The organism is Streptomyces sp. NPDC029041, from assembly GCF_040637515.1.
Classification (GTDB): Bacteria; Actinomycetota; Actinomycetes; order Streptomycetales; family Streptomycetaceae; genus Streptomyces.
In genome coordinates, this window is record NZ_JBEZWO010000021.1 from 57,672 (window position 1) to 112,475 (window position 54,804).

A 54,804-nucleotide genomic window follows, 5' to 3' on the forward strand; every position below is an offset into this window, starting at 1 on the left:
CCAGGGTGGCGCTGATGACGGTCAGGTGGTCTAGATAGGCGACGGTGTAGCCGCGCAGCGCGGGCCGGTGGGCGGCGTTGCCGCGGGCCAGTTCGTGCCGCCGCTTGCCGAACACCATGAGCAGGCAGACCGCGAGTACGCTCAACAGCAGCCAGCCGGACGCCGGTTGGCCGGTCGCCGTGTAGCCCTGGAGCGTGCGCAGGACGAACCCGAGGGCCACGCAGAAGGCGTCGACGAGCGGGATGTGCTTGAGCCGGAGGCTGTAGGCGAGGTTCAGTCCCAGGTAGACGAGCACGGGCCAGCAGCGGGCCGGGGAGGCGAGCACGACGCCGGCGCCGAAGAGCGCGCACACCGTCGCCAGGAAGACAAGGGCCGTTCCGACCCGCAGCCGGCCGGAGGCCAGCGGGCGGTGGCGCTTGACGGGGTGCAGGCCGTCGCGGTGCCGGTCGAGGACGTCGTTGAGGACGTAGACGGCCACCGAGGCCAGGACGAACAGCCCGGTCGACCAGGCGATGGCGGCCAGTGTGCCGCCGTCCCAGACGGGGATGGTGAGCAGCGCGAGCCCTACGGCCAGGGGGTTCTTGGGCCACTGGTAAGGGCGGGAGAGGGCCAGCAGATGTGGGAGGGGGTTGCGGCGGGGGGCCGGGAGCGGGGCGGTGGGGAGTGAGGGTGCGCTGTGGGGTACGCGCACGGGCGTGGTTTCGACGGCGGACATGGTGGTCTCCTCGGACGAAGGCGAGGGAGAGCGGGGAGGAAAGAAGAGAGAGGAGGGGGGGAAGGCAGGGGGGTGAGCGGTACGGCTCAGAAGAGGACTTTGGCAAGGCCGAGCGCGCCCTGGCGCCACGGGTCCCGGCTCGTCCGGCCGGACTTGGCGGCCCGCGTTGCGCGGGGCTGTTCGCGCCACCAGCGGTAGGTGGCGAGGATGGCGTCCCGGTTGGAATGGCGGGGCACGAAGCCCAGTACGTCGCGGATGTGGTCGGTGCTGACGTAGGAGTCCGCGCGCAGTTTGTGCAGCAGCCGGTCGTATACCGGGGACAGCTTGGCCTTCTCCAGGAGCTTCAGCGCGGCGAGAGCGGGGCCGGCCGGGACGGAGACGATGCGTTTGCCGTGTCCGGCTTCGTCGAGGACGGCTTGGAAGTCCTCGCGCAGGGTGCCGAATTCGGCGGCGGCGACGTTGAAGGTGTCGTTCGCCGCTGCGGCGGGAGCGGTGGCGGCCAGCACGACGGCGTCGACCAGGTCGTCGATGGCGAGCATCTGGATGCGTACGTCGCCGCGGCCGAGCACGGGGAAGTTGCGCCCTTCCTCGGCCCATTCGAAGAGCATCGAGAACAGTCCCATGCGACCAGGCCCCACGAAGGTCTTGGGCCGCAGTACCGGGAGCAGCATGCCCCGTTCACGGAAGCTCAGTGCCAGGGCCTCGGCCTCGGCCTTGGCGCGGCTGTAGGGGTCGACGGGGGCGTAGGGGTACGTCTCGGGGGTGGGGACGACGCCCGGGAGGCCGTAGACGGCTGTGGAGGAGATGTAGACGGTGCGGGGGACCTCCAGGCGGCGGGCCGCGCTCAGGAGGGTGCGGGTGCCGCCCACGACGATGGAGCGGATCTCCTCGGCCGGATAGCTCGGCAGAGCCGCCGCGCAGTGCACGATCAGGTCGGCGCCCCGCGTGGCACGCTCCACCGCCTCGGCGTCGCGGATGTCGGCGGTGATCTCCCGTACTCCCGAGGGCGGTTGGCCGGGGGTGATGTCCAGACCGGTCACGGACCAGCCGTCGGCGGCGAAGCGCGCGACGAGGTTGCGGCCCAGCATGCCGCTGCTGCCCGTGATCAGGACGCTGCGGCTCACCATCGGGCCAGCACCCGGTCGCGGACGAACTTGGTGAGCAGGCCCGGCAGTCCCTTGGCGAGGGTCGCGTCCAGGCTCTGCAGGAAGTAGTCCACCTCGGCCGGTTCCATGACCAGGGACGGGGCCACCACCAGCGGGTTGTCGCCGTTGGGGCTGAGGTAGGTGAGGATGTTGTGCTCGCGGTAGAGCTCGGCGATCACCGCGCTGGTGATCAGCTTGGTGCGGAACTTCGGGTCGGACGACAGTCCGGAGGGGGCCAGCTTGCCCGCGAGGTCGAGCAGTTTGGCCCCGCCGTCGAGGAAGACGCCGTGGATGGCGCCGACGCCGGCGGTGTGCCGCACAGTGCCGGGATGCTTGCGCTGGATCTCCTGGAGTCCGTGCGTGAGCATCTCCTCGATCTTGCGGGCCCGGCCGGGGAGGTCCTCCTCCACGATGATGTTGACGGCCTCGATCGCGGTGGCGGTCTCCTCGCCGAAGCCGTAGTACGTCGTGGAGTGCAGGATCACCTCACTGAGCCGGTCGTACGCCTTGCGGAAGACCGGTTCGCGGGTGGTGTAGCCAGAGATGGACGCCTTGCCGCCGCCGAACGACTTGGAGTAGGTGAGGATGTCCGGTATGAGGCCGTCGTAGCGCATGAAGTAGAACAGGCTGCCCGACTTCCCCCACCCGGTGTAGATCTCGTCGAAGACGAGGATGATGTCCTCCCGGGTGCACAGTTCCCGCAGTTCCCGCAGAGCGCTCTCGGTCCAGCTGTTCATGGTGGAGGCGCTGAACGGCTCCACCATGATCGCGTAGACGTCGCAGTCCCCGTCGGCGGTGCGATGCTGCGCGACCAGGTCGCGAATGGCGTCGATGTCACCGTACGGATACGTGACGTTGGGGATGCCGGGGAAGCGGAAGCTGTTCTCAAGGGAGCCGGTGAGGCTGCCCGTGGCGAGGAGCTTTCCGTGGAAGCTCATGTCCGAGCGCAGGATCGTCTGCCGTCTGCCCTCGTGGTACTTGTACGCCAGCTTGATGGCGCCCTCGTTCGCCTCCGCGCCGGAGTTGGGGAAGTACGAGATGTCGAGGTCACCGGGCAGGAGACGGCCGACGTTGTGGCTGAGCGCGGCGACGTAGGGCGACAGGAACGCCTTGTGGACCTCCATCCGGTGGCGTTCGGCGAAGCGCCTGCGCGCCTCGAGGATGCGCGGGTGGTTGTGCCCGTGGTTCAGCACCCCGACGGCTCCGGTGAAGTCGAGGATCTTCCCGCCGTCCCGGGTGTACAGCCAGACCCCCTCGGCCTTCTCGATCATCTGCTTGCCGAAGCCGAACGTGGTGGTGAGGGAGACGTGGCTGCGGCTCACGTACTCCCGGTACAGGGCCTGCACCTGCTTGGCGCTGAGCTGTTCGCACTGCTCGATTCCGATGAGCTCGGGCATGGATCGATTCCCTTCATGCTGCTGATTCACGCTGTGGGGTGACGTGGGGTCAGGAGGCGTCCTGGCGGGGCCAGTCGATCTGCGCGGTGGTGGCGAGGTGCTGGACGCTGTGGAGCTCTTCCATGGCTGAGGACCGCCTGAAGGTGCGCTGGGATGTGGGGGAATGCGCTTTCTGCGTCGTGTTGCCAGAGGAACGTAACAGCGATTGCCACCGTTTGGCAATAGATTGCCAAACGGTGGCAACGTGCTCGTACTGGTGTGTTGGCAGGAAGTGCAGGGTCCATCACGGATGCGCCACTCCGTTTTTGCCATCCGTTTTCCCTGTCATGAGGCAGTACCTGCTTACGCGCGCGTGGCAAGCATTTGCCAAGCTTTACTCAACGAGCTAGCGTGGGGGTCCGATCCCTCGAACGGCTGGTGGAATGACATGGTGGAGCAGCCTGCCTTCGGGCGCCGCCTCAAAGAACTGCGCACGGAGCGGGGGCTGTCACAGGCCGCCCTCGCCGGCGACGACATGTCGACCGGATATCTCTCCAGGCTGGAGTCAGGAGCGCGGCAGCCGACGGCACGCGTGATCGCCTACCTCGCCGAGCGGCTCCAAGTCGACCCGTGCGAGTTCGACGTACCGAGCGTCGGCTCGGTCGCCGAGGCACTCGCCCTGGCCACGTCGGCCGACGGCGACGAGGCGCTGCAGAAGCTGGCCGCCGCTCTCGAACTGTCGCCCGCGGTCGATCCGACGCTCCGCTGGCAGGCCCTCTGGCTGCTCGCCGATGCCCACGCCCGACGCGGCGCGCGCCAGGAGGAGTCCGTTCTCCTGGAGGAACTGGTGCGCACCTCGGAGGAGTTGATGCTCCCCGAGCTGCAGTGCCGGGCCCGCACCCAGCTCGCTCGATGTCTGCGCACGCTCGGTGACATCCCCAGGGCCCTCAAGGCCGGGCAGGAGGCATGCCGTCTGGCCTACGACCACAAACTGCCGGTCCAGGACACGGGCGCGGCCCTGCTGACGCTGGTGTCGGTGGAGGCGGAAGCCGGTCGGCTCTCCGACGCGCGGGCCCACGCGGACGACCTGGTGGAGCTGGTGGCGGAGCGCAACGGCACGCTGCGCGCCGAAGCGCTGTGGGCCGCCGCCACCGTAACCTTCCGGCAGGGTGACTCGGCCACCGCGCGCGAACGGCTGGAACAGGCCCTGGCGGAGCTCGACAGCCGTCTCGACCTGGTGCTGTGGATGCGGCTGCGCCTCGCCGCGGCCTCCTTGTACTTGCAGGCCTCGCCCCGGCAGCTCGACGAGTGCCGCCGGCGCCTGGACGAGGCCGAGCCCGCCCTCTCCCTCGTCGGCACCCCGGTGCACCAGCAGGAGATGCTGACACTGCGGGTACATCTCGCCTTCGAGGAGGGCAGGTACGCCGACGCACGGGCGGCGCACGACGAACTCGTCCTCGACGAGCTGCGGCTCACCTACCGGGACCGGATCAGACTCGACGTGCTGCACAACCGGCTACTGATCCTGGAGGGCCAGGCGCAACAGGGCGCCCAGCAACTGCGCGAGCTCGCCGAGCGGGCCCAGCAGACGTCGAACATCGACCTGGCCGCCGAGATCTGGCGCACCCTGGCGGAGACGCCCAAGGACTGATGCCGCTGATGCCCTGAGCGGCTCAGGCAGTACACCCAGCAGGGCAACGGCTTCCCCGCCGACGTCTTCGCCGGTGCCGCTGAGGCGGGGTTCTGTCAAACGAGCGGTTCAATTAGGTGGTTGGTTTACAGGCGGGCTGCGGAGAATCGGCCGTCGAAGGTGATGTCGAAGGCGTTCAGAGCGGTCTTCCAGCGCATGGTCCAGTCGGGCTCGAGGCCTATGGCTCAGGCCGCTGCGGGTCGGCCGGTCACCTGGTCCCGATCGCGAAGCGGATGGTCATCTCGGTCGGTAGCCGGGAGCGGTGTCATCCGGTGACACCGGGGTCGGAAGAAATGGGGTGAGATGCCTCTGAACGCGGACAGGAACCGCTGGGCCGCGCCGGTACCGCGGAAGCCTTTCATCGCGCGTTCGCGCTGCCGCGTTGGCTGGTGGCTGTTCGTGGGAGCGGTGCTCCACCGAGGGCACGACCTCGCGGTGGGCCGCTCCGTAGCAGGCCCTGCTCGTCCTGGCTCCCCTGCGATGCGGACACACCGACGCCCAGCCGGCCACCGGGTTCGGCATCAGCCTCAGCACCGTCTACCGGTACGTGAGCGAGGCCGTCGAACTGCTGGCCGCCCTCGCTCCTGACCTCGCCGCAGCGGTACGCGCCGCTTCCCGCAAAGCCTTCGTGATCCTGGACGGAACCCTTCTGCCCATCGACCGTATCGCTGCTGACCAGCCCTTCTATCCCGGCTATTCCGGCAAACACAAGAAACACGGCATGAACGTCCAAGTCCTGGCCGACCCGGCAGGCAGACTGCTGTGGGCCTCACATGCGCTGCCCCGAAGCCCTTCACCACCCTTCGTGCGGCCCGAGAACACGGCATCGTCGACTCCCTGGCTGGGGCCGGCATCCGCTGCTGGGCCGACAGGGGATACCAAGGAGCCGGCAGAACCGTCCGCGTGCCGTACCGCGGTCGCTGGGAGAAGCTCTCTGCAGGTCAGCAGGCGGTCGACCCGCCCATGCAGAAATTTGGGCGCTGGGTGAGCAGGCCATGGCCACGCTCAAGACCTGGCGCCTGCTGCGCGAGTTGCGGTGCAGCACCACCCGCACCACCAGCCTTGTTCAGGCCGTCCTCACCCTTCACCTGACCTGCTCGAGCCAAGGTTGAGAACGGCTCAGTGTGAACTGAAATAGGGTAGACACTGTCTATGTCTACTTCCGTTCAGGAGCACGAACACGGTGACGGCTCCGGACTGCGGTCCCGTTTGGTGCAAGTCGGGGTCGACCTCGCGAACAGCGAAGGGGCGCAGGCGCTTTCGCTTCGGGAGCTCGCACGCCGGGCCGGAGTCTCGCACGGCGCTCCGCGCCGCTACTTCGCCACCCATCGGGAGCTGCTGTCCGCCATCGCGCGGCAGGGCTTCGAGCAGCTGGGCCGCAGAGCGGTCGAGGTGGTCGGCGACGGCCGGGCGGGCGCCCGCGACCAGCTGCTGGCGCTGGCGCGCGGCTATCTCGACTTCGCGCTGTCCAACCGCGGCATGTTCGAGCTGATGGTCCGCCACGACCTGCTGGAAAGTAACCACCTCGGCCTACGGGAGGCGAGCCTGCCGCTTTTCGGCGTGCTCGTGGAGCTCGTAAGCCGGGTGGAGCGGCCCACCGATGCGCCGCCGGAGGTCGTCGCGGGCACGCTGTGGGCAAACCTGCACGGCATAGCCCAGTTGTGGATCTGGGGCAGCCTCCCGCTCGTGACGGGCGCCGAAGACATCGAACCGCTGCTGCAGGCCGTGCTGGACGCGCACCTCGGACCGGCCGCCGAGTGAGCCGGGCGAGACTGACGGAGAAGGGGACGTCCCGGAGCCATCGGCGGCTGGTACTCCTCAGCAGCATCACCGGCGCCGTGGTCGTCGCTGTCGACGGTACCGCGCTGACCATCGTGCAGCCCGTGATGCAGCGGGACCTCCACGCCTCGCTCGTCGAGGTCCAGTGGACCAGTACCGGCTATCTCATCGCCGTGGCGAGCCTTCTCGTCTTCGCCGGACGCCTCGGCGACCGCTACGGCCACCAGCGACTCTTCGCGACGGGGATCCTCGGCTTCGCGGCGGCGTCCTTGGCCATCGGCCTCGCGAGCGGGATCGGCTGTGTCATCGCCCTGCGCATCGCCCAGGGCGTCTTCGGAGCACTGCTGCAACCGGCCACCCTCGGCATGCTGCGCGCAGCGTACGCGCCCGACCGGCTCGGCACGCCCATTGCGGTGCGCACAGCAGCCATCGGTGTGGCGGCCGCGGCCGGGCCGCTCGTCGGCGGGGCGCTCGCCGCGCAGCTGGGCTGGCGGGCGGTGTTCTTCCTGAGCGCCGTGCCCGCTCTCGCGGTGGGCGTGACGGCTCTTGCCGTACGTGTACCTGCGTCGGCACCGGATCCCGTTGACTCTCCGGAAGCGCCCGCGAGGCTCGACCTGCCCGGCGCCGTCCTCCTCGCGACGGCTCTGGCGTGTCTGGTGCACACGCTCGTCGGCCTGCCGGAGAACGGCTGGAGGGCTGCCACCCTGCCGTGCCTCGCCGCGGCGGTCGTCGCGACCGGCGCCTTCGTACGGCACGAACGCCGCGTCGCCGGCCCGCTGGTGCCCGCCAGCGTGGCCGGGTCGAAGCCCATCACATCAGGACTCGGCGTCCTGACGGCGGCCTCGGCGTCCATGTTCGGCGCGCTGTTCGTCGGAACGTACTTCCTTCAGGATGTCCTGGCGCTGGATCCGCTCCAAAGCAGCCTCCGGGCACTGCCCGGCCCCGTGGCGATGGTGCTCGGCGCCCCGGCCGCCGCGGCAATGGCCCGCCTCCAAGGCCCTCGCCGTACGGCGGTCGCGGCGATGGTGCTCGTCACCGTCGGCATCCTCTTGATGTCCGGGCTCGACGAGGCATCGTCCGCCCTGGCGATCGGCTGCTGCTTCCTCGTACTCGGCGCGGGTTTCGGCATGGTGATGGCCACGGCGACGGCCGTCATTGTGCGCGAGTCCTCGGCCACGACCGCCGGCGTGACTGGCGGCCTCCAGCAGACTGCGATGAACGTCGGCCCGGCACTCGGCGTCGCCGGGGCCACGACGCTGCTGCGGCCCAGCGCCGCTGCCTTCACCTCCACCATGGGCCCGGCGCTGCTGGCGCTCGCCGGGGTGGCTGCGGTGGGGGCGCTGTTGGCGACGCAGCTTCCGACACGTGGCGGGCGGAGGGCGGCCCCGCATTGAACCTCTCCAGGAATCGATGCGCGTCATCATCGCTCTGTCCTCCAGGGTGGGTGTGCGCATGCCTTCGGGAGGCGAGTCGGCGGCGAGGATGCGGTGACTGAGCGCCGCCTGGTGGGCGCGTGCCAGTGCCCGGGCCGCGTGCTCCGGGGGGCGGCTCAGAGCAGCGGAGGACGCCAGGACCTGTTCCAGATGCGAAAGCGCCCGCCGCAGCTCGGCCCTCGTCGCTTGGTGCTCCAGCTGACCGGTCCAGTAGAGGAACTCCGGGGCCTCCTGGACGAGTCGGCGGTACAGCTCCTCGTACCGTTCCACCGCACGGCCCGACGGGTCGGGCTGGTTGAACCGCCCCGACTCGGGGTCGTAGAAGGCCTGGCGGCAGGTGCAGCCTGATACGGAGATGGCCGCTGGGCTGTTCTTGTCCTCCGTGACGCACGGGTGGAACAGGGACGGGATCTTCGTCGGCTGCACGAGGGCGACTTCCTGCTCATCGCCCGGGCGGGCGTCGAACCGGCAATACATCCGATGTATAGGGGGCGAGAGAGAGGTTTTGACGTGGCAGGTTCACGTCGATCTTACTGTAACCGCAGGTAATCCCCGCTTGTGATCGGCTTTTCTGTGTGAAGTATGGACAACGCTTCTGATGCACCCTATACATACATCCCATGTTCTGGTTGTTGTCGATGGGACCGGGACGCCTCCTTGACGCATCAAGACAGGGGCCCGCATGTCCTTGGGTGTTCAACACGGCTTGACCAGCCCAAAGCGCCGGGCGCGATGACCGAGTTGATGACTGGAGGGCGCGCCCGTGCGGGTGGCAGTCGTGTCCAGGACCAAGCGGCCGCCCCGGCTCGCTCGGAGGAGCGGGTGTCGCCGCAGTGGCAGCCTCTCAGCCGGCTGTCGGGTGGAGCGGGTCTCGCGGCGGGGAAAGGTGCGGGCCGCGGCAGCCATCAGGTCCTCGAGGAGCGCGCGGTGCCGGTCATGCGATGTTGTCTGCGCGGCAGCCGTCCGCGTTCTGATGGCGCGTCATGTGTCGACATGGCGGCGGCTGTCCTGGTATCCGCGCCCGGCACGGGCCTCCCGCCCGGATCGCGCACTACGAGCGCCGGGTCCTCAGCGACCGCCCACCGCAAGTCGAGCCCCGAACCCCTGGTGTCCCGACGGACCCACCGTGGCCCAGAAGGGGGCCGACGTACCGGGAGCCGCTGCCACCAGTCGTCAAGCACGAACGCTGCTTGACGGCATACGAGACGGGCTTGAGCGAGAGCCAGTCGTCGATCGCGTTCGCCACGCCCGCGGTGACAACCACCAGCTCATCGCGGGGGTGGCGATGTGAGCGTTCACATCGTTACGGACCCCCACACCGAGGAGTAGTCGTGCATCAGCACAGTCCACCGCTACACCGGAGACGTTTCGGACGGTTGTTCATGGTCGTCGCGGCGCTGTTCGCCGGAGCCCTGGCGGCGCCGCCGTCGGCCTCCGCCACGCCGCCGGAGACGACCACCACGTCGGTGACGGACATCGACGGATTCACCGCGGGCAACGCCGCGATCAGGTCGGTCGACCTGGCCGGAACGTGGGGCTTCACGCCGAAGGGCCGCTCGGCGACGTCGATCACCGTGCCCGGCGGCGGCTGGTACAAGCAGGGCTTCACGGACGTCAACGAGGCGACGTACACGCGCACCGTGACCGTGCCGGACACGGGTCAGCCGCAGTCGGTGCGGATCGAGTTCGGCGCGGTGAACCACCAGGCGACGCTGTCGGTGGACGGGCAGGTGGTCGGCACCCAGACCACCTCCTTCACGCCGTCGAACTTCGACATATCCGCCTTCGCCGCCCCCGGCACCACCCACACGATCAGTGTGAACGTCAAGGGCCGCTACGCCCTGATGAATGCCAGTGGAGGGCAGACCCTGGTTCCCGACGCCGCCAACTGGTCCGAGGCGATTCCCCAGGGCATCTACCGCTCGGCATTCATGCGCGTGTACCCGGCGGTGCACGTCAGTGACGCGTTCGTCCGCACCTCCGTGGCCGACAAGACCCTCACCTACGACGTGTCCGTGACGAACACCTCCAGCAGTTCGCGCTCGGTGACGCTGACCGGCTCGCTCGCCTCCGACAGCGGTGGGTCGTTCGACTACCCGTCGCTGCCCAGCCGCACGGTCACCGTGGCCGCCCACTCGACCGCCAAGGTGACGATCGGCCCGGTGGCGTGGAACCTCGGCTCCGCCTCGTACTGGTGGCCGAACGTGCCCTACCGTTCCGGGTACCGCGCCCAGCTGCACAAGCTGTCGGTGCACGCGTCCACCGACAACGGCCGCACCAGCGACGCCTCCTACCGGTTCGGCTTCCGGGACACCACCCAGAACGGCGAGTACTACTACGTCAACGGCGTCCGCATGAACTTCCGCGGTGGCAGCCTGCAGGGCGCGGACTACGACCGGATCGACAACGGCGGCAAGGGCGACGCGTATGACACGCTCCCCGGCTTCCTCCCGCCGTCCGCGGGCAACGGCGGCTGGCCGAAGGCGGTCGACAACTATCAGAGGCTCAACTACAACGTGGTCCGCATCCATCAGGAGCCGGGCAGCCCGTACATGCTCGATGTGGCCGACGAGATGGGCCTGATGATCATCGACGAGACGGCCATCCGCGGCACCTGCAGCTGCCAGGACTTCGTCGCCGGGCACGACAACATGGTCAGCCATGCCAAGGCGCTGACGCTGCGTGACCGCAACCACCCCTCGATCATCCGCTGGAGCCAGAGCAACGAACCGGACCTCAGCCGCTACGACTCCGAGTCCTTCGAGAAGGACTTGTACAACGCGATGAACGGCAACGACGGCACCCGGCCGGTCAGCGTCGACACCGGCTGGAACACCAACCCGTACTCCAACCTGCTGAACGGCAACTTCGCCGTCTTCTCCCACTACATCGACGGCATCGGCAAGTACGGCGAAAGGCGCGTCGACCTGGCCGGCCGGCCCGACGGTGAGGGCGAGTACGTCTGGGACAAGTCCAACACCAAGCAGGGCTTCGAGTGGTTCGCCACCACGACGATCGCCAAGCGCGCCAAGGACGCCAGCGACCTGCGCCCCTACACCCTGCTGTCCGGCTGGGCCGGCTTCGTACCCGGAGTGAAGAGCACCGACTTCGTCCCCGAAGAGGGCGGTCACCCCGTCTACGGCGAGGACAACCTGCCCAACCCGTGGAGCAACCCGCAGATCCAGCGAATCCAGGCCGCGTTCAACCCGATCGCCGCTGTCGACCTGCCCTACTGGTCGGCCTCCGGCGAGTCGGACGCGAACGGCGCCTTCCCGCTCCCGGACAAGGTCGACACCTATTCCCACAACAGCACCGTCACCCGGAACATCACCGTCTTCAACGACGACTTGAGCGGTACGTCCGTCGGCTTCAACTGGACGGCGCGGCTCGACCGGCCCGACGGCACGGTCATCGCGTCCGGAACCGAGTCCCTCACCATCCCGCTCGGCTCCCGGGTCACCCGGCCGGTCTCGTTCAAGGCGCCGTCCAGCGGCTCCCGCGTGTACCTGGTGCTGTCGACCACGAAGTCGGGCAGCACCACGTTCACCGACTCGGTCGAGTACCTCAACCTGGGCAACTCCTCGAGCAACGTGGACGACGCCGCCACCGCGGTCTCCTACAGCGGCAGTTGGGGTCACGCGAGCGACGAGAACGGCCCGTACGCCGGCACGAACTCCTACAGTGACGCCACGGGCGACACGGCGACGCTGAACTTCGTCGGTACCGGTGTCACGCTGCACTCCGTGACCGCGCCGAGCCACGGCATGGTGAGCGTCTCCATCGACGGCGGGGCCGAGGCACTGGTCGACCTGTACTCGGCGCAGCGCACCGGCGACGTCTCGGTGTGGACCAGCCCCCGGCTGGCCTCCGGCAAGCACACGATCCGGGTGCGCGTCACCGGCACCAAGCGGGACGCCGCGACGCACGACTGGGCCAGCATCGACCGCTTCGAGATCGTCAACAAGCCGGTGACAGGTACGAACTACCGTGTCGTCAACCGACACAGCGGCAAGTCGCTCGCCGTGGCCGACGGGTCGACCGGGGACGGCGCGTTGGTCGTCCAGAAGACGGACGGCGGTGCCTGGACCATCAACTCCGCCCCCGGCGGCGCGTACACACTGAGCTACGTCAGCACCGGCAAGGTGCTCGATGTCGACGGCTTCAAGTCGACCGTCGGTCTCCAGCTTCAGCAGTGGAGTGCCACCGGCGGCACCAACCAGCGATGGTTCCTGCGCCCCAACTCCGACGGGTACTTCACCATCGTCAGCCACGACAGCGGGCTGGCGGCGGATGTGTACGGCTGGAACTCCAGCGACGGCGCCAAGGTCGTGCAGTACACCGCCGGCGACGGCGCCAACCAGCAATGGCAGCTGGTACCGGCGTGATCTGTTCCCAACCCTCATCCGCATCCTGACGGCTGAGGACCTCCGAGGCCGCTGACGACCGGTCAGTGGCCCCGGGCGGGTGCGGCCGTGAGTCGCGCGATCAGGACGGTCCTCTGTACGCGGATGTCCGACCTGCCTTCACCCGGCCACAGAGGCTCTGACCCGAGATCGGGGCAGAGCCTCTGGGCGTGGGAGGAGCGATCCGCTGTGCGGCCGGCCGAGTACCGGGTCTGAAACGGCCCGTACGGAAGACGGCATCGACGACGCTGAGGGGCGGGAGCGTGAGCGACCGCTGTCGGATCCCGGCTTGGACGAAGCGGTTCAGAAGGTCTGGGCTGTCGCGTCGCCATGCAGGACAGGCAGCGGGAGATCACCGCACACGCCGACCTCGTCCGAATCGGCCACCTGAGCGGCCACGCATCCCTTCGCAGCAGGGGCGCTAGCCTGCCCTTCGCGTCGGGGAAAGGAATGACATGGCAGAGAAGCGCTGGCAGCTCAGGCAGGAAGATCGCCTCGTTGGGACCTTGACCCTCGCGGGGATCGACATGTTCTGGTCGGACTGCCACTTCGAGCCTGCTGCCGCTTGGGACGACCTCCGCCCTCTCTTCGCCGCTTCGCGGGGTGCCTGGGTTTGCGGTGACGAAGAGGCTGCCCTGGCAGCCGATGAGGCGATCCATGCTGAGGCACTCATCCTCGTCCCCGACGGAGGTGGCGACCCCATCACCGACTTTCTGATCCGGATCGACGGACAGACGGCCCGCTTCCGGCACTGACCGCTCCTTGCTGGCACAACCCAGTCGGACGAGTCAGAGTGCAGAGGATGTCGAGGTGGAACGCGCCGTTCATTTCGTGCGAGGCGCTCTTGCAGAAGTTGGTGATGCCTGTCCTGCCGGCGAGCTTCTCCAGGACTATCGGCAGGTTCGGATATTCGACTGAGCGGGACAGCGTTCGTGAGCCCACCGCGGGGGCGGGCCGGCTCTTCAAACGGATCACGGAACCATCCTGATCCCATCCCGGCAGGGGCGGACCGGAGCGGGATGGCCTGGCTGGAGATGCGCCGCAGCCAGCCGGGCAACGCCTCGCAGTTGCTGCGTCGGCTCGGCCTCGGCGAGATCCCGCTGACGACGCCTTCCACGAACCTCAGCCCTGGCGGGCCGCCGCTCACCTGGAAGAACTCCTGATGACCTGAGGAGTCCTGCCCCATGTCGACAAGTACCTGTGTCCCTTGCAACGCTGGCTTCCCGGGCACTGTCCCGCTTTGCCGACCCCGAGCACGTCAAGATGATCAAGCTCTTCGAGACCTGGCGTGTCCTTCCCCGGCTGCGGGCCCGCGCCGAGCGAAGCCACATCACACCCAGCGTCCGACGGTTCGCCGCCGGGCAGATCATGCACGCGACCGCATTCCCTCGCCCAAGCCGTCCTCGAATGACCATGACCGGTCCGACCTTCACCTCGCAGGCACCGGCCCAGGCCATCAAGCTGTTGATCACCAGGCCGCAACCCCATCGACAACGGCCGCAGACCAAGGAGAACGTCAGTGAATGCTGGTCACTTGAGCAGGCGTCGGATGAACACGCTGCTGGCCGGGCTGGCCGTGCCGCTCGCAGTGGGCGGACCCGCCCAGGCGGCCACGCCATCCTCCGCACCGGGCGAGCGGTCCGAGAGTGACCAGTTGGAGGCCCTGTACCGCAAGGCCCGGCATGAACCGGGCACTCTCACCGTCTACGCGGGCGGAGACGCCTACCGTGGCCAGGACCGGATCGCCCAGGCATTCGAGCAGCGCTTCCCAGGTCTCGACATCGACATCAAGGTCGACCTGAGCAAGGACCTGGTCCCGCGCATCGACCTCGAACTGACCCGCGGCGGCCTCATGGCCGATATAGCCCACCTCCAGCTCTCCAACGACCTGGAACGCTGGAGGCGCGAAGGTCACCTGATGAAGTACCGCCCGCTCGGCTGGCACGCGATCCACCCGCGGTTCAAGGACGACGGCCACATCACGGGCATGAGCGTCATCGCCTTCGCCAACGTCGTCCGCAAAGACCTCCACGATCAGGGGAAGGCTCCGGTCGAGGCGCACGACTATCTCCGCCCGGAGTTCAAGGACAAGCTTGTCCTCACGTACCCCAACGATGACGACGCCGTGCTGTGGCAATTCCAGCAGCTGATCGAGAAGTACGGCTGGGAGTACCTCGACAGGCTGCGTGCCCAGAACCCTCAGTGGATCCGCGGCACGCGGCCCGCCGCCAACACGGTGGTCTCCGGCGCCAGGCAGGCCACCTTCACCGCTTCCAGTGCCCTGGCGCAGCCCGCCGACTCCACGGTGGTCTTCACCCTGCCCAGGAAGGACACCTTCCTCAGCTGGGCGCAGTCCGCCGCCATCCTCAAGGGCGCCCGGCGTCCGGCGGCGGCGAAGCTGTACCTGAGCTGGCTGACTTCAAAGGAGTACCAGGAGACCATGGTGTCCCAGTTCTCCGTCCGCACCGATGTGGCGCCCAAGGAGGGCTGGGGCACCGTCTTCGACTACCCGAACACCGACCCGACGGCCTTCCCGACGTGGCTGCGTGACCGCGCCGCCGTCGAGAAGTTCCGCAACGAGATCACCTTTTACCTGGGTCTGCCGAAGGGCGATTCCCCAACCAAGGAGACCTTCCCCGACCGTCCTTGAGCCGGCATCCCGTTGCGTCCGGGTTCGTCCCTGGGTTGGGGTCGGGACCGTCATTGGGATCGAAACGCCGTGATCACACCAGCCACACCAAGATCGTCCCACTCGGCCAGCGATCACGGGACAGGCTTCAACATTGCCGTAAAGCGCGACGCGGAGCTCTTAACCCGCAGACGCAGATGGACTCTGGACCAAACCCCACCCCCACACCTGAGAGAGGTCGACGCCTGCACCGCCGCTACGAACGGAAGCCGCAACACTTCCTCGTCTTCGCCGGCTTGGCGGCGCTTCCGATCGGATACCGCCGTCTGACCAAGACGGTCAGGGCCTGAGCTGATTCTGCTGAGGATCGAAGCACACCAGCCCCATCGACTCCGCCAGGTCCGCTGCCCAGGCAGAGACTTCCTCAGCCCTGCTCCAACTCATCGCGCAGTAGACGAGAGGGCCACCGGCCCCGCCGATCAACGGCCCAGCCGCCCACGGCGAAGCGTCCTCCACGTCCTCAGTCACGTCACCCCACCGCTCCACAAGCGCGGCAACGTACGCCGTGATGCGCTCGGTCGGGGGATCGCACACCTCTGTCTCCAGGTAGCGGTCGAAGAGGTCCGTGAAGACTCGACCGGCGGTCCTGTCATTCGCCGGCCGCTCTCCGTCCCACACGGCCAAGTCGTAACTCATGCCCGGACACTCTCACACCGCAACACAGCACAGACGGCCGCCAGGCATCAAAGGAAAGGAACCTGCGGGCAAGAGTTCACGTTCGGGAACCGGGTGCCGGTGATCGCCCAACCAGTGCCAGAAGGAACGCGCCCGGATCCGAAGTGAAAAGGGCATCCGCTGGGGCGGGCGCCCCCCTCAAAACCGCAGCCTGAAGATCCCGTCAAACCTACGCGGTCCCAGCACGAGTTGGACGGCCGACTATGCCGGTACTCGCGTCAAGTGTCCGAGCAGGTTGTGGGTCAGGTGATGGGACGAGCGCCCCGCGCGTTCTGGAGAGCTGATGGTACGTCTTCCCCAAGCACGACGTGCGTCATCCCGCCTGGCAGGGTGGGCAGCTCAGCCCAGTGGGTCACCGTTTCAGCACTGGTGAGGCCGTAGGGCAAACGGACAACCCCGTCGGAGTCGACGAAGCAGTCTCTGTGCTCTGCCCCGTCCTCACTCCAGTGCAGACTCGTGAAGTACATAGGCCTCACCAGCCAAAATTCCTCACCCAACGCCGTATCGGACTCAGTGGCGCTGCCGGCTGGATACCGGCCCGTGATCGCTGCTGCCACCGGAGTACCGCTCCGCGGCAGTCTCTCGCGTACGTTCGGCAACTGGTAGGACTGCCCGCCGCCCGCGAAGGTTGCCCGAACCGGAACGAGCATGGCACCAACCGCCACAACCATCGACCCGGCGAACCTATGTGGTCACGGCACCTAGGTCTGCCTGCGCGGCGAGGAAGAAGCAAGAAGGCGAAGAATCTCCCGACGACGGCGGGGCGCCACCTGTCGGCCCCACTCCGCCGCTGCCGGCGCGCCCCCGCGTCCACGCCGCCGTTCGGGCCGATGGCGATCCTGGAAGTTCCGGGTGTCGGCCCTTCAGGCCAGCGCTCGAGCGCTCCGCAACCAGCCTTCTGTTACGCACTTTCGGGTGACGGCCCTGCCCCATGTGGGGGTGGCGAACCCTGGCGGACAGATACCGAAGACCGGGAGCCGGTGAGGACCGCCGTCTGACCGCCCCCCGGCGGCCCGGCTCCGGTACGGGCCCGTACGCCTGCCCCCTACGAACGGCCGCCGAGATCCGCACCCTCGCGCCGCCGCTCCAGGTAGCCGATAGCCGGGGACGCCATGATCCCGTGCAGCACCACCGAGATCACCACCGTGAGGGCCACAATCGCCCACAATTCCCGTTCCAGCCCGCCGAAGGAGTCCTGCCCCAAGGCGTAAGCGAGGTAGAAAAGCGAACCGATGCCCCGGATCCCGAACAAGGCGACCACAGCACGCTCCTTCTTCCCCATGACGGTGCGGACCTGAGCTAGCCACCCGGTCAGCGGCCGTACGACGAGCAGCACCAGCACCCCCAGCACCGCGCCCATGAACGTCAGAGCGGACAAAGCACCGGCCACCAGGTATCCACCGAGCAGGAACAGCAGCACGGCCGTGAGCAACCGCTCGATCTGCTCGGTGAACTCGTGCAGCACCTTGTGATAGCCGTGACTGCGCTCGGCGGCCCTGATGACACAGGCGGTCACGAACACGGACAGGAAGCCATAACCGTGGAGCACCTCGGCGATGCCGTACGACACGAAGGTGGCTCCCAGCGCCACGAAGCCCTCCATGTGTTCGGACAGCCGCAGCTCCGGGGCACGCGCTCGGAAGAACATCCACCCGAGCAGCCAGCCGATACCGCCCCCGACGGTCAGCCCGACAGCGCACTTGCCCAGGAGGTCGGTCAGCGCCCACGATCCGATCCAGTCCGCCGACCACCCTGTCCCGGCCGCCGCGGCGAGGGCGATCGCCGCGTAGACGAACGGGAAGGCGAGTCCGTCGTTGAGCCCGGCCTCACTGGTCAGGGAGAACCGCACCTCGTCCTCGTCGCGCTCGGTACCCAGCGGCTCCCCCACGCGCACCTCGCCGGCCAGCACAGGGTCTGTGGGAGCGAGCACGGCCCCCAGCAGCAGAGCGGCGGCGGGTGGCCAGTCGAGCAGCCCCCAGGCCAGCAGGGCGATGGCCGCCACGGTCAGCGGCATCGTGATGCCCAGCAGCCGCCACGCACTGGACCACCGGCGCCAGCCGAAGGGCCGGTCGATGGCGAGCCCCGCGCCCATCAGCGACACGATCACACACACCTCAGTGGTGTGCTCGACCCAAAGCCGGTCACGAACGGGATCCACAGCCGGCACGCCCATCGGCAGCAACTCGATGAGAACACCCGCGGCGAGGAAGACCATGGGCAACGACAACGGCCGTCTGGACACCACGCGGGGCAGCACAGCCGCCGCCAGTGCTCCCAGGCCCAGACAGACGTAGACCACGTCCGAAAGCGTCACTGCGATCCTCCTGCCCGACGTGATCAGTCCAGGCCAGGTGTGTACCCCATCCGCCCGGCGCCTCGCCCGGGTACGACACAGAGCCTGCTGCCTGCCCGTTTGCGGCGGACAAGGTGGGGGTGGGCCGCCGAGCCCGCTGAGGTCAGGGTGTGAAGAACGCGCCAGAAACGGCGCGGGGTGTGCCGGGAGGTCTGGTCGGCGTCCGTAGGGCCGTGTGCCCGTTTCGCCGACCTGGAGGTTTGCCGCCTTGGCCAGGCCACCGGCAGGTGGTCAGCACCCTACCCGGACGAGGCCCCTGCGGACACAGCGACGCCCCGGCGTAGCGTTACGTAACGGTAGCCACGATGGGCCACTCGCAGAAATGAGCAGTTCTGAGAGACCGCGGGCCCCCGCCGGACTGTGTACGGTGTGCCCCTGATCTTCGTTCTCACGATCTCTCGCAAAACAGCTTTCGCAGAATGCCCCTGCGGGGTAGCCGACTTGCCCGCGCAGCAGCCCGGTACCAGTCTTCTTCTCCCGCGTTCAGGTGCAGACTTGCCCGTGGCTGCCAGCGCTCGCGCACTGCGCCGGCCAGGCGCTGGGCGAGGTCCGGCCGCGGCCGGCGGATCTGGTCACTGACGCACCGCTTCACGGTGGGGGTTCTTCAGTTCGCGGCTGACCAGGTGACGGCATGAAGCCCGCAGGCGGCGGGCACCAAGCTGGGTTACGTATGGACCTGCCACCACCGGTCTGCCTCAACCCGCGCCACCTCGGCTTCGTACTGGCTGGCGTCGAAGTGGAACTCCGGCGGCGAGGGCGCAGGGGCGTACGGAACCTCCCAGTCCGACCACTGGACGATCTCCCCGAAGCGCTGCACGACCACGGACAGGAAACCGCAGCAACCGCCGGTGCACTCAGGTTCCCCCAGTTCCAGTCGACGCGCTTCGTTGGTCGCCCGCAGGAGGCTGGGCTGGCCGGCACGCAGCACATCAGCTGCGAACGGCCCACGGCCCCCCTCGTCGACCGCCCCTTCGACCACGTCTTCGCCGTTGACCCAGAACCGCAACTGAGCAGCCCACCTGCGCCCCGGCGGCAGCACCCTGATCTCCAGATGATCGAACACCAGGTCACCCTACGGGGCGTCCGGAAGTCGGCCGGGAGGTGTCGGGCAGCAGGCGGCACAGGTCGAAGACTCCCGGGTTCACATCAGCCGCCGTGAGCAGCAGCCACAGTGGTTGACGGCCCAGTCCCGTCACGGTGGTGCGGCAGTCCGCGGTGTTCGCCGTGGGGTGGAACAGCAGGTGCAGGCCGGCGATGTCCATGAAAGGCGCACCGGTCAGGTCCCACTGCAGCTCGCGCACCTGGAACGGCAGCGAGGTGGCTGCGGTGCGCAGCAGGGGCAGGGTGTCGAAGTCGATTTCCCCCTGGACTTCGATGCGTGCGGTGGTGCCGTCGAGGACGGTGGTGATGTTCATGCGGGCGCGGCCCCCTTTCCGGGGGTTGATGAGCCCAAAGGCGACCCACTGGGGGCGTCGACGATGGCGGGAGCCGGGTGCCCGTGATGGGGGCAACGCCCGGCATTTCCCCGAAGGACCGGCATTCAGGGGTGCCGGTCAGTCTCGCTGTCTGTCCACCGTCGCACAGTGGCGCCGGGCACCACGACTGTCCCCGAGGAGGAGATGCTGTGAAGCCCCTTAGTACCTGTTTTCGAAGTCCCCCGATGGAGTTCGCGCGGCTCAGATTCGAACGGACACCCATCGAGTTGGGTGCTTGATGGCTTCTGTAGCCTGCTGCCAGCTGTGTGTCGGGGGGAGCTGGCGTGGTGAACATCCTGTCCGTGGCCATCGGGGCTGGTTTCGGCCTCATAGGGGCTGTGTTCGGGTCTTGGTTCACTGCGCGCCGGCAGGACCGCATGTGGCTGCGCGAACAGAAGCTGAAAGCCGGGGTCGGCTTCAACACCGCCGTGGTCCAGCTCATCGACTACCTTCGGGAAACACGGCTGAGCGACGACGGCGCTGGGGCCAATGAACTGGCGGGCCGGATGCAGGAAGCTCGGTCAGCCCTCTATCTACTGTGTGCCGACGACACCGTCGATCTTGCCGATGCTCTCGCGGGTCGGGTCTGGAGCTCCCGGCCCAGCGAGGGCAGGGACGAACGCAGGGCCGAGCACAGGGAGACGGAGGATCTCCTGCGCCGCTTCACCCATCAGCTCCGGCAGGAGATCGCCAGGACGTAGTCTCGGTTGGTTCTTCGGCGGGAGGATCGGTGCTGAAGTGGACATGATTGCCTCATGAATCAACGCTCGGTGACCCTGGACAAGATCACTTTGGAGGATTGGCCGGCCATTCACTCGTGGGCGTGCCTGGCGGAGGCTTGTCGCTATCAGACGTGGGGCCGAACACAGAGGACGAGACACGGGACTTCGTGGAAGGCGCGGTCAAAGCCTGGTCGGACAGCCCCCAGCGCCGGTTTTCCTATGTGGCCCGCCTCGGGCGAGATGTGGTGGGCATGGGGGAACTACGTGTTCGTAGTGACATCCAGCGTCAGGCCGAGGTCTCCTATGTGGTGCATCCGCGAGTCTGGGGCCAGGGCATCGGGATGGAGATCGGGCGGCGGCTTCTTGACTGTGGCTTCGGCGAGCTGGGGCTCCATCGGATCTATGGAACCTGTGACCCGCGGAATCTCGGCTCTGCCCGGGTGCTGGCCAAGCTCGGCATGACGCATGAGGGACATCTGCGTCACACGCAGCTGATTCGCGACGGCTGGCGAGACTCTTTGAACGACCGTAATTGCCCAGGCTCTGACCGGAATTGGGATCCGGATGCGTTCTCGATGCGGTCACTGTGACCGTTCGCCGAACGTTTCCTTCCGGGCCCTCCAGGCCCTCGTGACGCACCGCCGCGAGCAGTAGACCGCGTTCGAACGGCGGTCCACCCCGGCCACCCACGTCGCCCCGCACTCGGGACACTCGGCCCGGTCGGCACCGCTCAACTCCGCGGCCACCCGCTTGCGCAACCGGCGGTCCCGACGCCACTGCCTGGCACGACACGCAGTCGAGCAGTACACGGCAGCAGGCCGTGCGTCCGGCCGCAACCGCTCACCGCAGCCCCCGCGCACCAGCTTCCCGGCCTCCCCGGCATCCTCGGACACTCAGCCAGCCTAGGACCCAGAGCTACTCAAAACCGGGGATCGAAAACAGGCACTTACGTCCCCGGGGCGCCGCCGCGGCGCACGGGGGTTCGCGGTAGAGGTGCGCGGGGCTGCTCAGAGGTGCGGTTGGCCCGCCTGCCGGGGAGAGGTGAGCGCCTGCCGCTGTGTCGGGTCCTGAGCGCGTTGTGCAGTCGCGTCCAGCTCCCGGCCCACCACGTACGGCAGAGGCCGGCCCAGCGCCCAGTCCAGCAGGGCCTGAGCAACCGCGCGCGGCTTGCGGTTCGTGCGCTGCGACACCTCGCACAACACCGGGAAGAGCACATGCAGAGTCAGTCGACCCAGGGCTGGTCGTTGGAAGTAGGACGGCATCCGGTGGAAGGCATCCGGTGTGACGTGGACGCTGCCGGAGCCGATGCTGAGCCCTCCCGACGTTGTCAGTGGCGGCCGGTACGTTGCGATCATGGGTGTCTATCTGGTGAGTGTCGCAGCGCAGGACTGGTCGCAGCCTGGGGAAGACGGGTACGGGGACGTCGCCGCCGCGCTGAACACCGAGCTGGAGCGGCGCGGGTTGCCCCCTTACGAGCTGCGGCAGGCCGCACGGGAGGCGCCGGGCTGGTTCGAGGAGAAGGTCAGCCCGTCCATGGACGGCTTCGTGGCACTGTGCAGGACGCTGCTGACCGATGCGGAACTGTCGACCCTCCTCGACTGGAGCGTGCTGGTGCCCCTCCCGCTGGAGGAGGAGATCGTGCTCCCCGTCGGCACCGCGTACTCCGGCGAGGAGACAGCGGTCGCCGGGGCTCCGCAGGTGCTCGCCCTGGCCGAACGGCTGGCCGGCGCCGTCGGACTGCCCGTGGACGCGATACCGGCGGGCGAGAACCTCGCACTGAGCCTGTGGTTCCTCGAGGGCGGGGCGGAGCGGACCGCCCGAGTGCGGCCGGGACCGTGGGCCGAGGACCGGGACGCGGCCTTCTATGTGGCTCTCTACCTGCGCGCCGCGCAGTACTCCCTGCGGAACGGCTGCCCGATGACCTACTCCTGAGTCACGGCGACGGCACGGTCGGAGAGGCCGTATACGGGTCCGGGCCGGGGCCGGGGCCGCCTTGCCCGGGCCCGCGTCCTACTCGCTCACTGCGTGACGCTCCCCGGCTCCACGCCGAGGGCCGGGGAACTGCGGAAGGGCGCCAGCAACGAGTCGTGACGCCGCGCCGGGCTTCCAGACCAACCGATGGCCCGCTCACGGGTCGCGGCATCGCCACCGCGGCCCGCGAGCGGGATGCCCGTCACCGATACCCGGTCGGGTCCGCCGGTTTTCCGGCGTCGTCCACCTCAACGAGGTAGCGCCAGCAGTCCGGACGTGACCCGTCGAGGTCGCTGAAGCCGTACTCCTGTGCCAGTTGCCCGCTGGACAGCGACTGGCCGTTCCAGCGGGCGACGTCTGCGTCACCGGCCAGTGCCGCGACGGCGCGTCCGACATACGCCGGGCTCTCCGAGATGCAGAAGTGCGGCACCGTGGTCAACGCGTCACGCCAGTTGTCCTCCGTGACGCCGAACGTGTCGAGCATCATCTCCGAACGCATCCAGCCCGGACTGACCGCTACCGCCGTCCCACCATGCGGCTTCACCTCGTGTGCGAGCACGAACGCCATGCGCAGCACACTGTTCTTGACCAGATCGTAGAAGTACGAGTTCCGGTAGTTCGCTCCGTTGTAGGCGGACGTGCCGTCGGTCATCTCGACCACAAGGCCGCCCGGTCGCCGCACCAGCAGGGGAAGCAGGAAGTGACTGGTGATCGCGTGGGTCTCCACGCCCAGCCGGAGCAGCCGCAGCCCGTTGTCGAGGTCGTGTTCCCACACCGGCTTTTCGAACTCGAACAGCCGCTCGCCGCCCCAGACATTGTTGACCAGCACGTCGAGCCGCCCTTGGTCGGTGTCGATGCGCTCGGCCAGGGCACGTACCTGCTCGGGCACCAGGTGGTCGGTCGGCACCGCGATGCCGGTTCCGCCCGCAGCGGTGACGAGTTCTGCGGTCTCCTCGAACGTCTCGGGCCTGTCGTATTCCGAGCGTCGTGCCGCAGTCGTGCGGCCCGTGACGTAGACCGTCGCACCCGCCGCGCCGAGCTGGACGGCGATGCCGCGCCCTGCGCCCCGCGTGGCCCCCGCAACCAGCGCAATCTTTCCGCGGAGATCCGGTGTTGATGTGGTGGGCATTGATGCCATGCAATTCCCTGTCTGTCGGTACGGCACGGTCCGCGTCCTCCACTGAGGCAGACCGGTGAGATCATGCTCCACCTAAAACCCGACATCTTGTGTCGCATTTTCTCACCCGCAGTCAGACGACGTCTGACCGGAAGAAGACGATCGCGGCCCAGCGGCTTCGACGACCAGGTAGGCGAGGTCGTCGCCCGGACCGTCGCATGGCTGTAGCTGGTAGCCAGTGCTGTGACCGCACAGGTTCGCCGGGTTGCCCGAGCCTCGGCCGCTGGCCGCCATGCACTGGAGTGGATGGACGGTCCGGCTGTCAGTCGGCGAGCGCGGCGTTGACGAGCGCCTTGATGTAGGGAAGGTCATTGCCGGTCCCCGTCGGGTTCAGGGAGTACACCACGCGGTGTCGGAGGTCGCGGGTGGCGAAGATCCCGTTGTCCCAGCCGGGGCGGGAACCGGTCTTGCCCCAGACGTACTCACCGTCCGGGAGCTGGTGGCGCAGGAGCCCGCCGACGCTGTAACAGGCCCTCTGGCCGCCGCAGTTCGTGTTGCCCGCGGCGCTCTGCACCTTCGGCACCTCGAACACCAGCTTCTGCTGGGCGGGCGGAAGCAGGCGGCCCCGGAACAGCGCGGTGAGGAAGCGGTCCAGATCGGCGGCGGTGGAGATCATGCCTCCCTCGGCCCACGGGTACGGGCTCTGCTCGGTCACGTCCTGCCCGTCGACGTACACCTCCGCGTGGGGCGAGGGGATTGTCGGGTCGTCGGCGGCGGGCAGGCTGGAGTGGCGCAGGCGCAGCGGCTGGATGATCCGGTGTTCCAGTTCGCTGGTGAAGGTCCACGCGCGATACGAGGCTCTGGGCGACCTCGTACAGCACACGCCGTCTGATCCGCTGGACCTCCCTTCGCTCGCAGCCCGCGCCGCAGCTCTTCCCGGCCGTGTGGCAGCGGTGGAGGCGCTCTGGGACGGCGATACAGTCCACGACTGGTTCGTGCTCTTGGTCGCGGTCCTGAACGCCCCGGAAGGGGAAGGCCACCTGGCGACCGTCTATCACCGATCGGACAGCCCTCCTCCTGGCGTTGCTGCTGCCGAGGCGGGCCGGGCGCTGGCCGGCCACCTTCAGGTGCCCTTCCACTTCGCGTCTCCGGACGTCCCGGATGACGACGCTCCGCGCTGGAGGACGATCCAACGGTCCGCGGAAGGGCCGTAACCGGAGGAATGGGCGGAGCGCGGCGGCCCCGAAGAGGCCGGGCGACAGGGTGCCTCCCGTTCTCATGAACATGGCCTCAGGTCCGATCCGCCTGCCTCCCGAGATGGTGAACAACTACTGTCGAAACTCGTGAACAAAGCCAGCCGCGGCGGCGAGGGCGGCCGGCCCCCCGGCTTCGACACCGAAATCCACAAACGCCGCAACGAGGTCGAGCGCACGGTCAACAGGCTCAAGAACTTCCGAGCCGTCGCCACCCGCTGCGGCAAGAGGGCTTACCTCTTCCACGGCACCGTGCCCCTCGCCGTGATCCGCTTTGGGCTCCGGCCGTGATCACTCGATGGCTACTCGCCCATATCAGGGGTGAGCATGATGAGGGCGGACCATCAGCCCGCGACGTACTTCGGTTCACCTCGGCGGGTCCTCGCCCGTGAGCCCGTCGACGGATTCACGGATGAGGTCGGCGTGACCGGCGTGGCGGGCGTACTCCTCGATGAGGTCAAGGAGAATGCGGCGGAGGTTGGGGCGTTCGCCGCTACGGGTGGTGTAGGCGCCGAGTTGGTCCAGCCCGCCTTTGCTGAGCGCCTCGTCGACGATGGCACGGGAGCGGGCGACTGATTCCTGCCAGAGAGCGCGCAGTTGCTCGGGGGTGTCCTCCGCAGCGGAGCGGTAGTCCCAGTCGGGAGTGCTGTCCCAGTCGACGGTGTCCCAGGGAGCACCGACGGGGGAGCCGAGCCACAGCCGGGTGAAGTGGCTGTCTTCTATGTGCGCCAGGTGCTTGAGGAGGCCGCCCAAGGTGAGGGTGGATGTGCCGAGTGTGGCGCGAAGGCCGGCGGCGTCCAGGCCGGAGCACTTCCAGGCCAGGGTCGCCCGCTGCCGTTCGAGGGCGCCGAGGATGGCTGCTGCCTCGGTGCCGGCGAGTGGAGGTTCCGGCCAGACTTCGGTTTCGCTCTCCGTCATGGCCGCAGACCTTAGCGAACAGGACTGACATCGCAGCCGACGGGCGAACCGCAACGAATCGATCACTGAAAACCACAAGATCCGCCGGGCAGGCGGTAGTCCTGCGGACTTGGCGGTGTCCGGGAGTGCCGGCAGGGCATCGTTTGGCTGAGCGAGAGCTCCGGTGTTGTGCCTCCTCCGCGGCCCCTGCCGAGATCGACGGCGCCCCGGCCTCGTGGGCGCTGCGTCTGCGCAACGACGACGATGGCCAAGGGCTGGACGAGCTCGGCGCGGCCTTGCTGCCGGGCGAGGCCACGTCCAGGTCGTGTCCGAGGGGCCTGGACACAGGACGGTCCTGGCGTTCCTCCCCGGCCACACCCCGAGGACGGCGTCGGCACTCTGGCCCGGTCCGCACCGGCGAAGGCCCGGACGGGCGATGTCGTCTTCGAGCGGTCAGCGGAACGCCCGACGGACTGTGCGCCGAGGCCAGGAGGGCCTCCTGCGGATCGTGCCGCTGCTCGGTCCGGACGCGCCGCCGGCGGATGAGCCCGAGGACTGCCAGCTGTGCCCGGCTGCTACCGCCCCGTCCACGAGCGCTCCACCTCACACACCATCATCGGTGCCGGTCCCATGCCGGTGATGGGACCGTGCAGGCTGTGCGCCGAAGGCACCCTGCTCGTGGTCGGCCGGGGCGACACCGACGCCGCCGGGCAACTGCGCGCCACTCCGACCGGCACCGAGGGCATCGCCGCCGCCACGCCGCCCCTGCCTTCGACGGACGGCACCGTGTTCACCGTCATCGCCTTCCCCACCACCTCGCCCCAGGATGCGAGCACCGCCGGTCTCGTTCACACCCTGCGCGACGAAGTCCTGCCCCGGCTCGGCCAACGTACGGGTCATGATCGTGGTCACCGACGTCCGTCCGGTGTGCCGACTGGTCTTCGCCGCCTTTGTACTCAGCCCTCACCGCATGCTGCAGCGGTTCGGGCTCGGCCTCGCGGTCGCTGGCCCGACACCTGCCGAAGGTGGCACTCGCACGGCCGATCGACGGCTGACGGTGTGAGGGAGCCGTCGCCCCCCGTCCGTGTTTCTTCGGGTTGTGCCACCCTCACAGGTGCTCGTGCACTCGGTAGCCGGCATGGTGATCTCCGGGATTGGCGTGCGGCCGCGACTGTCCGCCGCGGGCCCGGATCGTGAGGCCCTGCGTCAGCCCGTTGAGCTCCATGTACTCTCCGTCAGCCCAACCGGGTTACCGGTCGGCACGATTCCGGAGTCCAGGACGCGTCGCGCGAGCGGTTCGAGAAGGTGGGCAAGGCGGGTGGTGTCCTCGGCGCCGAGCGTCTGCCACGGTGTGACCGCCGCCGCGTCCGTGTCCGCCTCAATCTGCTCGTGAGCGGCCGCTCCGGCTTTGGTGAGGCGTCCCTCCTCGCTGATCCAGCCTCGCTCGCGCAGGTTCGCCTGCGCCGAACGCCATTCCTCGATGCTCCATCGACGGATGCGTCGCTGGAACTCGGCGTCGGTTTCGCCGGTCGCACTCTTGAGTACCAGCGCTTCGACCGGCCCCAGACGGCGGCCCACCAGCACGGCCACGTGTCCGTCGCCACGGTGTTCCCGCAAGGTGGTCACCGCCTGCCAGAGCCTGACATGGGGTTGGGCAGGCCGGGGCAGCTCCTGGTTGGCCACGCCGAGCACCCGTCCGGCGGTGTCCGCAGCGCGGGCTGCCTCCCAGGCGAGGTCGGCGGCCTCGGCCAGCTCTGCGGAGGCAACCACGTCCGGGCTGTAGAAGGTGGTCATCGCGGCCCCCACGGCACGCTCGCGCACCTCGATCAGCTGTTGGGGAGAGGCGAGAGCCCAGGCGTCCGGCAGCACGCTCGCCGCCCGGTCGGGATGGAAGACGTAGAAGCAGCTGGTGACGACGGAGGCAGGAACGGGGCCGAGCGGCGCCGCGCGCAAGGCGAAGTAGCCCATCCAGTAGCCCCGCAGTCCGAGACCCTCCACGGCCTCGCGCACCTCGGGGGTGAAGTAGACCAGTTGGTGGACCGGTTCGAACCTCTCCCACATCGCCCGTGCGACGCTGCCGTTCATTTTCAGGCCCTCCCGGTTCGTCCTGCTCGGCTGAGGCGACACCGAGAGGCAGCATCCATCATGACAGCGGTCATAACAACCCCTCGGCTCAAGCCCCCTCGGTCCGTGGACACCGCCCTCGGCCGCGGCGACGGGCTGCGGGTGCGGGGCCCCGCAGGGTCGCGAAGGGGAGCTTCGTCGACAACCGTCATCGGGACATGCAGTTGATGCCGCATTCCCGACTGGGTGCTGGCCCTCGCCCGGTGACAGTCGGACTTCACGTGCGATCAAACCGACGCATCTTCGCTCAGCGAAGGCACGGCGCACGGACGGAGGACCATCAGCGAGCCTTCCAGGGTCGCCGCCATCGCAAAGGGGAACCGGTCGAGCTCAAGGCAGAGTGCAACGTCATCAGGATGTACTCCTTGACGAACCCCCTCCGCCAGCTCGGCGGCGGCGCGGGACTCGGCAGCGCGACGGAGGAACTCAGCAGCATCCGTCCCGGCTTCGGTGGCCCTCCGAGCGATGTACTGAGCACACGCCAGATCCTCATCGGCCTGTCCGTCTTCGCCAGTGACCACGAACGTGACACCGTCACTCCTGCGTGTCCGCAAGAGCCGAGCCGTTGCCTCCGCCACCACGAAGCCGGCGCACAGCACCAGCGAGGACTCCTTGACCGCAAGGGCGCCGACCGTCCCTGCCGTCGTCTTCTGCACAACGGTCCGTCCGCCAAGGTCAACGGACCGCAGCAGACCCGGCGAGTTGACCATCTCGAACCCGGGCGCGGGCGGACCGTCCTTGAGCGCCGCCCAATCCGGGTGGCGAGCCTTGAGCGCCAGGGCCTCGTCCAGCGACTCAGCAAGAACGATCTTCTCCGCCCCCTGGGCAAAGGCCCAGGCAGCCACTGTGAATGCACGCATGACGTCGACCACGACCGCCACGCGCGGGGCTTCGGCCAGATCAGCGATGCCAAGGAAACGAGTGTCCATTCCGGTCATGATCGCGCATGCCCGACCCGAGGCACTCAGGGCAGTGATACGGCATCACATCGACGGTCTCGGAATGCAACACCTCCGGCTGTCTACGTCGCGAAAGTGGTCCGCAACCATACGGCTGACCCGTGGCGGATCCCGCGCCGCGGCTGCCCGTTACCTCGGCATCACTCCCGGCGCCCGCCATTCCGCGACGGTCACCATCCGCACCTGGCACGAAGATGCCGGGCAACGCGGACGCCTACCAGGACGCACTTCACCGCATCGCCGAAATCGCCGCCATCACCGAGGTGCCCTCCTCGACGGGGCTCGCCGCTCCTGAGCAGATGACCGTCGGACCTCGCACCCGTCGACGCTGGAGCCGCCGCCCCCCGGCCGCGGAATCGGGACCGAGACCTACGCTGGGCACTTCTTCCGCCCCGTACGAGGAGTAGCGTGCCACCGTCCTTCGTTCACCGGATCACCAAGTACGACCCCGCTGACCGCGACGAGCATGGCCACTACACCGGCGCCGAGGACACAGTCAGCGACCACGGACCTGTCGAAGCGGCGTACCTGGCGGCGATCGCCGCCTTCGCGGAGGCATCGGGCATCGACCGGCTGGAGATCCGCGAACCTGCGGTCACCGGCTTCTTCCACTTCGGTGTGGAGCCGCCGGTTGAGGGGCACGGCCTCGGCGGGCTCTTCCCGCCCGACCTCACCGGCTACCACGACGGGGCCGAGGTCTCCCTTCCGGTCGCCCTGGAACTGGTCCGGGCCATGCTCCGCGACCAAGGCGCCTGGTGCCGACTGGAGGTGGGGGATGTGTTCACCGTGCATGTCGGGTGGGACCAGTACGTGTACGTGGGCAGCGACCGGCCCTGCGCGGACGCAGTGGCCCGTACACGGGAACTCGGCCTCTTCCCGGAACCGCTGACGGCCTCGCCCTACGCGGCCGAGTTCGACGAAGCGGAAGTGACGGAGCCGGCCGACGAGCACTTCTGGATACGGGTGCACACCGCTCTGGGCTCACGGCATGCGCTGCTCCTCGAGGAAAGCCACGTCCGCGGCGCCGTACGCTGGCACCGAATTACGCTGAAGAACCTCAACACAGTGCGCGCCGGTCTCGGCCCGCGCGCCTTGCTGACCGTCTGGCCCGACCTGACCTCGAACGTCGGCGCCGTCCTCGCCGCATTGCCCCAGGAGGAGGCCACCCAGTTCGTCTGGGAAGCGCAGGACGGGGCGATCAGCCACGCGATCGTCGACGACACCGACTACCGAGAACTCACCGTCCACGTCGCCGATGCCCGAGCCGCCTGCGCCCTGCCTTTGTCCCTCGCCGAACGCCGCCCACTGCTCTGTGCTGCCCTCCCAGACAGCGACGGTGTACTGCGCGCCCGGTGGTAACCCGGTTCGCGCGCCACGGGCGAGCCAGCAGGTCTATGCATCGACGTTGTCCTGCCAGACCAGATGTCGCGCTCAGTCACACCAGCTGTGACTGAGCACTCCGGTTGGCAGGTGCGCCGAACAGGTTTGTCACGAGGTCGGGTGTTCGACCTCCTCCTCAACCGCGCTTTGTGCGGCGCCTTTGTCAGGACTTCTCACGAGGTCAGTGGCTGGCGCTTCAGTGCTCGAAGACCGTCGTCGCCACCGGCACTGACAGCAGGAGGCTGAGTCCGACCAAGGGGAGGCGGTCCAGCCACAGGATGGCGGCGAATTCGCGCAGGGTCGCTGCCAGCCAGTAGGCGGGGGAGGTCGGCGCGCCCACGACGTGCGCGGACACGCCGACGCGGCGGGCCAGCAGGGTCGTGCGGTAGACGTGGAAGCAGCTGGTCACCACCGTGGCACGGTGGCCGGGAATGGTGTCATCCACGAGGGCCGCGCTGAAGCGGAGGTTCTGCCCGGTGTTGACGGAGCGGTCTTCCCGGACGATCCGGTCGGCGGGCACTCCGTGTCCACGCAGATAGTCGGCCATCGCGTCCGCCTCGGAGCGAACCTCGTCGTCGCCCTGGCCGCCCGAGACGACGAACACCACACCAGGCGTATCCGGTGAGCGGGCGGCGTCGATCGCCAGGGCGCGCTCCAGTCTGCGTGTCAGCAGCGGGCCGGGCCGGTCGCCGTTGAGCCCGGCGCCCAAGACGACGACATGGGTGGTTCCGGGCAGAGGGGTTGTACGGCCCTGCACGAACACGTAGCCGGCGAAGACCAGGAAGAGCAGAGTGAGGTATCCCGCGGTCGCATTCACCGCCACCACGAGGGCACCGAACGACTCGCCGCCGACCGCGTGGAAGACCGCATCGAGGCCGAGCACCGCCAGCACCGCGCAGCCGGCGGCCCCGGTCGCCAGCAGGGCTGCCTGCGGTCCGTAGCGCCGGACCATGAGGACGCCGTCGGCCAGCAGCAGCAGGCCCAGCGCGAGCGCCAGGAGCAGGGCAGCGACGGCGAGGACAGTGACGGTCGTCGGGTGGGCTGCCGCGCTGCGACCGGCCACGCCGAGTCCGGCAGAGGTCACGGCGAGGCAGAACAGGACGGCGGTGGAGAACCGGTGGGGTGCCAGCAGGGCGTTGACGACGCCGCCCACGGCGAACACGACCGCGGTGAGGTACTCCGGGTACTCCTGCATGTGCCGCACCGCTCTCCCGTCCGCCGGGCCGCTGCCCGACCCTCCCGCCTCGCCGCCTGCAGGTTCCCGGGTCCGGCACGGAAAGGCTGCCGGCCATCCTTCCAGACCTGCTGTGGTGCGCCGAACGCGGGCGGGCGGCGCTGCGTTCGGCGGTGCCGGAGGCGCCGACCCGTCCGCAAGGCGGAGGCCAGAGCCGGCATGGTGGCCGGAAGGTGCTGGCTGCGATCGTGTTCGTGGGTACCCAGGGCTGCACCTGGCAGCAGTTTGCCGTCCGCTTCGTTCGGGCCATCGGGCGCCGCCCAGCCTGCCAGGTGGGTGTATCAGCGACCGGCGCGGCAGTCGTAGACCGTAGGGTGCGTCAACCTGAGCCAGGGTCTGCGCCAGCCCCTCCGGTGCGGGCGACTGGCCAGCCACGAGCCGCACCTGTTCCCGGCGAGTGAGGCGCACGTCCTCCCACGAAAAGGGGAGTTCGGTCTCCTGGGAGCACTTCGAAGAACGCCAACACGACGATGACCGTGTGGGCCGCCTCCAGCAGTCGGGTGCGCGCCGCGCGCCCGTCGGCGCCGCGCAGGGCGGTCCCCCAGGCTCCGGGCCGCCGCACGACCCAGCCCCAGGATGCGTCCGCGTTCGCCCAGCATGCCGAGCACCTCGCCGCTTCCCCTGGTCCACGGTGGCCGTCGCGGGGGGATCCTGACCGAGGAGCACCAGCGCGTCCCCGACCGAACGAAAGCAACCTGCGTGACACCGCCACACCCCTGTGATCGCCCGCGCACCCAAGGTCAGCATCGTGTCACGGCGGCCAGGGCGGGGTCAGCGGATCACCAACTTCCGTGCCCGGGCGCAGGATTCGGTGAAGGTGGCTCCGGGTGGGTTGAGCGCCCGGTTTTGCTCTCAGCCCTCTTGCGCGCCGACCCGCTCGGCATGGGCACCGACGGCCCGGCCGTCGACATCGACGCCGCGTCGCACATCCTGGTCTGCAGCGGTGCCGACGGGGACGCCTTGACGACGCCATCGCCTGATATCAACGCGCCAACGAGGCCGGCGACAGCGCCTGTCTGGGGCTCGCCGTCAATGAAGCCGAATTGGTGGGGGTCAAAGGGATCACAGCGAGCTGTTCCCGGGAACGAGAATCGCTCCGTCTGTCGCCCCAGTACTGTGACATCGTATGACCGACACCGAGATCGAGATCACCGCAGGCCTGGTCCGCGACCTGCTGGTGGAGCAGCATCCTGACCTTGCGGTGCTGGCCATCCGTGAGGTGGCGGGCGGCTGGGGCAACCAGATGTGGCGCCTCGGTGACGCGTTGGCTGTGCGCATGCAGCGTATGGACCCGACCCCGGAGCTCCAGCTCAAGGAGCGGCGGTGGCTCCCCGTGCTGGCCCCGCGCCTTCCGCTCCCGGTGCCGACCCCGGTCCGGTTCGGTGAACCGTCCGAGCGTTTCCCCAAGCACTGGACCGTCATGACGTGGGTTCCCGGCGAGCCACTGGACTACGGCTCGATCAGCCGCGGCGCCCATGCAGCCGACACGCTGGCGGGCTTCCTCCGGGCGCTGCACGCGGAAGCGCCCGCCGAGGCACCGATCAGTTCGGACTTTGGCGCGCACCCCAAGAAGTGCACCGACGGCTTCGAGCACTTCTTCCAGGCCGTTGCCCTCGACGACATGGCTGCCGATACCCGGGCCCTCTGGGACGATGCCGTCGCGGCCCCCGCGTGGGATGGCCCGCCGGTGTGGGTGCACGGCGACCTGCATCCCGCGAACGTCGTCGTCGCGGACGGAACCCTCTCGGGCATCGTCGACTTCGGTGCCCTGTCCGCCGGTGATCCGGCCTGGGACCTGGCCGCCGCATGGCTGCTGCTACCAGCCGGCACGGCCTCACGATTCTTCGACACGTACGCGCAGGCAGACGAGGCAACCATCCGGCGCGCCCGCGGGCTGGCTGCGATGAAGAGCCTCTTCCTGATGCTCATGGGGCAGAACGGAGATCAAGGACTTCCCGGCGGCAAGCCGCATTGGGGCCCTGTAGGTCGGGCGGCACTCGATCGTGTTCTGCAGGGCGTTTGAACGAGGCATAGCCACGTTGCGAAGCGCCCACGTCGGGCGCGCGTGGCTCAACTGCCGTACAGCCAGCTGCCGTACTCGGCGCCGTCCACGAGGAAGTGCAGACCGAAGGCGCCGGGGAGCAGCACGAGTGCCGATACGCCGACCCGTAGCAGGACCGGGGCCGCGACCGTGATGGGCCCGGCCTGGCCGGTCACGGTGTGCCAGTCGCGGCAGCGGCGAATGTCCGGCCCGCACGTCCGCCAGTTTTGGTGCGCTTGTCGTGTGCTCTGGCCCGCCCCCTGGTACCTCACAGGCCTGTCCATGCCACTGTGGGCGGTCCTGCGCGCCCGCGAGGAAGCCACCCACCAACCCGACGAGGACGACGACTCCCCCAGCCGGTGGGAAGAAGCCGCCTGACGGCGAGACCTCCGTGCGGTGTAGTCCGAGACAGCTCTCTTCCAGAGGATGAGGCTGGTCGCACGGCTTACGTGCCTCTCCTGGAGGTCGCTCAGCGACAGCTCGTTCGTGCCGCGGTCCGCCGCACTGCTCTGCGTCCAGGCGACGATCGCCGGGTGCGCATCCTCGTAGGGGGTGCCGGCAGGCGTGGTCCCGCCATCGTTGCGGGCACAATCGACGGTTCGGCGAGCACCTCGAGGACGTCCGGCATGCCTGGTCGATCGCCGCTGTGGCGGCCTGCTCGGTTGAGTTCGCTGAGGCCGCCCACCATCAGGTCCCAGTTCCCGAGCTGGCCTGTCAGGCCACTGATCACCGCAGCGTCGCAATACGGACCTCCGTGTCTGCGCGCCGCGCTTTCAGGTGAAGCCGGGCGCCGGCCGTGAATGATCTCGGGGAGTCGGTGACGCCGGCACCTTCGAGAAATGTGACCAGGTTGTGGTCGCTGTAGGCGGTGTGGGGGATCTCGTCCCGGCCGATGCTGTGCACGGTGACTTTCGGGCCACCCGAGAGCAAGGGCCGCACACAACGGCCCCGGCTGACCTGGGCACGGCACGGGAGGCGATGCCGGCCTCCCGCTATTGCGGTGCGATGGCTTTGATCCAGTCTTCGACGGCGACCACATCTGCCCACTGCGGGAACAGTTTTTCGGTGAGCATCCGGTGCACCTCGGGGTCGGTGTCGAGGCAGGCATCGGCCAGGACGGTGAGGCCGAAGTCCAGGTCGATGGCGTGCCACAGGGTGGACAGCACTACAGCGCTGGTGGCGATGCCGGTGAGAACAAGGCTGTCTATACCGCGAGTCCTGAGCACCAGGTCGAGGTCGCTGCCCGAGAACGCGCTCCCCCGCCTCTTGGTGACCACGACGTCGCCCTGCTGGGGCGCGACGTCGTCGTGGATCTCGGTGCCAGGGGCCCCCTCGGTGAACAGGCCGGACCGCACGGCGTTTGTCATCACCTTGTTGCGGGGGCTGACTTCAGGATCGCCCGGCCGTAACCCGAGCACCACGTAGATCACGGTGATACCTGCAGCCCGGGCACCGTCGATCGCCCTGCGCAAGCGCGGCAGATATCCGGAACCGTCATCGGCGATGGCCACGACGTCCCGTTGGACGTCCATCACCAGAAGTGCGCTGTTCGCCATGCTTGCCGTCCCTTCTCCGTGGGGAAACAGGAGCAAGTCTGGTCAATCAACCGAGTTGCGGTGGAGGTTTTGGAGATCCTCGCCCCGTCGCGCCGCAGTGCGCCTACGACAGGTGTCGGTTCACGTCGACATTTTCTCGTCCTGTGATCACCAAGTGCTGTCCAACCTCGGTGAACTCAAGGACCGGTGCAACGGTGGCCGACAGATGCCGTGCATGGCATACGAGATCATGGGCGCGGACTGCTCGGGGAAGACGCAGGGGGTAGGGGAATCATGGTGGCGTTCCACGCATCCGCGCTGGACGGAGTGGCCCGAAATTTGGCGCTGCCGACGCCGCTGCTGCTGCGCCTGCTCTCCTTCGGGGCAGACGGTGACCGGCCGCCCCGTGACGTTCTTCAGCGGGCCGAACTCCCTGAGTCGGCCGTCGCGCTGATCCTGGCCCACCCGAACCCGGGGGTCCGGATCGATTTCGCCATGAGTGCCAGGGCGGAGCCCGCACAACGGGCCCGGCTCGTGGGCGATCCTTCTCCCAAGGTGCGGGCAGCTCTCGCACATGGACCGGAGGTGTACGGTTCGCGCGCAAGGGTCGCGCCGCTCCCGGATGCCGTGTGCGCCCGCCTGCTCGACGACCCGGATCCTTCCGTATGCGCGGCCCTGCTGGGGTCGCCCCATCTGCCGTCGTCGTTCGTGGCATCGATGGCCACTCATGACCGTGGGGCAGCGCGCCGGGAAGCGGTGCGTGCATGGGAGGCCCTGTCGGCGGGCGAGCGGTCGGCACTGCTGGCCGACCCCGACCCCGAGGTGCGGCGGGCCGCCGAGCTGCAGGAGTGCCGGCGGGACGCCCGCGTCACCGCCGAACTCCTCCGCGACCCCAACTCCGCCGCCGAGGCGCTGCGCCGCGGGCTCCTCGACCATGCCGAGGCCGAGCGGTGCGTCGCCGAGCGGAGGCACCTGACCTCCCTCGCCGAGAACCCGTCGCTGCCCGCCGACCTCGTAGAGCGGCTCGCCGTGGACCCCGACGAGGCCGTACGGCTCGCCGTCTCCCTGCGGCCCGAGCTGGACGAGACGCGGCGCATGGCCATCGACTTCACGGCCGGGCACCTCGACAGGGGCGACGGCGTGTGGTGGGTACGGGACGGGCTCGCCGACCCCGAGGTACTGCGCAGGGCCGCGACCTCCGCTCACCCGCTGCTCCAGCGCGCCGCTGCCCGGAGCCCTCACCTGCCGCCCGACCTGCTGCGCTTGCTCGCCCGCGTCGAGGACCCGGTGGTGGAGAACCTCCTGGGCATTCACCACCCCGACGCTCCGGAGGAGGTCCTGATGCGGGTGTTCGCGCGGCTGGGTGGGACGTTCTCCGCCTGGATGGCGGAGACGCACCCTCGTTTTCCCCGCGAGGGCCTCGCCGCCCGCTACGCGAACCATCCCGACGGGAACTACCGGCGGCTTGCCGTACGGGACCCGGCCGCCACACCGAAGCTGATCGAACGGCTCAGCCACGACCCCGTCGTCTGGACGCGTCAGGCGGCAGCCCGCGACCCGCGCCTCCCGCTCCGCCGGCTCCGCGAGGCTCTCCACGCCCCCGAACTAGCCTCCAGCGCGGGTGCCAACCCGGAGCTGCCCGAGGACGAGATGGCCGCCGTCCTGGACCGGGCCGGCGTTCCCACCTGACTGCCCAGCAGAACCGACTTGCTCGCACCCCAAAGCGAAGCCCGCGGTACACCGACCACCGGTTGGTAGCTGGGTTCGCAGGTCAGCGGGGGCGGTGAGGGGTGCTGTCGAGTTGTGTCATCAACTCGCGGTCAGTAGCTCTGGTCAGTAGCTCCGGTCTGACGCTTCGGCCGCTGAACCTGGTGCGCCTGAGCCCGCCCGGTGCAGAGCGACGACATCGGTCAGTACGGACGCCACCACCGCCTCGGGGACCGTCCGGCTGGTGCCCGACGGGTCGATGTTCGTGCGGTGGGTGCCCGCGAAGTGTGGGAGCGGATCGTTCGGAGGCCTAATGTCTGCTGTCTTGGGCCTGGCGGTCCAGGAACTCAATCAGCCGTGTTTCCGAACGTGCAAGCCTCTCCCGTTGTTCGAGGGGAAGCGAAGCGAGGGCGTCGAGTAGAACCCGCTTTCGCGGGACGTGCACCATGTTGCCGGAGTAGATCCGGCAACTGGAACACCAGGCGAGTCCGATGCACCGCTCGAACATGGAGGAGTCGGGCGGGTGGAAGCGGTACTGGTACGAGCGGACGGGCGTTCCGCAGGCGGCACAGATCCGACGGACTCCGTTGGAGATCGTGTCCCAGACCCCGACCTTGCGCCAGTGCTGCGGCCCGGCCGGTGCTCTTCAAGTCGTCATGCCCAGCATTCTCTCCCTGATGACCTCTCGGCGTCTCCGAGGGCACCGCGGGACCGATGGTGACCGTGCCCGGCCCGAGAGCACCTCACTTCTGCCGTTTCCGGTAGAACAGCAGCAGCCGCTGCTCCGGTACCTCCCGTAAGGGGACCCGGCGACACCGGTGCAGGTTCCCTCGACCGCTTCACCGAATCCCAGACAGAAGGTGATACCGGCGGCCCTGCCGTAGTCACCGTGAAATAGGGCCGCGCGACCGTCGGCGCGGCACAGATAGCCTGCGCGAATGAAGCGGATCAAGCGGGCAGCGGGCGCGGTCGTCGGCTCAGCCGTGGGTGACGCCCTGGGCGGCCCCTTCGAGTTCGGTCCCCAGGGAGCGTTCTCCGCGCGGTTTCCCGTGCCTGGTGCCGGTGACGAGATGTGCGGAGGCGGCGGCTGGGACCCCGGCGAGGCCACTGACGACACGCAGATGGCCGTCCTGGTCGCGGAGTCACTGCTGGAGCGGGGACGACTGGATCTGCCGGACATCTTCGCCCGCTTCCAGCAGTGGGCAGCATCAGCCCCCAAGGACATCGGCCTGCAGACCGAAGACGTCCTGACCAACGGCATGCCCTGGGACCTCGCCGCCGCGATCCATTTCCAGGTCAACCAACGAGCAGCCGGAAACGGCTCCTTGATGCGGGCCTCGACCTCCGCGGTCCACTTCGCACCCGCCGGCCAAGAAGCCACCATGGACGCGGCCCGCCGCATTGCCGCCCTCACCCACGGCGACCGCGCAGCCTGGGAAGGCACCGCGATCTTCCATGAACTCATCCGGGTCACGTTCGAGGACACCGATCCTCTCACCGCGCTCCCGGAGATCCTGGGTCTTGTCCACCCCGACCACCGGGACCGTTACGCCACTGTCCTCGCACCCGATTGGCACCCCGATCAGGCGACCGAGTTCAACGGTGCCGTCTGGCCCTGCCTGGGCTCCGCCGTCTGGGCCCTGCGCACCACCACCAGCTTCGAAGACGCGATACGCGCGGCGATCGACCTCGGCGGCGACACGGACACCGTCGCCGCGGTGACCGGGGGCATCGCGGGTGCGTACTACGGGCTGGATGCGATCCCCGCCCGCTGGATTCAGCCGCTCCATGTCCCGCTCCCGGGCTTCGACGGACGAGTGCTGCACCTGGCAGATCTCCTCCACCTTGCACACCGCCTCGGAGCGTGAATGCCCACGACAACCCGCGGTCCTTCCTGATGTGCGTCTGCAACCGGGATCGGCCTTGTGTCACCGCCTGGACGCCGATGACGCGCCGCGGCTGGGCCGCTGCCGGCCGTCGTGCGCGAAACGCCGCGCGCACCGACCACCGTGCCGCAGAACCCCCAGGCCCTGGAGAAGCAGGCCGCATCGGAGGCGGTTCCTGTGCCCCCTCGCCGACCGCTTCGCTCGCCGCGGCCGCACCTCTGCGAGCGCTGGCCGACCGCCACGAGCACGACCGGATCCACGCGCAGAATCCGGCCTCACCATGAATCCCGCGTGGTGTGACCCGGCAGCGTCGCGAACCGGTCCGGTGGCTGTCACCTCTTGGCCGCGCCGGGTTCCCCGCCAAGGGACTCCTGGTAGGCATCCGCGTAGGTGGGAGAGTCTTTGATCAGGTCGTCGCAGAACGCGGCGACATCGGTGCCGATGAGTTCCAGCACTCCCTTGCGCCCGGCGACGCCCTCCTCGAAGAAGTCGACGATTCCGGGGAGGAGAGATCCGTCGGACAGGCTGACCGGTCCGACCTTGAACAGGTACTTCTGCATCTCCTTGTAGACGATCCGGTAGTCCGGCGGGAGTGCCTTGACCCGGGCCACGTGCGCCCGCCACTGTTTCTTGCCTTCGATGATGTCTTGGATGCTCACGTCAGCCTCCCAGCCGGCTCAGTTTCCGTGCGACGTTCCTGTTCAACTGCTCGCGCCACCGGTCGCGATGAGTCCGGGCCCCAGCTCCGCCGGCCAGCGCCGTGCAGAAGCCCTGGATGTCGTCGCCGAGCACCTCGTGGACGCTCTGCCCGTCCGCTGCCGACACTTCAAGCAGCCCAAGGGCGGAGTCGAGGATCGGTGTCAGGTTGCGGCCGGCGAAGTCCCCGTAGGGGAAGAGGTGGGCGACGATCTGGTCCCACGCCTCCCGGTAATCGTCCGGCAGGGCCTCGACCCGGGCTCCGAACGCCTTCCAATCCCTGGTGAGATCGCTGCCTGTGACCTTCTCCCAGAAGTTCATCTCCCGCCTTCCTTGAGCCTGTTGACGCGTGATGAGAGGTATTGCCACTTCGCCCAGAACTGTGCGAGTTCCTCGCGCCCGGCGTCGTTGAGCGCGTAGAACTTGCGCGGCGGACCGACCCCGGATGGTCGTTTCGTCACGTGGACGAGCCTGTTCCTCTCCAGCCGCAGCAAGATCGTGTACACCGTCCCCTCGATGACGTCGGCGAAGCCGAGCTCATTCAGCCGGCGAGTGATGGCGTACCCGTAGGTTTCCTCGCTGCCGATGATCTCGAGCACGCACCCTTCGAGCGTGCCCTTCAACATCTCCGTCAGGTCATCCATCGCGGGTACTCCTCAACCCTGCCGGTACTACGTGATACCGAGTACGGCTATACGGTATCACCGAGTAGTGGAACGGCGACGTCTCCGGTGGACACGACCTCGGGCCGACTCGTTCGGCAGGGGAACCGGGTTCCGTCGAAGGCTGCAGCCGGGAGACGCTGGACGTCACGCCGGTGGACCTGAGCTGGTGGTGGAAGCTGGGCGCCATTGAGCGGCGCGGGCGTTGTCAGTGGGTGAGGGCACACTGACGGCATGAGCCCCTCTTCGTCCACCGCAGCCGACGCGTCCCACACCTGTCCTGTCTGGGTGGAGTCGATGGGCGGACCTTTGATCGTCGTTCCCTCCTCCGCTCTGGCTGCGTGGCGCGGATGCACGGAGAGCGGGGTCATGGCGGGAGACGCCACCGCTGCGGACGACTACGACCGGGCCTGTGCGGTGGACGATCTGGCCGGTGTGATCACCGTTGGCGAGAACGGTGCGCAGGCACTGGTGCTGGCGGACGAGCCGGCCACCAGTTGCTACCTGCCCGAGCGTCGCGCCTTCCTGCGGTGGCTTGCAGCCGACTCCGAGGCAGGGCTGAAGGCCGCAGCAGAGGCTGTCCTCGGGGACCCGGCCACCGAGTGGGAGGAGTGCGGCACATGGGTGTCGGATGGTCCGGCCGTGCTCATGGACTCCGCCGAAGCAGGCGCCGACCTGGGCATCGAGTACCCCGGCGGCGGGATGCCCGCCCAGGCACCGGTCCCGCTGCCCGCCGGCCGCTGGAGGGTTCGAGCCACCCACACCAAGGCCGACGAGGGAAACCGGGTCGGCCTGGTCCAGCTCCTGCCCACCGAATCGTGAACGAGCAGTTGCTTCGGTGAGTGCGGTCATGCGCGGCGCGCGAGGTTGTGCAGATGGGCGATGCCGAGCATCGCGTGGTGGACGCCCGCGCCTTTCAGTCGGCACTTGCGGAGGATCTTCCAGGTCCGGCGACGACCAAGCTGCTGTCCGCGTCGAGCACGATCTGGTGGTGGGCGTGATCTTCTCCTGGAGGGTCGCCGAGCTGATCTCGCGAGAGTTGCGCATCGGGCATGCGGCGCGGCGGGGCCGCGGGCGGTTGTGCTACCACCCTGCTACCATTCCAGTGTGACTTCCATGAAGAAGCAGACGCAGGTCCGGCTGGAAGAGGACGTGCTCGCGGCCGGCAAGGCCGCCGCGGCCGCCCGTCGATTGGACTTCAACAAGTACGTGGAGCGGCTCATCATCGAAGACACCACCGGTGCCCGGGCAGCCGGCATGACGGCTGCCCAGCGGCTCATCGAGGAGCACGGCGCCTTCCTCGATGACCTGGAGCAGCAGCTCGACGCTCCCTACGCCGATCCGCACCCCGGTGCCGCCGCGTGATCCTGCACGTCGACGAATCCTGGATCCTCGAGGTAGCAGAGCGAGCCGGACACCGTGACCCGGCCGCCGACGACTACGGCGTACCCGTCGCCGCCGTCGCCCGCCACCGCGGCGAACTCCTCGACACACCCCTCTACGACGGCCCCTTCGCCCGCGCGGCCGCCCTGGTGCACACTCTCGGCCGCTGCCGCTGGCTGGAGCGCTCGAACCTCACCGTCGCCTGCGCCGTCGCCGTCATGTACCTCGAGGCCAGCAACATCCCCGTCAACCCGACCCGCGAACAGCTCACCGCGCTCGCCCATGAGCTGAACAACCCCCGCTGCACAACCGCCCGGATCGCCTCCTTTCTGCGCACCTGGAAACCCTGATCTCGCACTGGGCGGCCTCGGCCAGGTCCGTCAGCGGCGAGCCAGGTCCTACAGAGCCTCGTACAGAGCTGCCGACGGCATCACCGCTCGGTCGTACCAAGGACCTGGTCGGCCGTCGCGAAGCAGTGCTCCCTCGGCCTCAGCACTTCGTGGAGGTGGCCGAAGTACTCCGTCTCCGCGGTGCCGGTGAGCACCGAGAGGAGAAACGCTAGACACCCCACGTTGTGCTGCTCCCACAGGGGGCCGCGCCCTTCGTTGTACAGCACCGTCCAGTCGTCGGGGGACTGCCCGGGCCGCGCCAGCCAGTACAGGAACGCTCCCGTGCCCTCCTCAAAGGCCCACGGCAGAACCCTTGCCCCCGCCTCCTGCAGGCCGGCCGGCTTGTCCTCGAACTCCCACAGGTCGGCCAGGATCTCCTCCCGTTCCCTCATCTGCCCATGCAGGTCGCAGTCGTCATGGGCGGAGTCGGGGGCGAGCAGCCAGATCGTCTCGTCGAAGATGCCGTCGCCGTAGGTCTCGACGAGCTGCTTGTAATCGGCGGGCAGAGCCGTACCGAGGTCGCTCTCGGCTTGCGCCCAATCCACCGGAGGTGGTGACTGAGCGGGCGGTGGGCAGAGGCGAACAAGCGTGTCGAAGGCGATCATGAAACGGACGCTACCGGCACACCGGCCCACCACCATGGGCGGGAGATCAGGCGGATGGTTCCGTGAGCGCGGCATCGGTCTGTGTCGTCGCGGATCGCCGGCGCGACTGAGAGCGAAGCCGGAGATTCCCTGCCGGCTCCCGGTCGGCGAACCGCCGGGTGGTGTCACCGCTGGGTGTCGGGGCCGGTGGCTGGCTGTACTGGCCTTGGTGGGGCGGGTGGCAGTGCGGTGCTGACCGGCTGGGAGGCGGGCGGTTCCGTGATTCTCCGTACGTCTGCGCGTTGTCGGCGCCCTGGGCGCTTCCGGGGTCAGCGGGGGCGGGTCACCAGAGGGGGTGGGTGGGGGGTGGGGTGGCGCCGCAGGTGGTGGCCAGGTGGTAGGTGCGGCGGAGCAGTGCCTGGGCCGCCGAGGTGTCGCCGAGGGTGTGCAGGGTGTTGCCGAGGTCGGCCAGGGCGCGGGCCAGTTCGGGGCGGTCGCCGGCGGTGCGCAGGTCGTTGGCCGCGCGGGCCAGGGTGGCGGGGCGGCGCGCGGGCTCCTCGGTGGCGGCGCGCAGGCGCAGTGCGGTGCCGCGGTGGCGGGGGCTCAGGCCGGTGGGGGTGGTGAGTTGCTCGGTGAGCAGGCGGGCGGCGTCGTCCGGACGTCCGAGGTGCAGCAGGGCCTCGGCGGCGTCGATGCGCCAGGGCAGCCGGGCGAAGAGGCCTGCGGGGGCCAGTTCGCCCGCGCGCAGGAAGTCGGCGAGCGCGGCTCGGGGGTGGTTGACGGCCAGGTGGTGGCGGCCGCGGGCCCTGAGGTAGCGGGGGATGTCGGCGCCGCGGGTGGAGGGTTCCGGGGCGGCCCGGTGCAGGTGGCGGTCGGCCTCGTCGTGGCGGCCCATCTCGGTGAGGACTTCCGCGAGGACCGCCGTGGGCCAGCGGCCCGGGAAGGTGCCGGGGGCTGCGGCGCGTGCGGCGGCCTCGGCCTCCTGTTCGGCCTCGTCGAGTTCGCCGAGGCAGAGCAGTGCCTCCGCACGCAGTGCGCCGTACGCGGCCTGTCTGCCGCGGGCTCCGGCGCGGGCGGCACGGGTGCGTGACCGTGCGCAGCGGTCGGCCGCCCCGCGCGGGTCGCCGTCAAGGAGGAGTGCGTGGGCGTCCCGCAGTCCGGGCGCCGACGCGACCGGCCGCGGTGGAGTGCGCGTGTGTCGGTCCATCTCTTCAGTGAATCGGGTCGTCCTCGTGCTCGGCCACGCCTCTCCAGGGGAGTTCGACCGGCACTGTGGCGCGGCCGAACGGCGTCCCCGGCGGCGGGCGGGGGGGGCGGGGGGCGTCGTCCGCTGGTGGCGGCGGTGGGGGCGCGGTCGTACGGGGCTGAGGGGGGCGGTTGTTCCGGCCTGCGGTTCGAGTGAGGCTCCAGCGTTCCGAGACGGCGCCTCATGACGGGGTTGTCAGGCTCCCGGAGAGGTTTCGCGTGCCGGAAGGCCCCTGTCGAAGGGGCCGGTCCTGATGTCCGTCTCCGGCCACATCGAGCAGCGTGGTGGTGGCGGCGGGCGGGAACGGTGAGTCCGGGTACCGTGCTGCCGCTGTACCTGGACGCGCGGGTCGGCCCCGTGCTGCGCCGCGTCGAGGCCTCGCGTCCCGGCGAGCGGGTGCACGCGGAGTTCACCGTCGTCATCGGCCTCGGGGCGACCCCACAGGCGTACTGCTTCAGCCCGTACGCCGTTCAGGACCTGGGCATCCCGGTGTCCCGGGTGCACTTCACCCTGCGGCCCCCGGGCCCGGACGAGAGAAGGCGGCCGGCACCATGACGGACACCGACGCGCGCGGCACGGCCGGCGCACAGACGTGGGCGCCGCTGCGCCACCGCTCCTTCCGGCAGCTGGCGGGAGGGCGCCTGCTGGTGTACTTCGCCAACGCCATGGCGCCGGTCGCGCTGGCCTTCGCGGTGCTCGACGCGACGGGTTCGCTGACCGATCTGGGGCTCGTCGTCGGGGCGCGTTCGCTGGCCAACGTGGCGCTGCTGCTGGTGGGCGGGGTGGTCGCGGACCGGGTGCGGCGCACGGTGGTGCTGCAGGGTTCGGCGCTCGCGGCGGCGGGTGTGCAGGGCGCGATCGCGGTGAGCGTGCTGCTGGAGGCGGTGTCGATCCCGCTGCTGGTGCTGCTCAGTGTCCTCAACGGGGCGCTGGCCGCGCTGTCGTTGCCGGCGTCGGCGGCGCTCACTCCGCAGACCGTGCCCGCGTCGCTGATCCGGCCGGCCAACGCGCTGATGCGCATGGGCACCAACCTCGGCGCGATCGCGGGGTCTTCCCTCGCCGGGATCGTCGCCGCCGTGTTCGGGCCCGGCTGGGGGCTCGCCGGGAACGCGGTGGCTTTCTGCGGGGCGGCGGTGTGCTTCCGCGGGGTGACGGCGGCGCCGGTGGCCGCGACCGGGGAGCGGGCCCGGCCGCTGCGGGAACTGCGGGAGGGCTGGCGGGAGTTCACCGCCCGCAGCTGGGTGTGGATCGTGGTGCTGCAGTTCGCGGTGGTCAACGCCGTGGTGGCGGGTGGCGTCCATGTGCTGGGGCCGGTCGTCGCCGACGACACGTTCGGGCGTGGGGCGTGGGGCGTGGTGCTGGCGGCGCAGATGGCGGGGGCGGTGGCCGGCGGTGTCCTCGCCGCGCGGTCGCGGGCCCGGCGTGCGTTGCTGTTCGGGGTGGCGATGGTGGCGGTGGAGTCGCTGCCGCTGGTGGTCCTCGCCCAGGCGCCGGGGGTGCTGCTGCTGACGGTGGCGATGTTCCTGAACGGGGTCGCCCTGGAGCAGTTCGGGGTGGCGTGGGACGTGTCGCTGCAGCAGAACATCCCGCCGGACAAGCTGGCCCGCGTGTACTCGTACGACGCGCTGGGGTCGTTCGCCGCGCTGCCGCTGGGCGAGATGGCCGCCGGTCCGCTCGCCGGGCACTTCGGGGTGCGGGGCACCCTGCTGGGGGGCGCGGCGCTGGTGGTGTGCGCGACGGCGGCGGCGCTGTGCAGCGGTCGGGTGCGTGCGCTGACGACCGTGGCGCCGGAGCCGAAGCCGGTGCCGGCGGCGGGGTGAGGCACAGGACCAGCCTCAGCGGGCTTCCGGGCTGCCCGCCGCGGTGAACCGCGCGTCGGTCTGTTTCCAGCGTGGTCGAGGGGTCCGCGACGGGGGTCGCCGGCACGCGAGGACGGTGATCCGGACGACGGAAGTGGGCGCGAGGGGCTCGGTGCTGCTCTCGCGTTCCCGGGCGAGGGCGGCGCAACCGCTCTGCGTCGGCTCCTGCTCCGTCGTGATGCGCTGTGCTGTTTCCTGCGAGCCGGCGGCAGCCGTGGAGGCGCCGCCGGGGAGGAGGCAGGGGCGGTCGTGCGGGACTGGTCCCGGGTGGGGTCCGGTGGGGCCGGTCGCGGCGGTGGTCAGGGCTGGGCGGCGGTGTCGTCCGGGGCCGCTTCGGGGTTGGTGTGCAGGACGGCGCGGGCCTGTTCCGCGGCACGAATGGTGCTCTCCTGGACGAAGTCGAGGAAGCGGGCGGCGTTCTCCAGCCGGGTGGCGGCCGGGGTTCCGGGGCCGAGGACGCCGACGCCCTGCCGTGAGACCTCGACGACCTGGGTGAGGGACCGGGCGCTGGCGATCATCGCCTGGTACCAGACGTCCTCGCCGACGACGTAGCGCTCGCGGCGGCGTTCGTCGCGCTCCCGGCGGACCAGGCCCTGGCTCTCCAGGTACGTGATGGCCTTGGAGACGGACGCCGGGCTGACCATGAGGCGCCGGACGAGTTCCGCGGCGGTGAGGCTGCCCTCGTCGGTGGTGTAGAGGCCGACCAGCACCCTGGACATCATCTTGGGCATGCCCGAGGCCATGAAGACGGTGGTGAGGGTCTCCTCGTACTCGCGCACGGCTTCGGCGTCGCGTCCGTGGGGCTGCTCGGGCGTCTGCTGTCCGTCCCGGGGTGTGGCCTGCCGACGGCGGTGGGCGCGGCGTTCGGTGGCGCGGTGGGCCAGGTCGGCACGGTAGGCGGTGGGGCCGCCGTTGCGCATCACCTCGCGTGTGATGGTGGAGGTCGGGCGGTCGAGGCGCCTGGCGATCTCCGCGTAGGGGAGGCCGTCGGCCAGCCCCAGCGCGATCTGCTGGCGTTCCTGCTGGGTGAGTCGGCCTCCCGGCATCGCGGTCTCCTTCGTGGTCCGTGGTGAAGGCCAGTATAGCGTTCATCTCCATCCCATTGCAACGCGCCCGGAGGTGGGATGTTGCGTTGATTTTGGTCCCAGTGCAACGATTTCAATGCTCCGAGCTGCGGTTATCGTCGTATATCGCAACGACCTTGTTGCTGGATCCGTGAATGCACCGTAGCGTTTCTGTCATCGGAAACGAACAGGCCGAGGAGCCCGCGATGCAGAAGACCCAGAGCACGACGCGCACGTTCGACGCCCACGCCCCCATCGCGGCCGTGGTGGACGTGGCGGCGGGGCACATCCGGTTCATCGCCGCCGACCGGGCCGACACCACCGTCGAGGTGCTGCCCGCCGACCCGGCCAAGAGCCGGGACGTGAAGGCGGCCGAGCAGGCCACGGTCGAGTGTCACGAGGGTGTCCTGCGGATCGGGACCCCGGTGAAGAACCAGTACTTCGGTGCCTCCGGCGCCGTCGAGGTCACCGTCCAACTCCCCGCCGGCTCCCGCGTCGAGGTGAAGGCCGCCAGTGCCGAAGTCCGCGGTGTGGGGCGGCTCGGCGACGTGACCTTCGAGGGCGCGCACGGCACGGTCAAGCTCGACGAGACCGCGAGCGCCCGCCTGACCCTCCAGGCCGGCGACATCACCGTCGGCCGCCTCAACGGCTCCGCCGAGATCAGCACCCGCAAAGGCGACCTGAACGTCACCGAGGCCGTCCACGGCACGCTCACCCTGCGCACCGAGCACGGCCACATCACCGTCGGCGCCGCCCGCGGCACCTCCGCCACCCTCGACGCCGGCACCTCCTCCGGCCGGATCCGCAACTCCCTCACCAACGCCGACGGTTCCGAGACCGGCCTGACCATCCACGCGACCACCTCCTACGGCGACATCACCGCCCGCAGCCTGTGACGAAGGAGCCCTCACTCTCATGACGAACCCGGCCATCGCGGCGCACGGGCTGCGCAAGTCCTACGGCGACAAGACCGTCCTCGACGGCATCGACCTGACCGTCCCCGAAGGAACGGTCTTCTCCCTGCTCGGCCCGAACGGCGCCGGCAAGACCACCGCCGTGAAGATCCTCTCCACCCTCATCCGCGCCGACGCCGGTGAGATCCGCGTCGGCGGCCACGACCTGGCCACCCACCCCCAGGCGGTACGCGCGGCGATCGGTGTCACCGGCCAGTTCTCCGCCGTCGACGGCCTGATCACCGGCGAGGAGAACATGCTGCTGATGGCGGACCTGCACCACCTCTCCCGCGGTGAGGGACGCCGGGTCACCGCCGAACTCCTCGAGCGGTTCGACCTGGTCGCGGCGGCGAAGAAGCCCGCCTCCACCTACTCCGGCGGCATGAAGCGCCGCCTGGACATCGCCATGACCCTGGTCGGCGACCCGCGGATCATCTTCCTCGACGAGCCCACCACCGGCCTCGACCCGCGCTCCCGCCACACCATGTGGCAGATCATCCGCGACCTGGTCACCGGCGGCGTCACCGTCTTCCTCACCACCCAGTACCTGGAAGAGGCCGACGAACTCGCCGACCGCATCGCCGTCCTCCACGACGGCCGCATCGCCGCCGAGGGCACCGCCGGCGAACTCAAGCGGATCGTCCCCGGCGGGCACATCCGGCTGCGCTTCACCGACCCCGCCGTCTACCGCGCCGCCACCGCCACCCTGCGCGAAGCCACCCACGACGACGAGGCCCTCGCCCTCCACCTTCCCAGCGACGGCAGCCAGCGCGACCTGCGCGCGGTGCTGGACCGGCTGGACGCCGCCGGCGTGGAAGCCGACGAACTCACCGTCCACACCCCCGACCTCGACGACGTCTTCTTCGCCCTGACCCAGCCCAAGGAGGCCCTGCGATGAGCAGCCCGACCCTCGCCCTGCGCGACTCCGCCACCATGCTGCGCCGCAACCTCCTGCATGCCCGGCGCTACCCCTCCCTCACCCTGAACCTGCTGCTCACGCCGGTGATGCTGCTTCTGCTGTTCGTCTACATCTTCGGTGACACCATGAGCGCCGGCATCGGCGACGGCGGCGCCGACCGCTCCGAGTACATCGCCTATCTCGTCCCCGGCATCCTGCTCATGACCATCGGTTCGACCACCATCGGCACGGCCGTGTCCGTCACCACGGACATGACCGAGGGCATCATCGCCCGCTTCCGCACCCTGGCCATCCACCGCGGGTCGGTGCTCGTCGGGCATGTCGTCGGCAGCGTGCTCAAGTGCCTGATGAGCGTGCTCCTCGTCGCGGCCGTCGGCTTCGCCATCGGGTTCCGCTCGACGAATGCGACGGCCCTGGAATGGATCGCGGCGCTCGGCCTGCTCGTGCTGTTCTCCCTGGCCCTCACCTGGGTCGCGGTCGGCATGGGCCTGTCCAGCCCCAACGCCGAGGCGGCCAGCAACAACGCCATGCCGCTGATCTTCCTCCCGCTCATCTCCAGCACCTTCGTCCCGGTCGACGCGATGCCGGGCTGGTTCCGGCCGATCGCCGAGTACCAGCCGTTCACCCCCGCCATCGAGACCCTGCGCGGGCTGCTCCTCGGGACCGAGATCGGCCACAACGGGTGGCTCGCCGTCGCCTGGTGCCTGGGACTCGCCGTCCTCGGCTACTTCTGGTCCAAGTCCCTGTTCGACCGCGACCCCGCCTAGTGGCGGCAGGGGAGCGCACAGGGGAGCCCCCGCCGAGACGTCCCGCCCCACCCCTCGAAGGCCCGTCACCGCCGTCACCGCGACGGCCGGACGGGCCTTCGAGCATGCCGGGGCCGGGGAGCCCGGGAGCCGCTCTCAGCGGCGCCGCAGGAGCAGTGCCGCCAGCAGTGCGCAGCCCGCGAAGGCCGCCCCCGTGACGAAGCCGCCCGTCATCCCGCCCGTGTGCGAGGAGACCATGACGAGCGTGGCCAGGCCGATCGAACCACCCACGGACTGAAGGGAGTTGAGGACACTTGAGGCCGTGCCCGCCTCGTCGCCGCGCAGCCCCGACGTGGCCAGGACCGTCGGCGGCAGCACACAGAACGCCATTCCCGCACCGAGCAGCACCAGCGCCGGCAGCACCGTGCCGGCGTAGCCGTCGCCGGCCGAGAGTGCGGACAGCCACAGGTTGCCCGTCACCAGCAGCGCGGCGCCCGTGGCCCACAACCGGCGGGTGCCGACGTGCCGTTCGAGCCGGCCCGCGGCCGCCGCCGCCACGGCCATCGTCACCGGCAGCGGCAGCAGGGCGCAGGCGGTGGCCAGCGCCGACCAGCCGTGCTCCCGCTGGAAGTACTGGTTGAGGAAGAAGTACGTGCCGATCAGCGCGCCGGGCACGGCGAGCGTGCCCAGGTACGCGAGCAGCCGGTCGCGGTCGGCGAACAGCCGCGGCGCCACGATCGGCTGCTGCGCACGCCGCTCGACGGCCGCGAACACCGTCAGGGTCAGGGCGCCGCCCAGCACGCAGCCCACGACCACGGGGTCGCTCCAGTCCCGTTCGGCGGCCTGCGCCAGCCCGTAGACGAGCAGGGCGGCGCCCAGCGCGGACAGCAGCGCCCCGGGCAGGTCGAAACGGCCGCGGTGACGGGGGGTCTCGTCGAGCACGAACGGTGCGAGCAGCACGATCGCCAGCCCCAGCGGAACATCGAGGTAGAGCACCCAGCGCCAGGAGCTGAGCGAGGTGAGCGTGCCCGCCAGGAGCAGTCCGCCGGCGGTGCTGACCGCGCCCACCATGGTGCACACGGCGATGGCCCGCTTGCGGGCGGTCCCTTGCGTGAACGTGCTGAGCAGCAGGGCGAGGCCGCTGGGCGCCGCGAGCGCCGCACCGGCGCCCTGCAGTGCCCGCACGGCGATCAGGAACTCCGCCGACTGGGCGAGGCCGCGCAGCGCCGCGGCGGCCGTGAACAGGGCGACGCCCGCCATGAACACCCGGCGGCGGCCCAGGATGTCACCGGCCCGGCCGCCGAGCAGCAGCAGTCCGCCGAAGGTGAGCAGATAGGCGTTGATGACCCACGCCGCGCCCATGGCGGACAGTCCGAGCGTCTCGCGCAGGCCGGGCAGCGCGATGTTCACGATCGGGTCGTCGAGCTGGATCATCGCGTTGCATCCGGCGATCACGCCGAGCGCCGCGGCGCTGCGTGCCCGGCCACCGGCGCGCCGGACGGACGGCGCCTCGGGCACCGCCACCGGCGGCTCCGACACCTGCGCGGTCATGGACGGCCTCCTGACGAAGAACGGGGAGCGGGAGTCGCCGGTCACCGTCCCAAGAACGGCCGGAGAGCCGGTCCAGCGCCGCTCGAAGCCGGGCCGGGAAACTCCCACAGGTCGTCCGCAGGGCGGCCTGGGCCGCGGTGCAGCGGCAGACGCCGAAGCGGGTCGGCACCACCGCACCCACGCGCATCTATTCGCGTTCATTCCCGTTCATTGCAACGAAAGCCACGAGGGTTGTTGCTTTATCTTCAAAGCCATTGCAACAGTTTCTGTGCTTTGAACTGCTCTTTTGTTTTAAGCGTGCAACATCAGAGTTGCTGATTATGTGAACGCAACGTAGTGTTTCTGGTGTCGGAAACAACAGCCAAGGAGCCCGAGATGCAGACGTTCAAGACCCCCGCCCCCATGACCGTCGTCCTGGACATCCCGGCCGGACGGATCCGTTTCACCGCCGGGGACCGGACCGGCACCACTGTCGAGGTCAAGCCCGCCGACCCCGCCAGGAGCCGGGACGTGAAGGCGGCCGAGCAGACCACGGTCGAGTGTCGCGACGGCGTCCTGCGCATCGGGACCCCGGCGGCGACGAACCCGCTGCTGGGTGCCTCCGGCTCCCTCGACGTGAGCGTCGAACTGCCCGCCGGCTCCCACGTCGAGGCGAAGGCCGCCAGTGCCGAAGTCCGCGGTGTGGGGCGGCTCGGCGACGTGACCTTCGAGGGCGCGCACGGCACGGTCGAACTCGACGAGACCGCGAGCGCCCGCCTGACCCTCCAGGCCGGCGACATCACCGTCGGCCGCCTCAACGGCTCCGCCGAGATCAGCACCCAGAAGGGCGACCTGAACGTCACCGAGGCCGTCCACGGCACGCTCACCCTGCGCACCGAGCACGGCCACATCACCGTCGGCGCCGCCCGCGGCACCTCCGCCACCCTCGACGCCGGCACCTCCTCCGGCCGGATCCGCAACTCCCTCACCAACGCCGACGGTTCCGAGACCGGCCTGACCATCCACGCGACCACCTCCTACGGCGACATCACCGCCCGCAGCCTGTAACACGCCGCCCGAGCCTGGCCCTCGAGGAAGGACGCCGCCATGAAGTCGCCGCTCGACCACCCGCCCCACGGGGCGACCGGAGCAGGCCCCGGCGCCGTCGCGTCCTTCCTCCGGTTCGCCGTCCTCGGCGGCGGCGCCGGGGTCCTCTGCAGCCTCGCGGTGCCGCTGCTGGCCGTGAACATGCCCTGGGCGCTGGCGAACGCGGTCGTCACGGTCGTCTCCACCCTGCTGTGCACCGAACTCCACGCCCGCTTCACCTTCGCCAGGGGGCACGGCGCCGGATGGCGTGAGCACTGGCAGTCGGCGGGCTCGGCGACGGCCGCCTACCTGGCCACCGGCCTCGCGGTGTGGGCGCTGCACCTGCTGCAGCCCTCCCCCGGCCCGCTGACCGAGCAACTCGTCTACCTCGGCGCCTCCGGCCTCGCCGGCGCGGGCCGCTTCCTCGTCCTGCGCTGCTACGTCTTCGCTGCCCGCCGCAGCTGGCCGGAAGTGATCTCGCCACTCGACGTCCGCTTGAGGACCAATCTCGCTTCGCCGCCTCATCCGGCCCTGTGACCACTCATGGGGTCAACGTGTGTACATGCCGGTGCCGATTCACCCCTGTGCTGTGGCCGGGGGCGGCCGGCCCTCTGTGTCCCTCATGCCAACCATCCGATGGAAGTGCGGTTTCCCGTGGCTACCTTCCTGTACAAACTCGGCCGCTTCGCCTTCCGGCGGCGTGGCCTCGTCACCCTGCTGTGGGTGCTGATCGTCGTCGGGGTCGGCGCCGCGGCCTCCTCCGCCCCCACGCCGCCGACCGAGCAGTTCTCGATGCCGGGCACCGAGTCGCAGAAGGCGTTCGACCTCCTGGAGGAGAAGTTCCCCGACGCCGCTGCCGACGGCGCCACCGCCCGCGTCGTGATCCGGGCGCCCGGGAGCAAGGAGATCACCGACGTGAAGCCGGCGGTCGACCGGCTCCTCGGTGAGCTCGGCAGGGCGCCCCAAGTGGCGGGCGTCGCCGACCCGTTCACCGCCGGCTCGATCAGCGCGGACGGCCGCACCGCCTACGCCGTGGTGACCTACGACGTCACCGCGCCCGACCTCACCGACGAGGCGCACGACGCGCTCACCAAAGCCACCGACCGGGCCCGCGACGGCGGGCTGAGCGTCGAGGCCGGCGGTGACGCCGTCGCGATCGAGCAGACCATGTCCGGCACCGGCGAGCAGATCGGCGTGCTGATCTCGGCCATCGTGCTGTTCCTCACCTTCGGCTCGGTACTCGCCGCCGGCATGCCGCTGCTCACCGCCCTGATCGGCGTGGGCGTCGGTGTCTCGGCCATCACCGCGCTCGGCTCCACCCTGGGGCTGTCGGCCACGACGTCGACGCTGGCGATGATGATCGGCCTCGCGGTCGGCATCGACTACGCCCTGTTCATCGTCTCCCGCTACCGGTCCGAGGTCGCCGAGGGCCGCACCCCGCAGGAGGCCGCGGGCATCGCCACCGGCACCGCCGGCTCGGCCGTCGTCTTCGCCGGGCTCACCGTCATCATCGCGCTGGCCGGCCTCGCGGTCGTCGACATCCCGATCCTCACCAAGATGGCCCTCGCCGCGGCGGGCACGGTCGCCGTCGCCGTACTGATCGCGGTCACCTTCGTGCCCGCCCTGCTCGGCTTCGCGCCGCGCCGGGTGCTGCGGGTCGCGGACCGCCGTCTCGTCCAGGCCAAGAAGCCGCTGTCGGCGCGCAAGCTGGCCAAGTCCGAGAAGAAGGCCGCGAAGCTGGCCGCGCGGACCAAGCCCAGCCTGTCCACCCGCTGGGCCTCCTTCGTGGTGCGCCGCCCGCTCGGGGTGCTCTTCCTCGCGGTGATCGGACTCGGCGCGATCGCCCTGCCCGCCACCAAGCTGGAACTCGGCCTGCCCGGCGAGGGCACGATGGCCACCGACACCACCCAGCGCAAGGCCTACGACCTGCTGTCCGACTCCTTCGGGCCCGGCTTCAACGGCCCGCTGACCGTGACCGTCCAGGGCAAGGACGCGGCCGCCGCCGGTGACAGGGTCGGCGAGAGCCTGAAGAGGACCCCCGGAATCGCCTCGGTCTCCAAGGCCACCGCCAACAAGGCCGGCGACACCGCCCTCTTCAGCATCGTGCCGAAGACCGGCCCGACCGACACCGAGACCGAGCGGCTGGTCAAGGACATCCGTGGCAGGGCCGGTGCGCTGGCGGCGTCCTCGGGGGCCACCGAGATCCTGGTGACCGGCCAGACCGCGCTGTTCATCGACTTCTCCCAGACCCTGTCCGACGCGCTGCTGCCCTACCTGGCCCTGGTGGTCGGCCTGGCCTTCCTGCTGCTGCTCCTGGTGTTCCGCTCCGTCCTGGTCCCGCTGAAGGCGGCGCTCGGCTTCCTGCTCTCGGTCAGCGCGGCGCTCGGCGCGCTGGTCGCGGTCTTCCAACTCGGCTATACCGCCGGCTTCTTCGGCATCGAGCAGACCGGACCGATCATGACGACACTGCCCATCTTCATGATCGGCGTGGTCTTCGGCCTCGCCATGGACTACGAGGTCTTCCTGGTCACCCGGATGCGGGAGGCGTACGTCCACGGCGCCTCGGCGAAGGACGCCGTCGTCACCGGCTTCCGCCACAGCGGCCGGGTGGTCGTGGCCGCCGCGATCATCATGATCAGCGTCTTCTCCGGCTTCATCTTCGAAACCGACGACCTGGTCGCGATGATGGGATTCGGCCTCGCCTCCGCCGTCCTCTTCGACGCCTTCGTGGTCCGGATGGCGATCGTGCCCGCCGTGCACTCCCTGCTCGGCGACACCGCCTGGTGGCTGCCGAAGTGGCTCGACCGGCTGCTGCCGAACGTGGACGTCGAGGGCGAGAAGCTCCAGCAGCGGCTGCGCTCCGGCTCTCCGGAGGGCCCGCGGACCGGCCAGGAGTCCGAGCCGGACCTCGTGCACTGAGGCACGGCGCGGTAGGGCGGCCGCGGCCCGGCGCAACCCGAACCGGGTGGGGGTGGGCCGCGGTCCCTCCGACGGGCTTTCGGCGGCCCCGCGGGGCGGGGCCGCTCCGGTGTCGTCAGCCGATGACGGTCCAGGTGTCGCCGCCGGCCAGCAGTGCGCCCAGGTCGCCCTTGCCGTGCTGCTCGATCGCGGTGTCGAGCTGGTCGGCC

51 protein-coding genes and 7 pseudogenes (1 of these 58 cut by a window edge) are annotated in these 54,804 nt (G+C 69.5%); 30 read left to right on the forward strand and 28 right to left on the reverse strand.

Features of this window, described 5'->3' with window-relative positions:
* The 3 genes from AB0F04_RS35310 to AB0F04_RS35320 all read right to left on the reverse strand — a co-directional run.
* Nucleotides 1-715: the 5' portion of a UbiA prenyltransferase family protein gene (locus AB0F04_RS35310; RefSeq protein WP_362049677.1), read on the reverse strand. Its footprint begins 239 nt before the window's first position; only the first 715 of its 954 coding nucleotides appear in the window; the start codon lies at nucleotides 713-715; the stop codon falls past the left edge of the window.
* An 86-nt stretch (nucleotides 716-801) separates the two neighbouring features.
* The gene (locus tag AB0F04_RS35315) at nucleotides 802-1,842 is read right to left on the reverse strand and encodes an NAD-dependent epimerase/dehydratase family protein (RefSeq protein WP_362049680.1); all 1,041 of its coding nucleotides are present in this window, start codon (nucleotides 1,840-1,842) and stop codon (nucleotides 802-804) included.
* On the reverse strand, nucleotides 1,836-3,257 hold the full coding sequence (locus AB0F04_RS35320; RefSeq protein ID WP_362049683.1) for an aminotransferase class III-fold pyridoxal phosphate-dependent enzyme: 1,422 nt from the start codon (nucleotides 3,255-3,257) through the stop codon (nucleotides 1,836-1,838). The genes AB0F04_RS35315 and AB0F04_RS35320 overlap by 7 nt, the downstream gene beginning before the upstream one ends.
* A gap of 427 nt (nucleotides 3,258-3,684) precedes the next feature.
* Between AB0F04_RS35320 and AB0F04_RS35325 the strand changes: the two genes are divergently transcribed.
* A complete protein-coding gene (locus tag AB0F04_RS35325) occupies nucleotides 3,685-4,887 on the forward strand; it encodes a helix-turn-helix domain-containing protein (protein WP_362049686.1) in 1,203 nt (400 codons plus the stop codon).
* Between the two features lie 224 nt (nucleotides 4,888-5,111).
* Here the strand turns inward: AB0F04_RS35325 and AB0F04_RS35330 are convergent.
* Nucleotides 5,112-5,385, reverse strand: a pseudogene (locus AB0F04_RS35330) (IS6 family transposase); the annotation flags it as partial.
* On the opposite strand from AB0F04_RS35330, the pseudogene AB0F04_RS35335 reads away from it, so the two are divergent.
* The 7 genes and pseudogenes from AB0F04_RS35335 to AB0F04_RS35365 all read left to right on the forward strand — a co-directional run.
* A pseudogene (locus AB0F04_RS35335) lies at nucleotides 5,378-6,038 on the forward strand (transposase family protein); the annotation flags it as partial. The pseudogenes AB0F04_RS35330 and AB0F04_RS35335 overlap by 8 nt on opposite strands.
* A gap of 40 nt (nucleotides 6,039-6,078) precedes the next feature.
* Entirely contained in the window at nucleotides 6,079-6,687 is a 609-nt protein-coding gene (locus AB0F04_RS35340; RefSeq protein ID WP_362049689.1) for a TetR/AcrR family transcriptional regulator, read from the forward strand.
* A 77-nt stretch (nucleotides 6,688-6,764) separates the two neighbouring features.
* Complete coding sequence (locus AB0F04_RS35345) at nucleotides 6,765-8,099, forward strand: MFS transporter (RefSeq protein WP_362049692.1); 1,335 nt, start codon at nucleotides 6,765-6,767, stop codon at nucleotides 8,097-8,099.
* Between the two features lie 1,370 nt (nucleotides 8,100-9,469).
* Nucleotides 9,470-12,523: an RICIN domain-containing protein gene (locus tag AB0F04_RS35350; protein ID WP_362049695.1), complete on the forward strand. Its 3,054-nt coding sequence runs from the start codon at nucleotides 9,470-9,472 to the stop codon at nucleotides 12,521-12,523.
* Between the two features lie 473 nt (nucleotides 12,524-12,996).
* The gene (locus AB0F04_RS35355) at nucleotides 12,997-13,296 is read left to right on the forward strand and encodes a hypothetical protein (RefSeq protein ID WP_362049698.1); all 300 of its coding nucleotides are present in this window, start codon (nucleotides 12,997-12,999) and stop codon (nucleotides 13,294-13,296) included.
* 264 nt (nucleotides 13,297-13,560) lie between these two features.
* Nucleotides 13,561-13,704, forward strand: a complete 144-nt coding sequence (locus AB0F04_RS35360; protein ID WP_362049701.1) for a hypothetical protein — start codon at nucleotides 13,561-13,563, stop codon at nucleotides 13,702-13,704.
* A 386-nt stretch (nucleotides 13,705-14,090) separates the two neighbouring features.
* On the forward strand, nucleotides 14,091-15,191 hold the full coding sequence (locus tag AB0F04_RS35365) for an extracellular solute-binding protein (RefSeq protein WP_362049704.1): 1,101 nt from the start codon (nucleotides 14,091-14,093) through the stop codon (nucleotides 15,189-15,191).
* A 318-nt stretch (nucleotides 15,192-15,509) separates the two neighbouring features.
* On the opposite strand, the gene AB0F04_RS35370 is transcribed toward AB0F04_RS35365, so the two are convergent.
* From AB0F04_RS35370 to AB0F04_RS35395, 6 genes and pseudogenes are all read right to left on the reverse strand, one after another.
* A complete protein-coding gene (locus AB0F04_RS35370; protein WP_362049707.1) occupies nucleotides 15,510-15,866 on the reverse strand; it encodes a hypothetical protein in 357 nt (118 codons plus the stop codon).
* A gap of 281 nt (nucleotides 15,867-16,147) precedes the next feature.
* Nucleotides 16,148-16,576, reverse strand: coding sequence for an AQJ64_40280 family protein (locus AB0F04_RS35375; RefSeq protein WP_362049710.1), 429 nt, complete (start codon nucleotides 16,574-16,576; stop codon nucleotides 16,148-16,150).
* 374 nt (nucleotides 16,577-16,950) lie between these two features.
* On the reverse strand, nucleotides 16,951-18,219 hold the full coding sequence (locus AB0F04_RS35380) for a cation:proton antiporter (protein ID WP_362049713.1): 1,269 nt from the start codon (nucleotides 18,217-18,219) through the stop codon (nucleotides 16,951-16,953).
* Between the two features lie 538 nt (nucleotides 18,220-18,757).
* Nucleotides 18,758-18,853: pseudogene (locus tag AB0F04_RS35385) on the reverse strand (XRE family transcriptional regulator); the annotation flags it as partial.
* A gap of 69 nt (nucleotides 18,854-18,922) precedes the next feature.
* The gene (locus AB0F04_RS35390) at nucleotides 18,923-19,321 is read right to left on the reverse strand and encodes a hypothetical protein (RefSeq protein ID WP_362049716.1); all 399 of its coding nucleotides are present in this window, start codon (nucleotides 19,319-19,321) and stop codon (nucleotides 18,923-18,925) included.
* Nucleotides 19,322-19,325: 4 nt separating this feature from the next.
* Nucleotides 19,326-19,673 carry an STAS domain-containing protein gene (locus tag AB0F04_RS35395; protein ID WP_362049719.1) on the reverse strand — a complete coding sequence of 116 codons (348 nt, stop codon included), beginning with the start codon at nucleotides 19,671-19,673 and terminating at the stop codon, nucleotides 19,326-19,328.
* Nucleotides 19,674-20,017: 344 nt separating this feature from the next.
* Here AB0F04_RS35395 and AB0F04_RS35400 point away from each other — a divergent pair, with 344 nt between their 5' ends.
* Both AB0F04_RS35400 and AB0F04_RS35405 read left to right on the forward strand, forming a co-directional pair.
* Entirely contained in the window at nucleotides 20,018-20,434 is a 417-nt protein-coding gene (locus AB0F04_RS35400; RefSeq protein ID WP_362049721.1) for a hypothetical protein, read from the forward strand.
* A gap of 188 nt (nucleotides 20,435-20,622) precedes the next feature.
* Nucleotides 20,623-21,045 carry a GNAT family protein gene (locus tag AB0F04_RS35405; RefSeq protein ID WP_362049724.1) on the forward strand — a complete coding sequence of 141 codons (423 nt, stop codon included), beginning with the start codon at nucleotides 20,623-20,625 and terminating at the stop codon, nucleotides 21,043-21,045.
* 417 nt (nucleotides 21,046-21,462) lie between these two features.
* Here the strand turns inward: AB0F04_RS35405 and AB0F04_RS35410 are convergent, their stop codons facing one another.
* A complete protein-coding gene (locus AB0F04_RS35410) occupies nucleotides 21,463-21,810 on the reverse strand; it encodes a hypothetical protein (RefSeq protein ID WP_362049727.1) in 348 nt (115 codons plus the stop codon).
* Between AB0F04_RS35410 and AB0F04_RS35415 the strand changes: the two genes are divergently transcribed.
* Complete coding sequence (locus AB0F04_RS35415; protein WP_362049730.1) at nucleotides 21,809-22,387, forward strand: hypothetical protein; 579 nt, start codon at nucleotides 21,809-21,811, stop codon at nucleotides 22,385-22,387. The genes AB0F04_RS35410 and AB0F04_RS35415 overlap by 2 nt on opposite strands.
* Before the next feature lie 241 nt (nucleotides 22,388-22,628).
* Here AB0F04_RS35415 and AB0F04_RS35420 read toward each other — a convergent pair whose 3' ends face one another.
* Together AB0F04_RS35420 and AB0F04_RS35425 are read right to left on the reverse strand one after the other, a co-directional pair.
* Nucleotides 22,629-23,555 carry an SDR family oxidoreductase gene (locus AB0F04_RS35420; RefSeq protein ID WP_362049815.1) on the reverse strand — a complete coding sequence of 309 codons (927 nt, stop codon included), beginning with the start codon at nucleotides 23,553-23,555 and terminating at the stop codon, nucleotides 22,629-22,631.
* A gap of 310 nt (nucleotides 23,556-23,865) precedes the next feature.
* The gene (locus AB0F04_RS35425) at nucleotides 23,866-24,426 is read right to left on the reverse strand and encodes a serine hydrolase (protein ID WP_362049733.1); all 561 of its coding nucleotides are present in this window, start codon (nucleotides 24,424-24,426) and stop codon (nucleotides 23,866-23,868) included.
* A 463-nt stretch (nucleotides 24,427-24,889) separates the two neighbouring features.
* Between AB0F04_RS35425 and AB0F04_RS35430 the strand changes: the two are divergent.
* A pseudogene (locus AB0F04_RS35430) lies at nucleotides 24,890-25,087 on the forward strand (IS5/IS1182 family transposase); the annotation flags it as partial.
* A 75-nt stretch (nucleotides 25,088-25,162) separates the two neighbouring features.
* Here AB0F04_RS35430 and AB0F04_RS35435 read toward each other — a convergent pair.
* Nucleotides 25,163-25,714 carry a DinB family protein gene (locus tag AB0F04_RS35435; protein WP_362049736.1) on the reverse strand — a complete coding sequence of 184 codons (552 nt, stop codon included), beginning with the start codon at nucleotides 25,712-25,714 and terminating at the stop codon, nucleotides 25,163-25,165.
* A gap of 877 nt (nucleotides 25,715-26,591) precedes the next feature.
* Between AB0F04_RS35435 and AB0F04_RS35440 the strand changes: the two genes are divergently transcribed.
* Entirely contained in the window at nucleotides 26,592-26,756 is a 165-nt protein-coding gene (locus AB0F04_RS35440; protein ID WP_362049739.1) for a hypothetical protein, read from the forward strand.
* Nucleotides 26,757-26,899: 143 nt separating this feature from the next.
* Here the strand turns inward: AB0F04_RS35440 and AB0F04_RS35445 are convergent, their stop codons facing one another.
* Nucleotides 26,900-27,778 (reverse strand): hypothetical protein, encoded by an 879-nt coding sequence (locus AB0F04_RS35445; RefSeq protein WP_362049742.1) that lies wholly within the window; start codon nucleotides 27,776-27,778, stop codon nucleotides 26,900-26,902.
* 266 nt (nucleotides 27,779-28,044) lie between these two features.
* Entirely contained in the window at nucleotides 28,045-28,746 is a 702-nt protein-coding gene (locus tag AB0F04_RS35450; RefSeq protein WP_362049745.1) for a 2-phosphosulfolactate phosphatase, read from the reverse strand.
* A 438-nt stretch (nucleotides 28,747-29,184) separates the two neighbouring features.
* Here AB0F04_RS35450 and AB0F04_RS35455 point away from each other — a divergent pair, with 438 nt between their 5' ends.
* Entirely contained in the window at nucleotides 29,185-30,135 is a 951-nt protein-coding gene (locus AB0F04_RS35455; protein ID WP_362049747.1) for an RNA-binding protein, read from the forward strand.
* A 217-nt stretch (nucleotides 30,136-30,352) separates the two neighbouring features.
* Here the strand turns inward: AB0F04_RS35455 and AB0F04_RS35460 are convergent, their stop codons facing one another.
* Complete coding sequence (locus AB0F04_RS35460; RefSeq protein WP_362049754.1) at nucleotides 30,353-31,351, reverse strand: YdcF family protein; 999 nt, start codon at nucleotides 31,349-31,351, stop codon at nucleotides 30,353-30,355.
* 152 nt (nucleotides 31,352-31,503) lie between these two features.
* Between AB0F04_RS35460 and AB0F04_RS35465 the strand changes: the two are divergent.
* Both AB0F04_RS35465 and AB0F04_RS35470 read left to right on the forward strand, forming a co-directional pair.
* Nucleotides 31,504-31,614 (forward strand): annotated as a pseudogene (locus AB0F04_RS35465) (IS5/IS1182 family transposase); the annotation flags it as partial.
* Nucleotides 31,615-32,516: 902 nt separating this feature from the next.
* On the forward strand, nucleotides 32,517-33,413 hold the full coding sequence (locus AB0F04_RS35470) for an aminoglycoside phosphotransferase family protein (RefSeq protein ID WP_362049757.1): 897 nt from the start codon (nucleotides 32,517-32,519) through the stop codon (nucleotides 33,411-33,413).
* A gap of 47 nt (nucleotides 33,414-33,460) precedes the next feature.
* On the opposite strand, the gene AB0F04_RS35475 is transcribed toward AB0F04_RS35470, so the two are convergent.
* The gene (locus AB0F04_RS35475; protein WP_362049760.1) at nucleotides 33,461-33,715 is read right to left on the reverse strand and encodes a DUF6336 family protein; all 255 of its coding nucleotides are present in this window, start codon (nucleotides 33,713-33,715) and stop codon (nucleotides 33,461-33,463) included.
* On the opposite strand from AB0F04_RS35475, the gene AB0F04_RS35480 reads away from it, so the two are divergent.
* A complete protein-coding gene (locus AB0F04_RS35480; protein ID WP_362049827.1) occupies nucleotides 33,675-33,809 on the forward strand; it encodes a hypothetical protein in 135 nt (44 codons plus the stop codon). The two genes, AB0F04_RS35475 and AB0F04_RS35480, sit on opposite strands and share 41 nt — an antisense overlap.
* Nucleotides 33,810-34,423: 614 nt before the next feature.
* Here the strand turns inward: AB0F04_RS35480 and AB0F04_RS35485 are convergent.
* The gene (locus AB0F04_RS35485) at nucleotides 34,424-34,987 is read right to left on the reverse strand and encodes a cysteine hydrolase (protein WP_362049763.1); all 564 of its coding nucleotides are present in this window, start codon (nucleotides 34,985-34,987) and stop codon (nucleotides 34,424-34,426) included.
* 273 nt (nucleotides 34,988-35,260) lie between these two features.
* Between AB0F04_RS35485 and AB0F04_RS35490 the strand changes: the two genes are divergently transcribed.
* Both AB0F04_RS35490 and AB0F04_RS35495 read left to right on the forward strand, forming a co-directional pair.
* Nucleotides 35,261-36,655 carry a Mucin-2 gene (locus AB0F04_RS35490; RefSeq protein WP_362049766.1) on the forward strand — a complete coding sequence of 465 codons (1,395 nt, stop codon included), beginning with the start codon at nucleotides 35,261-35,263 and terminating at the stop codon, nucleotides 36,653-36,655.
* 956 nt (nucleotides 36,656-37,611) lie between these two features.
* Nucleotides 37,612-38,541, forward strand: a complete 930-nt coding sequence (locus AB0F04_RS35495) for an ADP-ribosylglycohydrolase family protein (protein ID WP_362049769.1) — start codon at nucleotides 37,612-37,614, stop codon at nucleotides 38,539-38,541.
* A 350-nt stretch (nucleotides 38,542-38,891) separates the two neighbouring features.
* On the opposite strand, the gene AB0F04_RS35500 is transcribed toward AB0F04_RS35495, so the two are convergent.
* From AB0F04_RS35500 to AB0F04_RS35510, 3 genes are read right to left on the reverse strand one after another with little or no spacing between them, the layout of a single operon-like run.
* Nucleotides 38,892-39,218, reverse strand: coding sequence for a DUF1048 domain-containing protein (locus AB0F04_RS35500; RefSeq protein ID WP_362049772.1), 327 nt, complete (start codon nucleotides 39,216-39,218; stop codon nucleotides 38,892-38,894).
* A 1-nt stretch (nucleotide 39,219) separates the two neighbouring features.
* Nucleotides 39,220-39,576, reverse strand: coding sequence for a DUF1048 domain-containing protein (locus tag AB0F04_RS35505; protein WP_362049774.1), 357 nt, complete (start codon nucleotides 39,574-39,576; stop codon nucleotides 39,220-39,222).
* Nucleotides 39,573-39,899, reverse strand: coding sequence for a PadR family transcriptional regulator (locus tag AB0F04_RS35510; RefSeq protein WP_362049777.1), 327 nt, complete (start codon nucleotides 39,897-39,899; stop codon nucleotides 39,573-39,575). The genes AB0F04_RS35505 and AB0F04_RS35510 overlap by 4 nt, the downstream gene beginning before the upstream one ends.
* A gap of 315 nt (nucleotides 39,900-40,214) precedes the next feature.
* Here AB0F04_RS35510 and AB0F04_RS35515 point away from each other — a divergent pair, with 315 nt between their 5' ends.
* The gene (locus AB0F04_RS35515; RefSeq protein WP_362049818.1) at nucleotides 40,215-40,739 is read left to right on the forward strand and encodes an Imm21 family immunity protein; all 525 of its coding nucleotides are present in this window, start codon (nucleotides 40,215-40,217) and stop codon (nucleotides 40,737-40,739) included.
* A gap of 26 nt (nucleotides 40,740-40,765) precedes the next feature.
* Here the strand turns inward: AB0F04_RS35515 and AB0F04_RS35520 are convergent.
* Nucleotides 40,766-40,873: pseudogene (locus AB0F04_RS35520) on the reverse strand (IS5/IS1182 family transposase); the annotation flags it as partial.
* A gap of 160 nt (nucleotides 40,874-41,033) precedes the next feature.
* On the opposite strand from AB0F04_RS35520, the gene AB0F04_RS35525 reads away from it, so the two are divergent.
* Together AB0F04_RS35525 and AB0F04_RS35530 are read left to right on the forward strand one after the other, a co-directional pair.
* Entirely contained in the window at nucleotides 41,034-41,282 is a 249-nt protein-coding gene (locus AB0F04_RS35525; RefSeq protein ID WP_362049821.1) for a hypothetical protein, read from the forward strand.
* Complete coding sequence (locus tag AB0F04_RS35530) at nucleotides 41,279-41,650, forward strand: fic family toxin-antitoxin system, toxin component (RefSeq protein ID WP_362049780.1); 372 nt, start codon at nucleotides 41,279-41,281, stop codon at nucleotides 41,648-41,650. The genes AB0F04_RS35525 and AB0F04_RS35530 overlap by 4 nt, the downstream gene beginning before the upstream one ends.
* A gap of 80 nt (nucleotides 41,651-41,730) precedes the next feature.
* Here the strand turns inward: AB0F04_RS35530 and AB0F04_RS35535 are convergent, their stop codons facing one another.
* Both AB0F04_RS35535 and AB0F04_RS35540 read right to left on the reverse strand, forming a co-directional pair.
* Complete coding sequence (locus AB0F04_RS35535) at nucleotides 41,731-42,234, reverse strand: SMI1/KNR4 family protein (protein ID WP_362049783.1); 504 nt, start codon at nucleotides 42,232-42,234, stop codon at nucleotides 41,731-41,733.
* Between the two features lie 382 nt (nucleotides 42,235-42,616).
* Nucleotides 42,617-43,480, reverse strand: a complete 864-nt coding sequence (locus AB0F04_RS35540; RefSeq protein WP_362049786.1) for a hypothetical protein — start codon at nucleotides 43,478-43,480, stop codon at nucleotides 42,617-42,619.
* Between the two features lie 345 nt (nucleotides 43,481-43,825).
* Here AB0F04_RS35540 and AB0F04_RS35545 point away from each other — a divergent pair, with 345 nt between their 5' ends.
* Together AB0F04_RS35545 and AB0F04_RS35550 are read left to right on the forward strand one after the other, a co-directional pair.
* Entirely contained in the window at nucleotides 43,826-44,074 is a 249-nt protein-coding gene (locus tag AB0F04_RS35545) for a hypothetical protein (protein ID WP_362049789.1), read from the forward strand.
* Nucleotides 44,071-45,339: an MFS transporter gene (locus AB0F04_RS35550; RefSeq protein ID WP_362049791.1), complete on the forward strand. Its 1,269-nt coding sequence runs from the start codon at nucleotides 44,071-44,073 to the stop codon at nucleotides 45,337-45,339. The genes AB0F04_RS35545 and AB0F04_RS35550 overlap by 4 nt, the downstream gene beginning before the upstream one ends.
* Nucleotides 45,340-45,677: 338 nt before the next feature.
* Here the strand turns inward: AB0F04_RS35550 and AB0F04_RS35555 are convergent, their stop codons facing one another.
* Both AB0F04_RS35555 and AB0F04_RS35560 read right to left on the reverse strand, forming a co-directional pair.
* Nucleotides 45,678-46,121, reverse strand: a complete 444-nt coding sequence (locus tag AB0F04_RS35555; RefSeq protein ID WP_362049824.1) for a helix-turn-helix domain-containing protein — start codon at nucleotides 46,119-46,121, stop codon at nucleotides 45,678-45,680.
* A 105-nt stretch (nucleotides 46,122-46,226) separates the two neighbouring features.
* A pseudogene (locus tag AB0F04_RS35560) lies at nucleotides 46,227-46,424 on the reverse strand (helix-turn-helix domain-containing protein); the annotation flags it as partial.
* Between the two features lie 224 nt (nucleotides 46,425-46,648).
* Between AB0F04_RS35560 and AB0F04_RS35565 the strand changes: the two are divergent.
* The 3 genes from AB0F04_RS35565 to AB0F04_RS35575 are packed head-to-tail and all read left to right on the forward strand — an operon-like array spanning nucleotide 46,649 to nucleotide 49,081.
* The gene (locus AB0F04_RS35565; RefSeq protein WP_362049794.1) at nucleotides 46,649-47,338 is read left to right on the forward strand and encodes a DUF4097 family beta strand repeat-containing protein; all 690 of its coding nucleotides are present in this window, start codon (nucleotides 46,649-46,651) and stop codon (nucleotides 47,336-47,338) included.
* 19 nt (nucleotides 47,339-47,357) lie between these two features.
* Nucleotides 47,358-48,293, forward strand: coding sequence for an ATP-binding cassette domain-containing protein (locus AB0F04_RS35570; RefSeq protein WP_362049797.1), 936 nt, complete (start codon nucleotides 47,358-47,360; stop codon nucleotides 48,291-48,293).
* The gene (locus AB0F04_RS35575; protein ID WP_362049800.1) at nucleotides 48,290-49,081 is read left to right on the forward strand and encodes an ABC transporter permease; all 792 of its coding nucleotides are present in this window, start codon (nucleotides 48,290-48,292) and stop codon (nucleotides 49,079-49,081) included. The genes AB0F04_RS35570 and AB0F04_RS35575 overlap by 4 nt, the downstream gene beginning before the upstream one ends.
* Before the next feature lie 135 nt (nucleotides 49,082-49,216).
* Here the strand turns inward: AB0F04_RS35575 and AB0F04_RS35580 are convergent, their stop codons facing one another.
* Nucleotides 49,217-50,611, reverse strand: a complete 1,395-nt coding sequence (locus tag AB0F04_RS35580) for an MFS transporter (RefSeq protein ID WP_362049803.1) — start codon at nucleotides 50,609-50,611, stop codon at nucleotides 49,217-49,219.
* A gap of 375 nt (nucleotides 50,612-50,986) precedes the next feature.
* Here AB0F04_RS35580 and AB0F04_RS35585 point away from each other — a divergent pair, with 375 nt between their 5' ends.
* From AB0F04_RS35585 to AB0F04_RS35595, 3 genes are all read left to right on the forward strand, one after another.
* The gene (locus tag AB0F04_RS35585; protein WP_362049806.1) at nucleotides 50,987-51,658 is read left to right on the forward strand and encodes a DUF4097 family beta strand repeat-containing protein; all 672 of its coding nucleotides are present in this window, start codon (nucleotides 50,987-50,989) and stop codon (nucleotides 51,656-51,658) included.
* A 39-nt stretch (nucleotides 51,659-51,697) separates the two neighbouring features.
* Nucleotides 51,698-52,213 (forward strand): GtrA family protein, encoded by a 516-nt coding sequence (locus AB0F04_RS35590; RefSeq protein WP_362049809.1) that lies wholly within the window; start codon nucleotides 51,698-51,700, stop codon nucleotides 52,211-52,213.
* 117 nt (nucleotides 52,214-52,330) lie between these two features.
* Nucleotides 52,331-54,595, forward strand: a complete 2,265-nt coding sequence (locus AB0F04_RS35595) for an MMPL family transporter (protein ID WP_362049812.1) — start codon at nucleotides 52,331-52,333, stop codon at nucleotides 54,593-54,595.
* Nucleotides 54,596-54,804 lie beyond the last annotated feature (209 nt).

Excerpts from the sequence above, each read along its gene's own strand:
- AB0F04_RS35515 (WP_362049818.1), top strand. The coding sequence starts at position 40,215 with ATGGGCGGACCTTTGATCGTCGTTCCCTCCTCCGCTCTGGCTGCGTGG.
- AB0F04_RS35320 (WP_362049683.1), bottom strand. The coding sequence starts at position 3,257 with ATGCCCGAGCTCATCGGAATCGAGCAGTGCGAACAGCTCAGCGCCAAG.
- AB0F04_RS35510 (WP_362049777.1), bottom strand. The coding sequence starts at position 39,899 with ATGGATGACCTGACGGAGATGTTGAAGGGCACGCTCGAAGGGTGCGTG.
- AB0F04_RS35315 (WP_362049680.1), bottom strand. The coding sequence starts at position 1,842 with ATGGTGAGCCGCAGCGTCCTGATCACGGGCAGCAGCGGCATGCTGGGC.
- AB0F04_RS35365 (WP_362049704.1), top strand. The coding sequence starts at position 14,091 with ATGAACACGCTGCTGGCCGGGCTGGCCGTGCCGCTCGCAGTGGGCGGA.
- AB0F04_RS35445 (WP_362049742.1), bottom strand. The coding sequence starts at position 27,778 with ATGAACGGCAGCGTCGCACGGGCGATGTGGGAGAGGTTCGAACCGGTC.
- AB0F04_RS35360 (WP_362049701.1), top strand. The coding sequence starts at position 13,561 with ATGGCCTGGCTGGAGATGCGCCGCAGCCAGCCGGGCAACGCCTCGCAG.
- AB0F04_RS35590 (WP_362049809.1), top strand. The coding sequence starts at position 51,698 with ATGAAGTCGCCGCTCGACCACCCGCCCCACGGGGCGACCGGAGCAGGC.
- AB0F04_RS35435 (WP_362049736.1), bottom strand. The coding sequence starts at position 25,714 with ATGACGGAGAGCGAAACCGAAGTCTGGCCGGAACCTCCACTCGCCGGC.
- AB0F04_RS35505 (WP_362049774.1), bottom strand. The coding sequence starts at position 39,576 with ATGAACTTCTGGGAGAAGGTCACAGGCAGCGATCTCACCAGGGATTGG.
- AB0F04_RS35570 (WP_362049797.1), top strand. The coding sequence starts at position 47,358 with ATGACGAACCCGGCCATCGCGGCGCACGGGCTGCGCAAGTCCTACGGC.
- AB0F04_RS35355 (WP_362049698.1), top strand. The coding sequence starts at position 12,997 with ATGGCAGAGAAGCGCTGGCAGCTCAGGCAGGAAGATCGCCTCGTTGGG.
- AB0F04_RS35375 (WP_362049710.1), bottom strand. The coding sequence starts at position 16,576 with ATGGTTGTGGCGGTTGGTGCCATGCTCGTTCCGGTTCGGGCAACCTTC.
- AB0F04_RS35470 (WP_362049757.1), top strand. The coding sequence starts at position 32,517 with ATGACCGACACCGAGATCGAGATCACCGCAGGCCTGGTCCGCGACCTG.
- AB0F04_RS35575 (WP_362049800.1), top strand. The coding sequence starts at position 48,290 with ATGAGCAGCCCGACCCTCGCCCTGCGCGACTCCGCCACCATGCTGCGC.
- AB0F04_RS35525 (WP_362049821.1), top strand. The coding sequence starts at position 41,034 with ATGAAGAAGCAGACGCAGGTCCGGCTGGAAGAGGACGTGCTCGCGGCC.
- AB0F04_RS35555 (WP_362049824.1), bottom strand. The coding sequence starts at position 46,121 with ATGGCCTCGGGCATGCCCAAGATGATGTCCAGGGTGCTGGTCGGCCTC.
- AB0F04_RS35565 (WP_362049794.1), top strand. The coding sequence starts at position 46,649 with ATGCAGAAGACCCAGAGCACGACGCGCACGTTCGACGCCCACGCCCCC.
- AB0F04_RS35585 (WP_362049806.1), top strand. The coding sequence starts at position 50,987 with ATGCAGACGTTCAAGACCCCCGCCCCCATGACCGTCGTCCTGGACATC.
- AB0F04_RS35490 (WP_362049766.1), top strand. The coding sequence starts at position 35,261 with ATGGTGGCGTTCCACGCATCCGCGCTGGACGGAGTGGCCCGAAATTTG.
- AB0F04_RS35420 (WP_362049815.1), bottom strand. The coding sequence starts at position 23,555 with ATGCCCACCACATCAACACCGGATCTCCGCGGAAAGATTGCGCTGGTT.
- AB0F04_RS35460 (WP_362049754.1), bottom strand. The coding sequence starts at position 31,351 with ATGCAGGAGTACCCGGAGTACCTCACCGCGGTCGTGTTCGCCGTGGGC.
- AB0F04_RS35410 (WP_362049727.1), bottom strand. The coding sequence starts at position 21,810 with ATGATCGCAACGTACCGGCCGCCACTGACAACGTCGGGAGGGCTCAGC.
- AB0F04_RS35550 (WP_362049791.1), top strand. The coding sequence starts at position 44,071 with ATGACGGACACCGACGCGCGCGGCACGGCCGGCGCACAGACGTGGGCG.
- AB0F04_RS35485 (WP_362049763.1), bottom strand. The coding sequence starts at position 34,987 with ATGGCGAACAGCGCACTTCTGGTGATGGACGTCCAACGGGACGTCGTG.
- AB0F04_RS35340 (WP_362049689.1), top strand. The coding sequence starts at position 6,079 with ATGTCTACTTCCGTTCAGGAGCACGAACACGGTGACGGCTCCGGACTG.
- AB0F04_RS35440 (WP_362049739.1), top strand. The coding sequence starts at position 26,592 with ATGATCGTGGTCACCGACGTCCGTCCGGTGTGCCGACTGGTCTTCGCC.
- AB0F04_RS35580 (WP_362049803.1), bottom strand. The coding sequence starts at position 50,611 with ATGACCGCGCAGGTGTCGGAGCCGCCGGTGGCGGTGCCCGAGGCGCCG.
- AB0F04_RS35475 (WP_362049760.1), bottom strand. The coding sequence starts at position 33,715 with ATGGACAGGCCTGTGAGGTACCAGGGGGCGGGCCAGAGCACACGACAA.
- AB0F04_RS35325 (WP_362049686.1), top strand. The coding sequence starts at position 3,685 with ATGGTGGAGCAGCCTGCCTTCGGGCGCCGCCTCAAAGAACTGCGCACG.
- AB0F04_RS35395 (WP_362049719.1), bottom strand. The coding sequence starts at position 19,673 with ATGAACATCACCACCGTCCTCGACGGCACCACCGCACGCATCGAAGTC.
- AB0F04_RS35540 (WP_362049786.1), bottom strand. The coding sequence starts at position 43,480 with ATGGACCGACACACGCGCACTCCACCGCGGCCGGTCGCGTCGGCGCCC.
- AB0F04_RS35415 (WP_362049730.1), top strand. The coding sequence starts at position 21,809 with ATGGGTGTCTATCTGGTGAGTGTCGCAGCGCAGGACTGGTCGCAGCCT.
- AB0F04_RS35495 (WP_362049769.1), top strand. The coding sequence starts at position 37,612 with ATGAAGCGGATCAAGCGGGCAGCGGGCGCGGTCGTCGGCTCAGCCGTG.
- AB0F04_RS35370 (WP_362049707.1), bottom strand. The coding sequence starts at position 15,866 with ATGAGTTACGACTTGGCCGTGTGGGACGGAGAGCGGCCGGCGAATGAC.
- AB0F04_RS35450 (WP_362049745.1), bottom strand. The coding sequence starts at position 28,746 with ATGGACACTCGTTTCCTTGGCATCGCTGATCTGGCCGAAGCCCCGCGC.